We start from the raw sequence: 57,281 nt of genomic DNA, 5'->3' as shown, positions 1-57,281 counted from the left end.
GACCATGCGGTGCTGCAGCACCTGGAAGCTGCCGATCGGCACGCCGAACTGGTGACGTTGCTTGCAGTACTCGACGGTGTCGGCCAACACCTTCCGCATGCAGCCCACGGTCTCCGCGGCCACCGCCGCGGCACCCTCATCCCGCGCCCGTGCCAGCGAGTCCCGGGCCTGACCGTCGGTGCCGAGCAGGACCGCCGGGACACCGGCAAGTTCGATATCGGCGGCCCGCCGGTCGTCGATGGTGCGATATCCGTGCATGCTCAGGCCTGCAGGCGGGTCGCTCAGATCGACGAGGAACAGCGACAGTCCCATCGATGTGGTGGCAGTCACCAGCAGGTGAGTGGCCAGAGGTGCGTCGGGCACCGCGATCTTGGCTCCGTCAATGACCCAGCCTCCGCCGTCGGTGACGGCGGTGGTCGACGCGTCCTGCCAGCGATCCCCGGATGACGCTTCGGTGGCGGCCAGCGAGACGATGGCGTCGCCGCCCGCGATCCGCTCCAGTAGTGCATCGGCGATATCACCACCAGCCCGCTGGAGCAGGCCGCCGGCCACCACCACGGTATCGACGTAGGGTTCGATGACCAGTGCCCGGCCCAGCTCTTCGGCGATCACCATCACCTCGACCGGTCCGCCTCCGATGCCACCGACCCGCTCGGGCAGCGCCGCACCGAGAATGCCGAGTTCGTCGGCGAACGCACGCCAGATGCCGGGCTGCCAGCCCGGGCCGAGTTTGGCTGCGGCGCGGCTGGTTTCGAGACCGTACCGGGATGACAGGAACTTGCTCAGCCCGTCGCGCAGCAGGTCCTGTTCATCGGTCAGGGTGAAGTTCATCTAGAGTCCCAACTCTGCTTTGGCGAGGATATTGCGCTGAATCTCGTTGCTGCCGGCGTAGATCGAGCCTGCCCGGTCGTTGAAGTAGCGCAGCGGGGCGACGGCCTGCCAGGGCTCGCCGGAGACATAGCCGTCGGCCGGAGGTTCGAAATCGGCGATCGGCCCGCCGGGGCATGTCGCGTGCGGTTGGTAGGCCCGCCCGCGCGGCCCGGCCGCCTCCAACGCGAGTTCAGTCAGCGTCTGACTCAGTTCGGTCGAGATCACCTTCAGCATCGAGGACGCCGCACCGGGATTCCCGCCGCCGGTGAGAGCTGCCAGGACGCGATGCTCGAGGATTTCCAGGACCTCGGTACGGATGCGTGCGTCGGCCAGTTTCCTGGCAAACGCGGGGTCGTCGATGAGGGCGCCCCCGTCGGGGCCCGGCTGCGTCGCCGCGACCCGGGCGACGTCCTCGGCCATGACCTGCAGCGCCGGAGCGGCGGCACCGCCCCCACGCTCGAATTCGAGCAGGTATTTGGCCACCGTCCAGCCCTCGTCGATGTTGCCGAGAATGTTGGCCTTCGGAATACGCACCGCGTCGAAGAACACCTGACTCTGCACTTCTTCGCCGGAGGTCATGACCAACGGGCGCACCTCGATACCCGGGGTGGTCATGTCGACGAGGACAAAGGTGATTCCGTGCTGCTTCTTCCCGGAGCGAGAGGTCCTCACCAGTGCGAACATCCAGTTGGCCTCGGTGGCGTGGGTGGTCCAGATCTTGCTGCCCGTGCAGACCAGGTGGTCGCCATCATCGGTTGCCGCCATGCTCAGCGACGCCAGATCGGACCCGGACTCGGGCTCGGAATAGCCCTGGCAGAAGAAGACCTCGGCGGTGAGGATGCGAGGTAGGAAGAACGCCTTTTGTTCGGGCGTGCCGAACTTCACGATCGCGTGGGCGACCATCCGGATGCCCATGGGTGACAGCGACGGCGCTCCGGCGAGCTGCGACTCACGGCTGAATATGTAGTGCTGGGTCAGGCTCCAGTCGCAACCGCCGTACTCCACCGGCCACGCCGGTGCGGCCCAGCCGCGTTCGTGCAGGATGGCCTGCCACGCCAGGCTGGCCTCGTGATCGCTGTAAACGCTCGTCATCAATCGGCCGGCGCGCGAAATCTCTGGTGTGAGCTTCTCCGCCATGAATTGACGGACCTCATCGCGGAACGTGCTGTCCGCCGCCGACCAGCTCAGGTCCATGACTCTCCTTGTTCCGGCTATCTAACCTAGCTATATAACTAGCAGGCCGACATGGTGTTGGGAAACCCCGGCGGTGATTGTTCTGCGGCCACGGCGACATAGGGTGGCTCGTGCGATTGATCTGTCTGCAGCCCACGATGGCGACGGAGACGGCCGGCCGGAGCCCGGCCCGTCGTGCCGAAAGCTATCGTCATCACGTTGCCGCGGTCCGCGCCGGCAAACTCCCCCGTCCCCCCGCGCGGAGCGCGGCACATCCGGGTCCGCATCACGGATTGGCGCGAAGTCGCCAAGAATCCTCGGTCGGAGCGGTATGACGGGCCGCGAAGTCCACCAACGGGGTGGCGAATCCGATGACGAATTCAGCTATGGCAGTGGTGATAGCTATGAATGGGACGACGAGGCCGACGTCGTCGCCGTCGGAGCCGGACCGGCCGGTCTGGCATGCGCCATCGCAGCGGCCGCGGCCGACCTCGATGTCGTCCTGGCCCGACCCGCCCCGATCGTTCAGGACGCCCCCGGCGGCGGTGTCCGTGGCTGGCTGCCACGGACCGATGACCCGGCGACCGAGGTTTACTTCGACGCGCTGAGCGCCGAACTACCGACCACCGAGGAACCCGATCTGGCAAGGAACGCCGTCCATCGCGCCGAGCGTCCCGATGCCACCCGCCGTCGCGTCATCGACACCTTCGTGGGGTCCCGGCTGTGGGATTGGGCGGCAACCTGTCTGGGGTCGCCCTTCGGCGTCCTGTTCACCAGGGTCTCCTACTGGCCGACCGAGTCGATGCGCGGCACCGACGGGACAGCCATCGATGTCGCCGTACTGGGCGAGGTGGCTACGCCGGGACAGACCCTAGGAGACTGGCTGGACGCAGCGGCCGCCGACCAGGGGATCGAGGTCTCCGAACACAGCACATTGCAACGCCTGGTGTTCGGTGAGGATGGCTGGGTCGACGGTGTGGTTCTCGACACCCCGGCGGGCGCCAGGTCGGTGCGGGCCCGGGTCGGAGTGGCGATCACGGGCACCCAGCCCGTGCCGCTGGAGCAGCGCCTCGACGCCGGTGATCGAATCGGTCTCGTCGGCCGGCGAGCCGGCCGGTTCGGCAAGCTGGAGGTACTGCGCGAGGTCGAGCCACCCGCCGTGTAGTGAACGGGTGCCGGGCGTCAGGGACGAAGTCCCGGTGTGAAATCCACCGGCACATGCCCCCGGCGCAAGAGCGCCTCCATCTCCTCACCCGGGATGGGGCGAGAGAGCAGAAAGCCTTGAGCGCGATGGCAACCATGGCGTAAGAGCGTCACGGCGGCGGCCTCGGTTTCCACGCCCTCGGCGACAAGTTGCAGTCCGAAGGCCTCGGCAAGGGCGACGATCGCGCGCACGATGGCCAGATCACCTGGGCTGGATCCCAGGTCACGAACGAAGCTCTTGTCGATCTTCAGCGCCTCCACCGGAAGAGATTTGAGCAGTGACAGCACGCTGTAGCCGGTGCCGAAGTCATCGATGGCGACCTGCACCCCCACCTTGTGGAGACCGGCGAGGGTGATTCGCGTGGTGTCGATGTCCTGGACCACGACGCTCTCGGTGATCTCCAGGCAGACCGATCCGGGATCGATGTCGTACTCGTCGAGGATTGCCGCGACCGACTCGACGAAACCGTCGGCCACCAGCTGCACCGGTGACACGTTGACCCGCAGGACGATATCGTGTCCGACGCCGGCGGCCTGCCAACGGGCGAACTCCGCGCAGGCGGTGCGCATGACCCACCGCCCCAGTTCACCAGCCAGGTTGATGGACTCGGCAACCCCGATGAATGCGTCGGGTGACAGCAGGCCACGGGTGGGGTGCTGCCAGCGGACCAGTGCCTCGGTGGCCAGCACTTTGCCGGTGCGCATGTCGATCTCGGGTAGGAAGCGCAGGAACAGCGCGCCGGTCTCGATCACGTTCTGCAGGTGTAACTCGATGTCGTTGCGGAACTCACTCTCGGACGCGATCGCATCGGAGTACACCGTCACCTCGTTGCCACCGGCGTTCTTCGCGGTCAGCATGGCCTGATCCGCCCGGCGCATCAGGTCGGACGTGGAATGGCGACCCGGAACACCCACGGCGACACCGATACTCACCGACCGGGTCACCAGCTCGCCGTCGACGGGTACCCGCTGGGAAAGCGCGTCCTGGAGCTGGTGGGCCAAGGCCTCGGCCTTGTCGATCGTGGTGGGGGAGTCGGGCACGACCACGAACTCGTCACCGCCCAGGCGCGCGATGATGCCGATACCCACGGCTTCGGTGAGGCGACCGGCGATCACGCGGATGAAGCAATCGCCCGCGGTATGGCCCAGATAGTCGTTGATCGCCTTGAGTCGGTCGATGTCGACGTAGAGGGCTGCAACGGGTCCGGGCTCACCTTCGGCGAGCCGGGAGTCCAGATGGGCCACCAGCGCGCGACGGTTGTGCAGTCCGGTCAGGTCATCGTGCTCGGCCAGGAACCGTAGCCGATCTTCGGCTTCCACCCGCGCCTGGACATGGGCGAACAGGGTTGCGATCGCCACCAAGGCGTTGAGTTCCTCCGCGCTCCACTCCCGGACGCCGACCTTGACGAAGCCCAGTACCCCGGTCGTCACGTCACCGGACAACAGGGGCACACACGCCATCGATGTGGTCGGGATCTGCCGTCCGGCCTCGATGGTGTGCTGATAGTCGTCGGTCGCCTCGGGTCGGAACACCATCGGTTCCTTGAGGTGCTCGGCCATCGCGAACACCGGGTCCGCGTCGGCGAAGTAGATCAGTTCGAGTGGATCGGGCCCGAGATCGGCCGGACGCGGCGGCCAGTCGGCGATCAACCGCGTCGCATGGATCGCATGGTCGTTGTGGCGCAAAAAGCTGAAATCGACATTGAAGTAGGTGACCAGTTCGGCAAGTACCTGCTGGCTCACGCTCGCCGCGGTCGCGGCGTTGACGGCGCTGAGTCGCGTCGCGGCCGCCGTGACGACCAGTTCGAGGCTGCGGGGCACCTAAACCTCTCGATGTGGTGTCGCGGGGCGCGACGTTGTGTGGAGCAGTGGGCTCCGGCGACTCCGCAGAGACGGGCGCGGTGCACTGGTGATCTTCATGACCAATGCCTGCGCCTCCTCCGGCGATGTTCCGGTGAGCCTGCGGAGAGTGTATTGCAGGCGCCCGAGTTGTTCGGGATATGCCGGTGCCAACTGTGCCAATTCGTGATCAGTGTGGGCGTAGAGGAAGGCGGGCGATACCGGCTGTGTGGCCAAACCCGCTGTCTGGGCAGTGATCCACACCGCCTCGACCGCCGCTCCCGCCCGCGCGTAGTCAGCGAGTTCGTGGCCGTGCGTGGTGATGACAGCCACTGCCGACGCTCCGCCCACCCGGTCACGTGTATTGTTGCCCAGCGCCGAACCCGCGTCCCAGCGGGCCAATTCGTCCATCACGTCCGACCGGCGCAAGACGTCGAGAACCGCCAGATCCGATGGTGCCAGCTCCAGCGTGCGTACGTCGATGCCGTACTCCGGCGCCGGATCGCCGGGTGACCAGATCTCAGCAAACATCTCCGAATGGAGCTGGTTGGTCAGATAGCGAATACGGTCGGCGGCGGCGAGAACCTCGGCGCATTGCCTGATTTCGTCCCGGTCGGTGATCAGACGCAGCTGACCGCCGTGGGCGAGCGCCGCGGAGTGCAGCGCCTCCCGCAGCTCGGCACTGAAGGCGACCGGTACCCCGAGGTGCCGGTTCGTGGTGCGTTCGAGCATCGGCCCGTACATCTCGGCCAGTGCCGGATCGGTGCTTCCTCCCAATTCGACCGAAATCTGCAACGGTGTGTGTTCGCCGCTTCCGGTGTGTAGTCGCGTTCCGTGTCCGTGGGCTGCCGCGGCGATGCGGGCGTTCAACGCTGCGGCACCGAGTGCGACTGCACTACCGCGGAACTCGACGTCCATCTGGCTGGTACGCCGCGGATCTATGTGGAGTTCAAGGCTGTGCTCACCGATGGCGATCGACCACGGCTGGGAGTTGCCGCCCGACGGCGCCCGATGTGCGGCGTAGGCCATCGCGTCCAACACCGAGTCGAATTCCTGTTGTTCGTTGCTGATTTCGACAGTGTCGTCGGCCGGTGCCGGAGGCATGCGGAGCGGATCGTCGACGTTGTCGAGCGCGGTGGCGACGTCCAACCGTGTCCGACCGGATGCCAACGGCTCGCCGAGCCCGATCCGGCGCACGGACTCGGCGATGAGGGCCGCGCCGAGTACCACCTCGCCGGCCAATTGTGGCCAGGTCGACAATGTTTCGCCGACCTCGCACAATGACGCCGCCATGCGTGGGGACAGTGACTTGGCGTCCAGCAGGCCGAGCACGAAGGGCACCTTGTCGGTGCTGCTCAGCCCGGCCAGATCGGTGGTGTTCACCGCGCCCAACATCCCGTGCAGGATAGGGCGATCGGGTTCGAGGTCGAAACGCTCGACATCGACCAGCCCACGGTCACTGGTGGTCATCAGCACCGGTAGCCGCCTGTGCCTGGCAGCTTCGCGGACCAGCGCCTTGGTATCCAGCGAGTCGCATTCCTCGACGACTATGTCCAGGCCGTCGAGGAAGGCATCGACGGTGTCGGCGGTGACGGCGTCCGGGTATACCTGCACGCGCACATACGGATCCAACTCCGCGATGCGGCGGGCCGCGATGATCGCCTTGTTGACTCCTTCGTCGAAGACGGTAGCCGGTACCCGGTTGAGGTTCGCGGCTTCGAGCTCGTCGAAATCCGCGAGGTGCAGTTCACCGCAGATCCCCTGTGCGGCCAGGGTATGGGCGATCACGTGCCCGACGCTGAGGCCGATCACGCCGATGTGCAGCTCGGAGAGGGCATGCTGTTCGGAATCGGTGATCAGGTTCCGGTTGCGGTCCAAGCGCAATCGTCGGTAGGCGCGCGGGCCCAGCATGCCCACCACCGACCGTCGCCACGGGTAGTAGACCCAACGATGCGGCTCGGTCAGCAGATCGGCGTCGACTGTCGGTGTCAGGGAGGCCAGCGCGCCGCGTTGCCTGCCGATATTGTCGACGAACTCGATATCGGCCCGAGCGCGCAACTGCCATAACAGTTTTGCGTCTTCGGGACGGTCTTCGGCGAGAATGATGGCGGCGTGCGTGTCGGTCACAGGCCGGTCAACATCGCCGGGACTGCCTCGATGCTCTCGAGCATTGGGGCGAGCGCACGCGCCTCCGCGCGGATCGCCAGTATCTGGTCGGGGTCGGCGGTGCGGGTGAATTCCGCGTAGTCCCACCACATCATCTTCGTCTCGTATCTCTCGTCGGGGTACGGCGTGGCCGGTATGCGGGTGGCAACGACGCCACCCGAGGATTCCCAGCGCGCCAGGACATGCGCCGCCGCGGTGGCCATGGCGAACTTAGCGCCCAGCACCAGCGCGGCGTGCAGTGGCATGCGCGCGAGTGCCGGCGTGAGCCGGCGGCTGCGTTCGCGGTCGCCCCGGTGATCTTCGGCCGTCCATGCGGTCTTGATCTCGACGACACCGAACGGGATGCGGTCGGCGATCATCTTGCGCACCCTCGGCAGGGCGTCCTGGCCTGCCCATTCCACGATGGCGTGCGATTCGTCGGCGTGTCGGTAGGGGCCCTGCGCGCGCACACCGCCGATCACCCTGCCCGCGTCATCGATGGCGGTCAGGAACAGCGAGGTCGTCGCGGGATCGGCCACCGCGCTCGGCTCGATTGCCTGTTCGACCCCGTGTTTGCGGTAGCTGCGCAGCGCGCCGTCGAGGAAGTCGTCCCAGAGTTCGGGCTCGGCCGTGGGCGTCGCGAGCACGAGGGTGCACTCGGTATCGCGATCCCACCACTGAACCGATGCATTGTCCGGCAGTGCGCTAATGCCGGCTTCGGCGATTGACACGCTCATAAACTTGACCCACCGATCGGTACAGGGACGTTGCCACGCAGGCGTATGGTCCCTGGATAATTTCAAATAGTCGGGTTAAGTATCGCTATATCCTGCGGAAATGCCAGATTTAAATAAGTGTCACGGACTGCCATTAGTTGCCAGAATCGCCATTCACGGATCGCAGCAATTCGTCGGTCGATAATTGAAATGCGCCTGACTCTGGCAAAATTATCGCGAGCGTCAGTTGCGGCAAATTCGCTCGTCGCCCCGTCGAGTTTTCTACGGCTCGGGTGAAAGTCGGAGCCTTCGGTCAATTCGCTGCACTTGCACGTGAACGTCATGTGTCGCGGAGTCGACCCGGTGGCGATGCGGTGCGGCCGGGAGGCTATGCATAACACGGCAACCGTTGTCGAGTGGAGGAGCGCGCATGAAGGTTTTCGAGAGTCTGGATGAGCTGGCGGGGGCGGCGGGCACCGAGCTCGGTCCGACCGATTGGCTGGAGATCGACCAGGCCCGCGTGGACCAATTTGCCGAAGCCACCGAGGATCGGCAGTGGATCCATGTCGAGCCCGAGCGTGCGGCGAGCGGGCCGTTCGGTGGCACCATCGCCCACGGGCTGCTGACCCTGTCGCTGCTGCCCTACTTCTCGCATCACCTCTACGGTGTCAAGGGCATCTCGCTGGCCGTGAACTATGGCTACAACAAGGTCCGGTTCATCACTCCGGTGAAGGTCGGCGCGCGCATCCGGGCACGTGCGGTCATCACCGACGTGGCCGAGCTGCCGGGAGCCGCCCAGTCCACGGTCACCATCACCGTGGAGATCGAAGGATCCGAGAAGCCGGCCGCCGTCGCCGAATCCATCATCCGCTACATCGCCTAGCCGGGATCAGTTCGTCATCTGTCGTTGGGCATTCTTGACCAGCCCACCGCCGATGATGAGCCGTTGGATCTCGCTGGTGCCTTCGTAGAGGCGCAGCAGCCGAACCTCGCGATAGATGCGCTCCACCGGAACCTCGCGCATGTAGCCGCTACCGCCGTGGATCTGAACGGCGAGATCGGCCACCTTGCCGACCATCTCGGTGCAGAACAGTTTGGCCGACGATGGTGCGATTCGGCGGTCCTCGCCGGAGACCCACAGGCGAGCGGCCTCGCGGACCATCGCCCGACCGGCCATCACTCCGGTCTGCTGATCGGCAAGCATCGCCTGCACCAGTTGAAAGCTGCCGATCGGCGTGCCGCCCTGGGTGGCGGTCGCGGCGTAGGACACGGATTCGTCGAGTGCGCGCTGTGCGCTGCCGACGGCCAGTGCGGCGATGTGCACCCGCCCGCGGGCCAGCGAGGTCATCGCCGCCCGGTATCCGATATCTTCGCTGCCGCCGATCAGGGTGTCGTTGCCGACGCGGACTTCGTCGAAGTTCACATCGGCGGTCCAGGCGCCCTCTTGGCCCATCTTGGCGTCCTTGGCGCCGACCGTGACTCCCGCCGCGTCCGCAGGCACCAGGAAGACCGCGATGCCGGGGCCGTCGTCATCAGCGGGTCGGGTGCGGGCGAACACGATGAACAGATCGGCGTCCGGTGCGTTGGTGATGTACTGCTTCTGGCCGGTGATCACCCATTCGTCACCATCGCGAACGGCCTTGGTGCGCAATCCCGCCGGGTTCGAACCGGCACCGGGTTCGGTGAGCGCGAAGGAAGCGACCACCGCGCCTGATGCGATGCCCGCCAGCCAGCGGGTCTTTTGTTCGTCGGTGCCGAAGCCGACCAGGACCTGACCGGCGATGCCGTTGTTGGTGCCGAACATCGACCGCAACGCCAGGCTGGTATAGCCGAACTCGAATGCCAGCTCGACGTCCTGGACCAGGTTCAGTCCCAATCCGCCCCACTCCTGCGGAATCGCATACCCGAACAGGCCCATGTTCTTGGCTTGTTCCCGCAGGTCGTCGGGAACCCGGTCCGAAGACATGATCTCAAGTTCCCGGGGCACCACCTGGGTACGGATGAACTGCTTGGTGGCGGCGAGGATATCGGCAAAGTCGGCATCCGAGACGGTCTCTGGTGACGGTGATGCGGTGACGCTCTCGGCCATCGGGGGCCCTCCTGTACGTCCGGATGTGGTTTGATCCCACAAATATCATATTTTATGTTTTTGACATCTCGCGCCTCAGGAGGGTGGCCTCATGGCTCTGTTGGACGGTCGGACCGCGGTGATCACCGGCGGTGCGCAGGGGATCGGATTCGCCATCGCCGAGCGGTTCGTATCCGAGGGTGCGCGGGTCGTGCTCGGCGATCTGAACCCGGAGGCCACCGAAGCGGCGGTGCAACGTCTCGGTGGTGACTCGGTGGCCAAGGCCGTCCGATGCGACGTCACCGATGCCGGCCAGGTCGGCGCACTCGTCGACGCGGCCGTCGACACCTTCGGCAGCCTCGATGTCATGGTCAACAACGCCGGCATCACCCGCGATGCCACCATGCGCAAGATGACCGAGGAACAGTTCGATCAGGTCATCTCGGTACATCTGAAGGGCTCGTGGAACGGCACCCGGTTGGCCGCCGGCATCATGCGTGAGGCCAAAAGCGGTGCGATCGTCAATATCTCGTCTATCTCCGGCAAGGTCGGCTTGGTGGGGCAGACAAACTACTCGGCGGCCAAAGCCGGGATCGTCGGTTTGACCAAGGCCGCCGCCAAGGAAGTCGCCCATCTCGGTGTGCGGGTCAACGCCATCCAGCCCGGACTGATCCGGTCGGCCATGACCGAGGCCATGCCGCAGCGGATCTGGGATCAAAAGCTTGCCGAGATCCCGATGGGCCGTGCCGCCGAACCCAGTGAGGTCGCGTCCGTGGCACTGTTCCTGGCATCGGATCTGTCGTCTTATATGACCGGTACGGTGCTCGAAGTGACCGGCGGGCGGCACATCTAGTGCGCGAGACCGTCATCTGCGAGCCGGTGCGCACCCCGATCGGCCGCTACGGTGGAATGTTCGCAGCACTGTCAGCGGTGGATCTGGGTGTCTCCGCATTGCAGGGCCTGCTGGAACGCACCGGGGTGAGTCCCGATGCCGTCGACGATGTCGTGTTGGGGCACTGCTATCCGTCCAGTGAGGCGCCCGCGATCGGTCGTGTGGTGGCCCTCGATGCGGGTCTGCCCACCACGGTGCCGGGTATGCAGGTCGATCGGCGGTGTGGATCGGGCTTGCAGGCCGTCATCCAGGCGGCACTGCAAGTCGGCAGTGGTGGAAGCGATCTGGTGATCGCCGGCGGTGCCGAGTCGATGAGCAATGTCGCCTTCTATTCCACCGATATGCGCTGGGGCGGCTCTCGGGGTGGTATCACCGTGCACGACGGATTGGCCCGCGGGCGGACCACCGCAGGCGGGAAGTTCCACCCCGTGCCCGGCGGCATGCTCGAGACGGCCGAGAATCTGCGCCGCCGCTACGGCATCTCTCGGACCGAGCAGGACGAACTCGCGGTCCGCTCACACGAGAAGGCGGTCGCCGCCCAGCGCAGCAGGGTGTTGGCCGACGAGATCATCCCGGTGACGGTCGCCGATCGGTCCGGTGAGAAAGTCATCTCCGTCGACGAGCATCCGCGCGCCGATACCTCGCTGGAGCAGCTGAGCACGCTGCGCCCTGTACTGGGCAAGACCGACCCGGATGCCACCGTCACCGCGGGCAACTCCAGCGGGCAGAACGACGCGGCGTCCATGTGCATCGTCACCACACCCGAACGTGCTGCCGACCTCGGGCTGAAACCCCTTGTCCGACTGGTCTCCTGGGCGCTCGCAGGTGTTGGGCCGGACATCATGGGAATCGGTCCCGTACCGGCCACTGCCAGGGCTCTGGACAAGGCGGGCCTGTCGCTGGCCGACATGGACCTGATCGAACTCAACGAAGCCTTCGCCGCGCAGGCGCTGGCCTGCACCAGGGAGTGGAAGTTCGGCGAATCCGATTACGAGCGCACCAATGTGCGTGGGTCCGGGATCTCGCTCGGACATCCGGTCGGCGCGACCGGCGGCCGGATGCTGGCCACGCTGGCCCGCGAACTCGATCTGCGCGGCGCCCGCTACGGGCTGGAGACCATGTGTATCGGTGGCGGGCAGGGCCTGGCCGCCGTGTTCGAACGGACGGTTGCATGACGAGCGAGAAGCGGAGCGAGATCGCCCATGACTAAGCTCGCACAGACTGCGGGACTGACCGATGTCCAAGCCGAGATCATCGCCACCGTCCGGCAATTCGTGGATAAGGAGATCATCCCGAACGCCCAGGAGCTGGAGCATTCGGACACCTATCCGCAGCACATCGTCGACCAGATGCGGGATATGGGTCTGTTCGGCCTGATGATCCCCGAGGAGTACGGCGGGCTGGGGGAGTCGCTGCTGACCTACGCACTGTGTGTCGAGGAACTGGCCCGCGGCTGGATGAGCGTGTCCGGGGTCATCAACACGCATTTCATCGTCGCCTACATGATCCGTCAGCACGGCACCGATGCCCAGAAGCGGCGGTATCTGCCGCGGATGGCGACCGGCGAGGTGCGCGGGGCGTTCTCGATGTCCGAACCCGAGCTGGGTTCGGATGTCGCGGCGATCCGCACCAGGGGTGTGCGCGACGGTGACGACTACGTCATAACCGGGCAGAAGATGTGGCTGACCAATGGTGGCAGCTCGACGCTGGTGGCCGCATTGGTCAAAACCGATGAGGGAGCGGAGAAGCCGCACCGCAATCTGACGGCCTTCCTGATCGAGAAGCCGGCCGGTTTCGGCGAAGTGTCGCCCGGGCTGACCATTCCCGGCAAGATCGACAAGCTCGGCTACAAGGGTATCGACACCACCGAACTGATCTTCGACGGCTACCGGGCATCGGCCGATGATGTGCTGGGCGCGGCACCGGGCAGGGGTTTCGTCCAGATGATGGACGGTATCGAGGTGGGCCGGGTGAACGTGTCGGCGCGCGCCTGCGGTGTCGGGATCCGCGCCTTCGAATTGGCGATCCGCTATGCCCAGCAGCGCGAGACGTTCGGTACGCCGATTGCCGGACACCAGGCCATCGCCTTCCAGCTGGCCGAGATGGCGACCAAGGTCGAGGCGGCACATCTGATGATGGTCAATGCCGCCCGGCTCAAGGACTCGGGCGAGCGAAACGATGTGGCGGCCGGGATGGCCAAGTATCTGGCCAGCGAGTTCTGCGCCGAAGTGACCCAGCAGAGTTTCCGGATCCACGGCGGCTACGGCTATTCGAAGGAGTACGAGATCGAACGGTTGATGCGCGATGCGCCGTTCCTGCTGATCGGCGAGGGCACCAGCGAGATCCAGAAGACCATCATCAGCAAGAATCTGCTCGATGAGTATCGGCTCTGAGTCACCGGGGCGAGCGCAGCGACGGGAAGAGTCACCGGGGCGAGCGCAGCGACGGGAAGATTCGGGCTTCGCCGCTCGGCCGCAGCTCTCCGATGACGTTGCGCGGGTGGTTCGGCGACGGATCTTCGAAGGCACCTACCCGGCCGGTGAATACCTGCGCCTCGACCAGCTGGCGGTCGACCTCGGTATCAGCGTCACCCCCGTGCGAGAAGCGTTGTTGAACCTGCGCGCCGAGGGGCTGCTCGTCCAGCATCCGCGGCGCGGATTCATGGTCGTGAGGTTCACCGCCCGTGATCTCGCCGATGTCGCCGACGTGCAGGCCTACGTCGGCGGTGAACTTGCGGCACGGGCAGCCGAAAGGATCAGTGCCGAACAGCTTTCGGAACTGAAGGCCATTCAGGACAACCTGGAACGTGCATACCAGGACGCCGACCCAGACCGCGCCGTACGGCTCAACCACGAGTACCACCGGCTGATCAACATCGCCGCCGACTCGCCGAAGCTCACCCAGTTCATGTCCGGTATCACGCGGTATCAGCCCGAATCGGTGTTCCCGACCCTTGAGGGGTGGCCGGCACAGTCCATCAGGGACCACCGTCGGCTGATCGACGCGCTGGAGCGCCGTGATGCGGATGCTGCCCGGCAGGCGATCGCGGAACACTTCACCGTGGGGGTGGCTCCGTTGACCGAGCACCTGATCGAACGCGGCGTCATCGCCCAGGAGGCCGGTGACGGCTGAGCAGACCCACGATGGCAGTGCCGGCAGCAAGTGCTACCTTTACATAAGCTTCGTAAATCGTAAAGGTGGTACACATGTCTTCACCTGTTGTCGTCGGCGCCGCCCGAACCGCCATCGGGCGGTCGTTCAAGGGAACTCTGGTCGACACCCCTCCCGATGTGTTGCTCGGCGCGGTGCTGCCCGAGGTCGTCCGGCGGGCGGGTATCGATCCGTCGGCGATCGACGACATCATCATCGCCGAATCGCATTACGGCGGCGGTGATCTGGCCCGCTACGCCGCTCTGGTGGCCGGCTTCGAGAATGCGCCGGGCCAGGCCGTCAACCGGCACTGTGCGGGCAGTCTCACCGCAATCGGCAATGCCTCGGCCCAGATCGGCTCCGGTATGGAGCGGGTGTTGGTGGCAGGCGGTGTGCAGTCACTGTCGATGACTCCGCTGATGAATCAGCGGATCCCCGGTCCGGAGTTGAAATTCGAGGAGCGGTGGTTGCCACCCATTCACGTGGAGACGCCGGATGCGCCGGCCCGCGACATGTCGATCACGGTCGGATGGAACACCGCGCAAGCCTACGGGTTGACCCGGGAGGAACTCGATGCGTGGGCCGCTCGCTCGCACCAGCGTGCGGTCGCGGCCCAGGACGCGGGCAGGTTCGCCGATGAGATCGTGCCCCTGAAGGTGAGCAGGGCCGACGGATCGGTCGTGGATTTCAGTGTCGACGAGCACCCACGTCGCGATACGACGGTCGAGAAACTCGCCAGCTTGAAAGTCCTACACCCCGAGATCGAAGGGTTCTCCATCACTGCAGGTAACAGCAGCGGTACCAATGACGCTGCCGCCGCTGTGGCACTTGTTTCCGACGATTACGCGGCTGCGGAGAACCTGCAGGTGTTGGCCAAGGTGCGGGCCTGGGGTTCGGTCGGTGTCGCGGCGCGCGATACCGGTCTGGGCGGTGTCAAGGTGATCGGCAAGGTGCTCGACCGTGCCGGACTCACACCCTCCGACGTGACGCTGTGGGAGATCAATGAGGCCTTCGCCTCGGTGCCGGTGGCCGCTGTCCGTGAGTACGGCCTCGACGAGGAGCGGGTCAATTACTCCGGTAGCGGTTGCAGCCTCGGCCACCCGATAGCGGCATCGGGGGCGCGGATGATCACCACGCTGATCTACGAGTTGCAACGTCGTGGCGGCGGTATCGGCGTGGCAGCAATGTGCGCCGGCGGTGGCCAGGGTGGAGGCGTCGTCATCGAGGTCTGACCGACCGTTGGCGATCGGGGATATACCGTCAGAACAACAGCGATGTTCCCTGTTGTCCGCATACCCGAGGCAGCGGGTCGATTGTGAGGATGAAGAGTGGCCGATGAGATCCTGACCGAGCGCCGGGACCGAACCCTGGTCATCACCATCAACCGACCGGAGGCACGCAACGCCTTCAATCTGCCGGTCGCGCGGGGTTTGGCCGCCGCGATGGACGAACTCGACGACAGCCCCGAACTGTCCGTCGCGATCATCACGGGTGCGGGTGGAAACTTCAGTGCTGGAATGGATCTGAAGGCCTTTGCCGCCGGTGAACTTCCCTACGTGGAGGGTCGGGGGATCGGCTTCACCGAGCGGCCTCCGCGTAAGCCGCTGATCGCCGCGGTCGAGGGTTATGCGCTTGCCGGTGGTACGGAGATGGTGTTGGCCACCGATCTGATCGTGGCGTCGCGCGAGGCGACGTTCGGCATTCCCGAGGTCAAGCGCGGGTTGGTGGCCGGTGGTGGCGGTCTGCTCCGACTGCCGCACCGCATCCCGTATCAGAAGGCGATGGAACTCGCCCTCACCGGCGAGAGTTTCACTGCCGAGCAGGCGGTCGAGTGGGGGTTGGTCAACAAGCTGACCGAGCCCGGCCGCGCGCTCGACGGGGCGTTGGAGCTGGCGGGGAAGATCACTGCCAACGGTCCGCTTGCGGTGGCAGCGACCAAGGAGATCATCGTCAAGTCGGCGGAGTGGAGCCGAAGTGAGATGTGGCAGAAGCAGAACGAGATCACGGGCCCGGTGTTCGGATCCCGAGATGCCATCGAGGGTGCCACCGCGTTCGCCGAGAAGCGGAGGCCCACGTGGACCGGGAGCTGACATCGGGTGCGTCGACCATCGGCGACGGGGGCGCAATCGTGGTGCATGACGAGCTGGAAGCAATCCGCCAGCTCAAGGCCCGATACTGCCGGTTGCTGGACACCAAGGACTACGAGGCGTGGAAGCAACTGTTCGCCGACGAGGTCGTGGTCACGCTGGACATGGCCGTCTCCGCCGGTGGCGCCGACGGCCAGACCGCGCCACCGCTGCGTGGTCTCGCCGAGTTCGTGCCGGTGGTGCTCGGTGGCGTCGAGCATGCGCAGACCAAGCATCATGTGCACAGCCCAGAGATCACGTTGACCGCGGACAACACCGCTTCGGGGATCTGGGCGATGGAGGATCTCCTGCTCTTTCCCGACGGGAGTGAACTGTTCGGTGCCGGGCACTATCACGAGACCTACGAGAAGCGCGATGGCGCCTGGGTGATCACCAGCCTGCACCTGACGCGCACCATCATGCGATTCACCCAGGGCGGGGATTCCCGCTAGCCGGACCGCGCTGGTGACGTGCGGTGACCGCGCCGATCCCGTCTCGGTGACGCGGTCCGGCACGCACTATCTTCGGTGTTGTCTGTGGACCGAACGCCGAGATGTGCAATTGTGCTTACCAGCAAGGAGGTTGGGTGTGTCGTGGGGTGTGACCAGGTGTGACTAGGCCATTGGACGAACTCGGCTACTACCTGTTGGCCGGCGCCGGCGGCGACGGCCCCGCCACCCTGGTGGACGAGGCCCGCCGCGGTGAGGAACTGGGGTTCGGTACCGGCTTCATCTCCGAGCGCTGGAATGTCAAGGAAGCGTCGTCACTGACCGGCGCGGCGCTGGCGGTGACGAGCCGGATGCAGATCGCCACCGCGGCGACCAATCACAACACGAGGCATCCGCTGATCACCGGTTCGTGGGCCACCACGATGCACCGGCTGTCCGGCGGCCGGTTCACGCTGGGTCTCGGCAGGGGAATCGCCGCGTTGTACGGCGCGTTCGGGGTGCCTGCGGTGACCACCGCGCAGATGGAAGACTTCGCCAAAGTGATGCGCCGCCTCTGGCGCGGCGAGATGATCTTCGACCACGACGGACCGATCGGGCGATACCCGCTGCTGTTCCTCGACTCCGATTTCCGGGAGGACATCAGGCTGGCCATCGTCGCCTTCGGTCCGCAGACCCTCGCGTTGGGCGGGCGCGCATTCGACGACGTCATCCTGCACACGTACTTCACGCCGGAGACGTTGCAGCGTGCGGTCAAGACGGTCAAGGATGCCGCCGAGCAGGCCGGCCGAGACCCGGCGGCCGTGCGGGTGTGGTCGTGTTTCGCGACCGTGGGCGATCACCTGCCCGAAGAGCTTCGATTGAAGAAGACCGTGGCGCGACTGGCGACTTATCTGCAGGGATATGGTGACCTGCTGGTTGGCACCAATGGTTGGGATCCCGTTGTGCTGCAACACTTCCGCGAAGACGCCGTGGTGCAGTCCATCGGCGGTGGTATCGACCACAAGGCAACGGCCGAGCAGATCGAACACATCGCCACCTTGATTCCGGACGAATGGCTGGAGCCCTCGGCGACCGGTACCGCGCAACAGTGCGTCGACCGGGTGCGTAAGGAGTTCGACTACGGCGCCGACGCGGTGATCATGCATGGCGCGACACCCGATGAGCTCGCCCCGATCGTGCAGGCCTATCGCGCCTCTACATCGTGATCTGAGGAGTCGCGATGTGCGCAGTCTCCGGACCCGCTGCGGCTGAGACTCGCACATCGCAGAACTCAGCAGCAGCGCGACTGTGGGTTGGACTCGGTCGCGGCGTGCCGCATCCGCCAGTACTCCCGCTCGGTCGGCACCGGCGCACCGGGATGTCGGCGCGCGAGGTGCTCGAGGTAGCGGCGGTAATGGTTATCACCCATCAATGATGACCAGTACCAACCGATCTGGTGTGCGACGGTCCGAGCTCGTCCCATTCTTTCTGCACCTCCTTTTCGGTATCGGTGGCGAGAAGTCCCGACGGTGCGAAGATGCGTGAGGGCACCGGTTCGTCTTCGGTGAGCGGGCGACCCGTGCCACGGATCGCCTTGAGCGCCATGATGACTCCGGCGGCGACCACGATGATGACCAGGACCGCGAACACGATCGACAACGTGCCCTGGATGAACGTGTTACGGATGACGGCATCGATCTGACCGGCGTCCTTCGCGGCACCGAACGCCGTCTTGCCTGCATCCTTGGCGTCGCGGTACTGGAAGTGCTGTGTCCAGTAGCCGACCTTCGGGTCACCGGAGAAGATCTTCTGCCAGGACGCCGTCATGGTCACCACCAGATCCCAGGCCAGCGGAATGCCGGGTATCCACGCCCATTTCAGCAGTCCACGCTTGATGATCACCACGGTGACGACGGTCAACGCGATGGCCGCCAGCAATTGGTTGGCGATGCCGAACAGCGGGAACAGCGTGTTGATACCGCCGAGCGGGTCGGTGACGCCCATCAGCAGGATGCTGCCCCACGCGAGCACGACGACGACGCTGCAGATCCAGGCCCCCACCCGCCAACTCGGGTTCTGCAGTTTCTTGAGTGGCCCACCGAGGTTGCCGAGCGCATCCGACAGCATGAAGCGGGCGACCCGGGTGCCGGCATCAACCGTCGTCAGGATGAACAACGCCTCGAACATGATCGCGAAGTGATACCAGAAGGCCTTCAGACCCGCGCCGCCGAAGACCTGGTGCAGCACCTCGGACATACCGAAGGCCAGGGTCGGGGCGCCACCGGTGCGGGACACGATCGACTCCTCACCGACGCTCTGGGCGGCGGCGGTGATCTCGTCGGCGGTGATATCGGCCCCGGACAAGCCGAGTCCGTTGACGTAGTCGGCCGCGGTCTGGGCGGTGGTGCCGGTGGCAGCGGTCGGTGCGTTCATCACGAAGTACAGATGCTGGTTGAGGATTGCGGCGGTGATCAGCGCCATGATCGCGACGAACGACTCGGTGAGCATGCCGCCGTAGCCGATCAGGCGCATCTGGCTTTCCTTCTCCAGCAGCTTCGGCGTGGTACCCGAGGAGATCAGCGCGTGGAAGCCCGACAGTGCGCCACAGGCGATCGTGATGAACAGGAATGGAAAAAGGGAACCGGCGAACACGGGTCCGGTACCGCTGGTGGCGAACGAGGAGATCGCCGGTGCCTCCATGATCGGCCGGGCCACCAGGATGCCCACCGCGAGCAGGGCGATGGTGCCGACCTTCATGAACGTCGACAGGTAGTCGCGTGGCGCCAGCAGCAACCACACCGGGAGGATGGAGGCGGCCAGGCCGTAGATGATGATGCACCACGACAACGTCACCTTCGACAGCGTGAACCAATCGGCGCCCCATTGGGTTTCGGCCACCCAACCGCCCGATACGACGGCCAGCAGAAGCAGCGCCACACCGATCAGCGATACCTCCGACACCCGGCCGGGCCGCAGGAAGCGCAGGTACAGGCCCATGAAGATCGCGATGGGAATGGTCATCGCGATGGAGAACACACCCCACGGGCTTTCGGCGAGCGCGTTCACCACGACCAGCGCCAGCACCGCCAGCAGGATCACCATGATGACCAGCACGCCGACGATCGCCGCGGCGCCGCCCACCACGCCGAGTTCGTCCTTGGCCATCTGTCCAAGCGACCGGCCCCGCCTGCGTACCGAGATCGAAAGCACCAGATAGTCCTGCACACAACCGGCGACCAACGCGCCGATGATGATCCAGATGGTGCCGGGCAGGTAACCCATCTGCATGGCCAGCACCGGGCCGACGAGCGGACCGGCCCCGGCGATCGCGGCGAAGTGGTGGCCGAACAACACCCGGCGGTCGGTGGGCATGTAATCGGTGCCGTTCTCGAACACCTCGGCGGGAGTGGCGTGATCATCGCGCGGTTTGACGATCTTCATCTCGATCAACCGGGCGTAGAACCGGAATCCGATGACGTAGGTGCAGATCGCCGCGATGACGAACCACACCGCGTTGATGGTCTCGCCGCGGAAGAACGCGATGATCGCCCACGCGACGGCGCCCAGGACCGCCACCACGGCGAAGACGATGCGGTGCTTGGCGGTGATCGGTGACCGGTCGACGATCGCCACCGGCGGAAGATCCTGGTCGGTTCGGACGTAGGTGATGTCGCCGCGGGTGTCCTCGGTCGGATCGGGGGCAGTCGGTGATCCCATGGGTCGATCCTTGCACCGCGTCAGGACGACGTTGGGACTTTCCGTCAACCGCCGCGTTCGAACAGCTCACGCACGGTTTCCACCGTGTCGGCCTGCGCGGCGGGTTTGTCGTCCCGGTAGCGCACAACGCGCGCGAAGCGTAAGGCCATCCCCGCGGGATAACGCGAGGACGCCTGCACACCGTCGATGGCGATCTCGACGACCTGCTCGGGCCGTACCCGCACGATGCCGCCGGCGGTGCCGTCGACCGCCAGCTCGGTGAAGCGTCTCGTCTGCCACGCCAGCATCTCGTCGGTCATTCCCTTGAACGTCTTGCCCAGCATCAGGAATTCACCGGTGCCCGGGTCGCGGGCACCCAGATGGATGTTGGACAGCATGCCGGTGCGCCGCCCGGAACCCCATTCGACCGCCAGCACGACCAGATCCAGGGTGTGCACCGGTTTGACCTTCAACCAGCCGGCGCCGCGGCGGCCTGCCTCATACGGTGCGAACGGCGCCTTGGCCATCACTCCCTCATGACCGGCGGCCAGCGTCGTCTCCAGGAACTCGCGCCCGGCGTCCGGGTCGGCCGTGACCAGCCGCTGTACCCGTTGTGCGGCCGGTACCACCTCGTCCAGCGCGACCATCCGGTCGGTCAGCGGCAAGTCCAGCAGATCGACACCATCGCGGTGCAGCAGATCGAAGAAGAACACCGACAGCGGTTCCGCGCGCGCAGCGGCCGAACGGCTCCCGAAACGCGAGGCGGTCACCTGGAAGCGGTGCGGACGCCCGTCGGGCCGGAGCGCGATCGCCTCGGCGTCGGCGATCAGGTCGGTGACCGGCAGTGCCAGCACGGCGTCGACCACCTCTGGCAGTCGCGCGGTGACATCGTCGAGCGTCCGGGTATAGATCGCGACGCTGTTCCCGGTGCGGTGGATCTGCACCCGCGCGCCGTCCAGCTTCGTTTCGAGGGCGGCTTCGCCGCCCAGTTTGTCCAGGGCCTCGGCGACGCCGGTCGCAGTCTGGGCCAGCATGGGGGAGACGGGGCGTCCGACGCGCAGGGTGAACCGGCCGATATCGCCATCGACGAGCGCCGAGACCGCGACCTCGGAGAGATCCCCTGCCAGCATGGCCGCCCGCCGGACCGCAGCCGCCGGCAGGCCGGCGGCCTTGGCGACCGCATCGGCCATCACCCCGGCAACCGCTCCCTGGCGCAGTTCCCCGGACAACAACCGCCGTAGGAACCGCTGTTCGGCCTCGGTGGCGGCGGCGAACAGGTCCAGCACTCGCTGGGCCCGTCGATTCTTGGAACCCTTGCCCGCGATCTCCTTGATCTCGGTCAGCATGGCGTGCACCGACGCGACGGTCAGTGTGGCATCGGCCGCCGGCGGGGGCAGATCACGCAGCCCCGCCCAGCCGACGCCGATCTGGCGCTGTGGCAGCTCGCCGGACAACCAGGCCACCACGACGGCGATCTCGTCCCGGTCCGCCAGGCCCAGTACCTTCGCGACCCGCTCCACCTTCGCCAGCCGTGACGGTGTCGCACCGATATCGGCCGACGCGGCGGCGATCTCTGCCAGCTGCACGACTCCAGGCTGCCATCCGGTACCGACATATGACCGGAAAGTTCGGCCCGAAGGTTCGAAAGGGTGACAAAAGGCTCTGGTGTGTGGCGATGCCACGGCGCGACAATGATCAGGCAGCCGGGCGGCTGCCACGAGGAGGTGGCCACGATGTCCCACGGCAAGTCCCACGCGCAGCAACTCGACGTCCTCAACCGCAGGCAGTGCCTGGACCGCTTACAACAGGTCCGCGTCGGTCGCCTGGTGTTCACCGAAGACGAGCTTCCGGCGATCCAACCGGTCAACTTCCGCCTGTGGCAGGAGGATGTCGTCATCCGCGTTGCCGGTGGAGCGAAACTGGCCGCCGCTGCCGCCCACCAGGTGGTCGCGTTCGAGGCCGATGAGCTGGATCCGGATCTGCGCAGCGGGTGGAGCGTCACCGTGGTCGGCACCGCGGAGCCGATCACCGCGATCGACGATCTCGTCGACGTCGCAGGCACTTTCGTCGAACCGTGGGTGCAGGGTCGGCGTGACCATTTCATCCGGATCAGGACCGAACGGATCACCGGCAGGCAGATCCTCGATGACACCGGTCCGCACTACCGGCCATGATGGGGTCATGTCCGTGGTGAAGGTGTTTCTGGTCGACGACCATGAGGTCGTCCGGCGTGGACTGATCGATCTGCTCGGCTCCGATCCCGACCTCGAGGTCGTGGGGGAGGCAGGAACGGTCGCCGAGGCGATGGCCCGGATCCCGGCCGCACGGCCCGAGGTCGCCGTGCTCGATGTCCGACTCCCCGATGGCAATGGCATCGAGCTGTGCCGCGATCTGCTCTCCGAGCTCCCGGATCTGCGCTGTCTGATGCTCACCTCGTTCACCTCCGACGAGGCCATGCTCGACGCCATCCTGGCCGGGGCCAGCGGGTACGTGGTCAAGGACATCAAGGGCCTGGAACTGGCCAACGCCATCAAGGAGGTGGGAGCGGGTCGCTCGTTGCTCGACAACCGGGCAGCCGCGGCTCTGATGGCCAACCTGCGCGGTGCCGCCGAGCGTGATGACCCCTTGACCGGGCTGACCGAGCAGGAGCGCACCCTGCTGCACCTGTTGTCCGAGGGGCTCACCAACCGTCAGATTGCGGCCAGGATGTTCCTCGCCGAGAAGACGGTGAAGAACTACGTGTCCAGGCTGCTTGCCAAGCTCGGCATGGAACGCCGCACTCAGGCCGCTGTTTTCGCGTCCAAGTTGGAATGGGGAGAGAGCGGGCGCGGCGGTTCAGGACTGCCACTCGACGACCGCTGAGGTCGGCATCCGCGGGGTGGCGGGCAGCGGGTCGGCGTTGACCGGCGCCCAGCCGATACGCAACAACATCTGTGGATGGCCGTGGTCGCCGAAGACGTCATCGCGCACCGCGCTCCTGGTGGCGTCGATCTCGAGTGGTTCGGTCACCGGGCAGCTGGCCAGGCCGAGCGTCGTCGCGGTCAACAGGACCAGGCTGGTGGCCTCCCCAGCCCGCAACCGCGACAGCGGGTTGTCCGCCTTGGTACCCAGCGCCAGGACGGCGGCGCCGTCCGCGGCTGACCCGGTCTCGGGTTGCGCGAGCATCGGTCCGGCGAATACCCGTCCGGGAAGTGTCGCGCGCGGATCCGAGCGTGGGGTGTTGCGGGCGGGCACGCCGGCAAGTGACGCGTAACGGCCACTCCAGGTGGACAATTCGGCAAGGTACGCGTGATCGGTGGCGTGCTGCCGGACGGCGCGTGCGACGATCTCCTGCAGTTCGGGCAGGCGTTGCACCTGACGCAGCATCACCCCGGCCCGCGCCGCTCGGGCGCCCATCACGGCGATATCGGCGTCCGGCACGTGCCACGGGCTGAACATCCGGCGATCGGTGCGCCGGCACGGGATGGCGGCGGCCAGTGGCACATCGGCGGCGGGGCCGGGACGCATCTGCACGGTCGCCAGCAGATCGGGCTGATCGGGGTCGGGAAAGCGGTGTACCTCGGCCCGCCAGCCCAGCGAGGCCAGCCCGACGATCGCATGGTGCAGCGCGGCTCCGCAGCTGAGCAACAGATCGCGGGAGTCCGGATCAGCTTGGGGCAGAGCGCGATCGGTGTCGGCGAACAGCAGCAACCGGTCCGGCCGGACCTGCCAGCGCCACGGCTGCGAATTGTGGATCGACGGAGCCCTCGTCGCCAGGGACAGCACCGTTTCGATGGTTCGGCGGTCCGGAGTGTTCGGGTCCATGAACCGAGTCTGTCCGCGTGACACCGCCGGCAGTAGTGCCGAAAGTCCTCATCGGCCGGACCTCAGGTCACCGCGAATTCGACGCTGGGCCAACCGGTCGCACCGTCGGGTACGACGCCGGCGATGTCCTCGGTCTGCACCGCCCCGGTGTTGTCGGTGGCGCGCACGGTGATGCGGTGTAGACCGGGCTTCTCGGCCTGCCAGTCGAAGCTCCACAACCGCCAGGTGTCATTCGAGTACGCCGCGCCCAGGGTTGCCTGCTGCCAGGGCCCGTCGTCGATCCGGACCTCGACGGCGCGCACACCGCGGTGCTGGGCCCATGCCACGCCGCCGAACCGGACCGGTCCCGGCGCGACATCCTGGCCGATGCGGGGGACGTCGATCCGTGACTGGGTTTTGATCGGACCCCGCTCGGACCATCCCAGCGGTGTCCAATAGCCCTGCGCCCGGTCGAATCTGGTCAGCTCCAGATCCACGACCCACTTGGTGGCCGAGACGTATCCGTACAGGCCGGGGACGACCAGGCGAGCCGGGTAACCGTGTTCGATGGGCAGTGGTTGTCCGTTCATCGTGATCGCCAGCAGTGAATCGCGATCATCGGTCATGGCCTCGGTGGGCGTGCCCGCGGTGAAACCGTCACTAGAGGTCGACAGCACCATATCGGCGTCGGACTGCACCCCCGCCGCGGCCAGCAGGTCACGCAACCGGTAACCGGTCCAGACTGCGTTGCCGATCAGGTCACCGCCCACCGGATTCGATACACAGGCCAGGGTGACGACCTTTTCGATGAGCTCGAACTTCTCCAGATCGGCGAAGGTGTAGGTCACCTCCCGGTCGACCATGCCATGGATGCGCAATGCCCAGGCGTCGCGGTTGAGTTGGGGGGCCGACAGCGCGGTGTCGATCCGGTAGAAGTCGTCGTTGTCGGTGACGAACTCGGTGACGTCGACGCCGGCCGGCTGTACCTCCGGCGGGATGGGCGGTGCAGGCTGCGCCACCGGCGGCGGTGTGTAGGCCTGTCGGTCGCCTGCGGCCGAGTGCACCCGCCGGGCCCACGCAGATCCGACGGCACTACCCAGCACGCCGAGGCCCAGCAGCCCGAGCGCGGCCAGCGAGAGCCGGCGACCGGGATCGGCGGCAGCCGACTCGTGTGCCGATCCGTCCCGCAGTCGGCCGGAGGTCAGGAAGCGCAGCGCGATGATGCCGGCGAGGCCGCCCACCACCGTCGGCACCATGTCCAGCGGTCGAGCGCCGGCCCGCGACAGGATGGCGACGCAGCCGGCAACGGTGGCCGCGGCGAACATGATGCTGCCGATCGGTATCCGCCGGCGCTCCAGCACACCGGCCAGTGCGGCCAACACGGCGATCGCCACGAGCACCGCGACCGTCAGGAACAGCTTGTCGGCGGTCCCGAAGGTCTGGATCGCCCATTCCTTCACCGGGCCCGGGGTCCGGTCGATGATCGTCGATCCGACCGCCGAGCGGGGATCGGCGGATGCCCCGAGTGGCACCGCGACGAGGGCGCTGACGCCCAGGGTCACCGCGGCAGCGGCGACACCACACAGGACACGCGTTCCGACTGGGATGGATGCCACCAGACCACGCTAGCCGAGCCCGAGTACTACGAGCCTGTGGTGAGTGCGCACCACAGGTCCGGATTTCACCGGTAGGTGTCGTACCCCAACTTGACCGCCAGCGCGATACCGGCGATCGCGATGCCCAGCCGCAGCGGTGTCGCCGGTGCCCGCCGCACCACCACGGGTCCCAGCCGCGCACCGATCAGGCAGCCGACGCCCATGGCGCCCACCGCGGGCCAGTACACCGGTGCGAAGATCACGAAGCCCACGGCGGCAACGGCATTGGCGACCCCCAGCACGACGTTCTTGATGGCGTTGGCCTCGGCCAGGCTTTCGGCACCGGTCCGCAGGAACAGGGCCAGCAGTAGCACCCCCGCGGCGGCGCCGAAGAACCCGCCATAGATGCAGATCAAGGCGACGGCCACCGCCTGGGCCGCGCTGCGAGCGCGGGTAGGTTCGGCCACCGGTCCCTTGCCCCGCGGCAGCGCGATCGCGACCGAGGCGACCATCAGCAGTACCGGGACCGCGTTCTCGAAACCCTCCGCGGGTATCGAGAGCAGCAGCCAGGCGCCGGCGGCACCGCCGAGCACGGCCATCGGCATGAGCCGCAGCAGGCGGTCGCGCTGCCCGGCGAGTTCGGGTAACGAGCCCGCCACCGAACCGATCCCGTTGAAGACCAGGCTGACGGTGTTGGTGACATTGGCCGAGACCGGCGGCAGACCGATCAGCAGCAGGGCGGGATAGGTCGACAACGACGCCAGCCCGGCGATACTGCCGATGAGCCCGCCGCCGATGCCGGCGACGAACAGCAGCACCATCTCCCACCACATCACCCGGCCATCGTCGACCAGAGCGGGCATGTGGCCCAAACCGGGTTGCGCCCACCAGGTCGACGGTCTAACCTCGCTGTCGTGCATCGCATTCTCGTAGTAGCCAGTACCCGCAGCGGGGTCTGATCCAGACCGACCCCCCGCTGTGGGTCGGACGCTACTACCCGTCGGTCGCTCCCTAACGAGTGCGAAGGCCGACACACATGAACTCCACCACCCTGATCGCGAGCCCCCGCTTCGCCGATTTCTTCGACGCCCCGCTTCCGCGCGGACTGCGCGACCTGGCCGCCGAGATGAGCTGGGATGACGTGGCGGAGACCTTCGGCTCCAGTGCCGGACCGGTTCGGTTGTTGGCCTGGGACCGGGCCGACCGGGCATACGGCAGGCACACCCACACCTATACGGCCACCATCGCCGTCGGCGATCGGATCACCGCGTGCACGGCTACCGCCGCGGGTCCCCTCGGTGCGCTGACCGCAATGCTGCACGACTGCGGGATCAGGATCGAGATGCTGAACTTCCACCAGCTGCGGGCCGGCGGCCAGACCGCCACCTTCATCCGTAGCACCGCGGGGGTCGATGCGCAGTGGGCGATCGCCTGGTCGGAATGTCCCCACCAGTCTGCGCTGCGCGCCGTGGTCGCGTCGGCGAACCGGCTGGCCGCCTGACGCGAACGGCCACTTGTCGCACGCGAAATGGCTTGTGGCGTGCGACAAGTGGCCGCTGGGACGCCTACTCGGTCAGAGTGGACGCAGGATGATGGGCATACCGTCCATCGGCACGGGCATTCCCGCGTAGTCCAGCTTGGACTTGTAACCCTGGTAGGGCGGCTCGAGGCGGTACTTGCGCAACAGCCGATGCATGACGGTCTTGATCTCCAGCTGGCCGAAGACCATGCCGATGCACTTGTGCGCGCCGCCGCCGAACGGGGCGAACGCGTAACGGTGCCGCTTGTGCTCGTTGCGGGGTTCGGCGAACCGGCTCGGGTCGAACTTCTCCGGGTCGGTCCACAGCTCGGGCAGGTGGTGGTTGATCGACGGCCAGGTCACGATGCTCGTGCCCGCCGGGATGAAATGGCCGAGCAGATCGGTGTCGCGCACCGTGGAGCGCACGTTGAACGGCAGCGGGGTCACCAGCCGCAGTGATTCATTGATCACCAGGTCATAGGTCTCGAGCTTGTCCAGCGCCTCGATGTCCAGCGGACCGTCGCCGATTCGTTCCGACTCCTCGCGGCAGCGTTCCTGCCACTCGGGGTTGGCGGCCAAGTAGTAGGCCATCGTCGTCAGTGTCGATGTCGAGGTGTCGTGAGCGGCCATCATCAGGAAGATCATGTGATTGACGATGTCCTGGTCACTGAAGGTGTTGCCGTCTTCGTCGGCGGTGTGACACAACACGGTCAGCATGTCGGTGCCGTGCGAGTCGCGCTTCTCCTTGACCCGGGCCTCGAAGTAGTCGTCGAGCACCTTGCGGGCCTGCAGTCCGCGCCACCACTTGAACGGGGGCACCCCAGTGCGGATGATGGCGCCGCCCGCGCGTGTGGTCATGGTGAAGGCGTCGTTGACCTTGGTGACCAGTTCCTTGTCCGAGCCAGGCTCGTGACCCATGAACACCACCGACGCGATATCGAGCGTCAGTTCCTTGACCGCGGGATAGAACAGGAAGCGCGGATCGTTCTCGACCCAGTCGTTGGCGATGACGGCCGACGCGACCTTGTCGATGTGCTCGACGTAACCGGTCAGCCGGGACCGGGTGAAGGCCTCCTGCATGATCCGGCGGTGGAACATGTGCTCCTCGAAATCGAGCATCATCAGACCGCGGTTGAAGAACGGACCGATGACCGGATCCCAGCCCTTCTGCGAGAAATCCTTGTTGCGGTTGGAGAACACCGCCTGGGTCGCGTCCGGGCCCAGTGCCGCGACGCTGGAGAGCGCGGGGGAGTAGGCGTAGTGAACCGGCCCGTACTTCTTGTACACCTCGAGCAGGTATTCCGGACCGGAGCGGAACGTCTCGATCATGTGGCCGAGGATCGGCACGCCCGAGTCACCGAGCACCGGCTTGAGTCCGCTACCGGCCGGCGGCTCGGCCAGCACGAACTGCTTGAAATCGTGATTGCGCAGCCGTTGCTCGACCGCGCCGAGACCGGGCATGTTGTTCAGCGTCGGGGTGAACCGGCGCTTGGCCTGGTCCAGCAGATAGGCCGGCGTGCTGATGGTTGTCGCCATGGACGGAACTCCTTCGTGCGGACAGACCTGTGGTCGACGTCACTTCGTCGACCATCTTCATGTTCGACTTGACGGCTGTCAAGTTTGTGTCCGGCGCGGTCGCCGGTCGGCCTGGCCGGTCCACCACCCCCTTCTTGCGTGGCGGATACCGCGCCGCAGGTGGGGAAGTGTGCCAAGCTTGACAGATGTCAAGTTTTGTTCTGGCGTTGCGCGGTGCAAAGGTTTAAGGCCATGAGCGCCACCCCCGAAGCGCAAACCGAGACCCGCCGCAGCCGCGGAGACCGCCAGCGCGACGCCATCGTCGCCGCGGTGCGCGAGTTGCTGGGCGTCAAACCCTTCGCGGATCTGTCGGTGAGCATGATCAGCGAACGCGCAGGCGTGGCGCGATCGGGCTTCTATTTCTACTTCGACTCCAAGTACGACGTGCTGGCGCTGATCGTGCGGGAGGCGCTCGCCGAGCTGGACGTGCTGACTCATAACTTCGCCCCGCGTGACCCCGGTGAGTCACCGGCGGCGTTCGCCAAGCGGATGGTCGGCAGTGCCGCGGCGGTGTTCGCGACCAACGATCCGATCATGGCGGCCTGCACATCGGCGCAGACCACGGACAAACAGATCGCCGCCATCATGAACGACTTCGAGGACATGGTCATCGACAAGATCGTCGGTGTCGTCGAGGACGAGGTTCGCAAGGGCACCCGGCCGATCTCGGACGACATCCCCGCATTGGTCCGGATGCTCACCGCCACCACGGCGATGACGTTGTCCAACGATGCCGCCTTCGTCGGCCGCGGCACCGATCCCGCCCGGGCGGTCGACGTACTGGAACGCCTCTGGCTCAACGCACTGTGGGGAACCGCGGCGTCCTGGGACGAGTGACCAACCCACCCTGGGTAGTGTCGGACAGATGGGTCAACCAGAGTCTTTTGCCGGAAAACGGGTTCTGTTGACCGGCGCGGCCAGCGGTATCGGCCGCGCCACCGCGCTCAAGCTCGCCGAACTCGGTGCCGAGCTGTATCTGACCGACCGCGACGCAGAGGGACTGGACATCGTCGTCTCCGACGCCGAGGCGCTCGGCGCCACCGTGGCCGCCCACCGGGCCCTGGACGTGTCTGATTTCGAAGCCGTCAGCGCCTTCGCCGACGATGTCCATGCCGCCAACGGCGCACTGGACATCGTCATGAACATCGCAGGCATCTCCGCGTGGGGCACGGTGTCGACACTTTCCCATCAGCACTGGAAGTCGATGATCGACGTGAACCTGATGGGCCCGATCCACGTGATCGAAACGTTCCTGCCGCCGATGGTCGCCGCGGGCCGGGGCGGTCATCTGGTGAACGTGTCCTCGGCGGCGGGCATCGTCGCATTGCCGTGGCATGCCGCCTACAGCGCCAGTAAGTACGGTCTGCGCGGGCTGTCCGAGGTGTTGCGCTTCGACCTGGCCCGGCACCGGATCGGGGTGTCGGTCGTGGTGCCCGGCGCGGTCAAGACCGGACTGGTCCAGACCGTGCAGATCGCCGGGGTCGATCGCGAGGATCCGCGGGTGGCCAAGTGGGTCGACCGATTCGCCGGGCATGCCGTGTCCCCTGAACATGCGGCCGACAAGATCCTGGCCGGGGTGCAGCGCAACCGGTTCCTGATCTACACCTCCGCCGATATTCGCGCCCTGTACGCCTTCAAGCGGGTGGCGTGGTGGCCGTACAGCGTGGCGATGCGACAGGTCAACGTTCTGTTCACCCGCGCGCTGCGTCCCAAACCACGCACCTGACGGTTTCTGCCGTTGGAAATATCACACCCCTGGGAACGGCGCTACCAGGGGTTTTAGGTTAGGCTAAGTCATTTGCGCGCGCCGGAGCCTGCGGTAATCGAAGGCCTCGTGCGGGACGGCTCAACGTCGAGAGGCCCACGCGGTGCGCAGGGTCGTTTGCGTCGCCAGAGGAGATCGCCGGTTGTCGGGACTTTTTGATCCGAATCAGGAAAAGAGCAGTTGTGGCGTCGGGTTCCTGACGCGTAAAGATGGCCGTCAAACCCATGAGGTCATCCAGAAGTTGCACGAGGCGTTGTGCGCGGTCCCGCACCGCGGCGGCATGTCCTCCGAAGGCGTCGGCGACGGTGCGGGGGTCAACCTGGATCTCTCGCTGCGGTTCTTCCGCGAGGTCACCGATCGGCCGGACCTGGAGCCCGGCCAGTTCGGAGTCGGCAACTTCTTCCTGCCCAACGACGCGGCCTCCCACGGCGAGGCCGAAGCGGTGATCGAGCGCACGCTGCGCGAGCACGGGTTCGACATCATCGCCAAACGTGATGTGCCGGTGGACAACACCGCAATCCGACCGGCGGCGGTCACCTATCAGCTACCCATCCGGCAGTGGGTGTTCACCGCCGACACGAGTGCGCACTTCGACCGCAGAATCCACGACGCCCTGATGGATATCGAGGCCGTCGCCTATACCGAACCCTCGTTGTTGGGTTTGTACCCGCTCTCGATCAGTGCCCGTACCCAGGTGCTCAAGGGCCGATTGAACTCCAATGAGGTCGTCCCGTACTTCAGCGACCTGTCGGACCCGCGGATGGAAGTGCATTCGATGTTCTTCCACACCCGGTTCTCGACCAATACGGTCCCCAATGCCACGATGGCGCAACCGTTCCGGTTGATGGCCCACAACGGCGAGCTCAACACCGACAAGAAGAACCGGTTGTCCGACAATGCCGTCGCCCGGGCCCGCAACCGTGCGATCGTGCGGCCGGTCGGCCAGTCCGACAGCTGCCGGTTGGACCAGACGCTGCAGAACCGAGTGCTCGAGGACGAGCTGGACCTGATCACCGCGGTGGTGGCCATGATGCCGCCGGCCTGGGAGAACGACGAGACGCTGTCCCCGCAGGTGCGGGCGATGCTGGAGTTCTTCAGCCTCTATGAAGAGAAGAACGACGGGCCGGCGGCGCTGATCTTCGGCGACGGCACATACATCGGTGCGCGCCTGGACCGGCTGGGCCTGCGCCCGTTGCGCTCGGTGGAGACCGCCGAGTATCTCGGGGTCATGTCCGAGGCCGGTCAGGTCTACTTCCCGCCCGAGGAGGTGATCAAACGCGGGCGCATCGAGGCCGGCGGAATGTTGTACTACGACCACCGTGAACGCCGGTCCTACGGCACCGTCGAAGCGCTGGAAAAGCTTGCCCGACAGCATGATTACCAGAGCATGCTGGACGAGGCGCGGGTGAATCTGGCCGATCTGCCCGCGGTCCCCCCGGAAGGTCAACTCTCCCCGGCCCGGTACAACGGCGATCTGTCCAGACATCAGCGCTATGTGGCGTACTCGTTGAACCAGGAGAGCTTCAAATTCCTGATGGATCCGATGCTGGCCACCGGCCAGGAGAAGATCTCGGCAATGGGGTACGGCGCAGCCATCAACGCGCTGTCCAATCACGAGGGTGGTATCGCCCGCTACTTCACCCAGCGGTTCGCCCAGGTGACCAACCCGCCGCTGGACAGCATCCGCGAAGCCGACGGGATGACGTTGCGGGTGGCACTCGGCGCCAAGCCCAACAGCGGCGGCAAGGCCGCGCCGCAGATCGTGGTGCCGACGCCGATCCTGACGCATCTGGAGATGCTCAAGATCCGGGACCAGAAGCACACCCCCGTCGAGCGGTTCGGCATGTTCTACCGGATCGACCTGGACGATTCGGAAGCCAACGCCCAGGCTCTGGTCCGCGGTATCGACAAGCTGTGTGACGAGGTCGAGGAGTTCGCACGGGAGACCGGCGGTATCGCCGTCATCTCCGACCGGCACGTGGAAAGCGGTATGGCCGCAATACCGTTGATCATCGCGGTGTCGGCGATCAACCAGCGGCTCATCGAGGAGGGTATGCGGCTGCGGGTGTCGGTGATCGCCGAGAGCGGGCAGATCTGCTCATCGCATCACGTCGCCACCGCGCTGGGCTTCGGTGCCTCCGCGGTATATCCGCTGGGCGTCCAGATGCGCGCCGAGGAGAAGTTCGGGCCCGACGAGACCCAGGTTGCCGCGGCGTTCAAGCGGTTCGCCAAGGCCGCCGAGAAGTCGCTGATGAAGACCATGGGCCGGGTCGGCCTGTGTACCGTCGAAAGCTATATCGGCGGCGAGTTCTTCGAGCCCAGCTACCTCGATACCGGCGAGCCGGTGCTGCGCAGATACTTCCCCAATGTGGTGTCCCCGGTCGGCGGTGTCGGGTTCTCCACGCTGGCCGAGACATCGGCCGAATGGCATGCCCGCGCGCTGGCCGTCACCGGGGAGAAGGACGTCCCGCTGCTCGGCTTGTTCAAGGAACGTGCCGAGGGCGCGGGACACTCCTACGGGACGACCGCGGTGCGCGGATTCGTGGACATGACGGAGGAGGAGATCTCCTTCGGCGACGATGCCCGCCCCGAGAATCCGGACATGGCCGATCCGCTGTACCTGCGTCGACTGCCACTGCACCAGCTCGAGGGTGCTTTCGGCCTGGACGACGAGGCATACCGCAACAACAGCTTCGAGGAGATGTCGCCGCGCGCGATCAACAACTTCGACATCACGCCGGGCTACCGCAACTTCGTCATGGCGATGAACACCGAGCGTGCCCGGCGCCCCGCGGCGCTGCGCGACGTGCTGGCCTTCCCGGCCGACGTCAACTTCCTGCACACCGCCGACGAATTCCGCTCCGAGATGGGTCAATTCGCCCTGTGGGGTAACAACGGTTACCTGGTGCGCGGGCTGGCGATCTCGCAGACCGGCGATGAGTTCACCCTCAGGCTGGCCCATTCGGCGGGCCGGCTCACCGAGTTGGCGCAGTCGTTGCGGCAGCGGTTCGGCACGCAGATCGTCGACTACGACATCGTCGGTGATCGGTTGTGGCTACGGGCATCCGGCGATGCGCTGCACTACCTGTCCCTGGTGCGCACGGCACCGGACTCGATCCCGTTGTCCTCGGTGCAGCCCGCCGACGAGATCGCGGCCACATTGGCCTCCGGGGCGATGAGCCACGGTGCACTGGTGGCCGCCGCGCACGAAGCGGTCGCACACGGCACCAACATGGTCGGTGGTCTGTCCAACTGCGGTGAGGGTGGTGAGCACATCACCCGCTACGGCACCATCCGTGGATCGCGGATCAAGCAGTTCGCCTCCGGCCGGTTCGGCGTATGGGCCGGCTACCTCGCCGACCCGATGCTGCGTGAGTTGGAGATAAAAATCGGACAGGGCGCCAAACCCGGGGAGGGCGGCCAGCTTCCGGCGCCGAAGGTGACCGTCCAGATCGCCGCGGCACGTGGCGGAACACCGGGGGTCGAGTTGGTGTCCCCGCCACCGCATCACGACACCTATTCCATCGAGGACCTCGCCCAGCTGATCCACGATTGCAAGGCCGCGCGAGTCCGGGTGATCGTGAAGTTGGTCAGCTCCGAGGGAATCGGGATCATCGCCGCCGGCGTCGCCAAGGCCGGTGCCGACGTCATCAACGTCGCGGGTAACACCGGTGGCACCGGTGCTGCGGCCGTCACCAGCCTGAAGTACGCCGGCCGGTCGGCCGAGATCGGCGTCGCCGAAGTGCATCAGGCCCTGGTGGCCAACGGTATTCGGCAGAAGGTCGTGCTGCGTGCGTCGGGCGCTCACCAGACCGCCAGCGACGTGGTCAAATCGGCACTGCTGGGTGCTGACAGCTATGAGTTCGGTACCACCGCCCTGATGATGCTCAAGTGTGTGATGGCCAAGAACTGCAACATCAAGTGTCCGGCCGGTCTGACCACGAATTCCGAAGCATTCGAGGGTGATCCACGCGCCTTGGCGCAATACCTGCTCAACATCTCCCACGAGGTACGCGAGATTCTGGCCATGCTCGGCCTGCAGTCGCTGCGCCACGCGCGGGGGAGAAGCGACCTGCTGCACCTGCTGGATCACCCGTCCAGCATCGGCAAGCTGGATCTGCGGGCCATGCTCTCGGTCGCCGAGGGTTTCGTGCCCGACGACCCGATCTACATGGAGAAGGACTACGCCGTCGACGACGCCTTCCTGGCCCAACTCGACCTCGATGGCGTGGCGATGGCTCCGGTGACGCTGACCAACGGCAACAAGAGCGTGGGTGGCCAGCTCGCCATCGACATCGAGCGGATGCTGAACCATCCGGGACCATCCGGGCCGCTCGACGGGCGGGCGGTGGCGGTCGACGCACGTGGGCGCCGGTTTCTCACACCCGACAGCGTGCTGATCACCACCGACGGTTCGGCCGGTCAGAGTTACGGTGCCTTCTGCAACGACGGTATGACGATGTCGCACACCGGAACCTGCAACGACGGGGTCGGCAAGAGCCAGTGCGGCGGCACGATCACCGTCCACTCGCCCGGCGGGGGATCGCAGCTGCCGGGTGGCAATGTGTTGATCGGTAACTTCGCACTGTTCGGCGCCTCGGGCGGACGGCTCTTCGTGGCCGGTGAGGCCGGTGACCGGTTCGCCGTCCGTAACTCCGGCGCCACCGCTGTGGTGGAGGGTGTCGGTGAGTTCCTCTGCGAGTACATGACCAACGGTGCGGTGTTCAACATCGGGGGCTTCGGCAAGGGTGTTGCCAACGGCATGAGCGGCGGCTTCCTCTACCAATACGATCCGACGGGTGCGCTGGCGGCCAAGGTGAGTGCCGACTCGGTCCTGATCGCGCCATTGACCGAGGCGCCCTTCCACGAGGTTGCCGCCAAGACGATGCTGCAGTGGCACGTCGAGGCGACCGGGTCGGCAAAGGCCGCTGCGCTCCTTGCCGATTGGGACGCCACCAGGGAACACGTGAAGTATGCGATGCCGCGGGCGCTGCTGCAGTACCAGGACGCCGACGCGATACTCGCGGCCAAGACCCGTAAGGAACTGCTCGACGAACTGGCCTCGGCTCTCGCCGGTCATCAGGTCGCCAAGTTCAAGCGGTCGTATCGGGACGGTGAGATGGTGCTCTGGGGCGCGGTGCCCGGCTACGGGGACACCGACACCGAAGAGATGTACGCGCTGTTGAACACCTACACCGTGCTCAATCTCGCACAGCAACTGGCGCTGACCCGGTTGCCAGGGGTGACCGACGTTGCCGACCCCGCGGTCGGCGGTGCCGTCCGCAATCTGGTCTTGACGGAGGACTTCTTCCTGATCCAGAAACTGCAGCGGTACGCCCGCGAGGCCATCGACGGATTCAGCGATGAGGACCTGGCCGTGTTGATCGCCAACAAGCGGATCGCCGACTACAAGGATGCGCTCTCGCAGCGCAACGTGCTGTCGATGGACAGCCTCGGCACCTACGGCTGGATCCTGTTCCAGAGTGCCAAGAATGTCGAGCGGATCGGGCGGCTGCCCTCCTTCGAGGAACTGTTTGCCGCCCAATCGGTTCCGGATGTCGTGGCCTCATTGACCTCTTTGGAGAGCGCTTCGTGAAGATTGCCTACATTCCCCAGGACGCCCCGTTCAACGAGGATCAGCGGGCTTGGCTGTCGGGATTCCTGGCGGGACTGCATTCGCGGTTGGCCATGAACATGGTCCCGCCGCCGGCGGCGGTGGCCGATGTGCCTGCCGCCCGCCCGGCGCTGCGGATTCTCTACGGTACGCAGACCGGTAACGCCGAGGGCGTGGCCAATGATGCTGCCGCCGCGGCCAAGTTGCAGGGTTTCGACGTGAAGGTCAGCGGTCTGGACGAGATCGAACTCGACGAGTTCGCCGGGTGCAAGTACGTACTGATCGTCACGTCGACCTACGGTGAGGGCGAGATGCCCGACAACGCCGAACTCTTCTGGGAGGCGCTGTCGGCCACGACGGCCCCCCGCCTGGAGGGTGTGTCCTACGGCGTACTCGCCCTCGGCGACACCAGCTATGACGAGTTCTGCCAGGCGGGCAAGCTGTTCGACATCCGTTTGGAACAGCTCGGCGCCACCCGCGTGGTCACCCGCACCGATTGCGATGTCGAATACGAGGCGCACGCCGCCGAATGGATCCAGGGCGCGCTCACCGCGCTGGTGCCGACATCCGGAGCCAGCGGAACCCCGAGCACCCCGCCGCCGAGCGCGGTGGCCCGGTCGGGATGGACGCGCAAGAACCCGTTCGTGGCCGATATCGCGGTCAACCGGCTGCTGTCCGGGCCGGGGTCGGGCAAGGAGATCCGGCATATCGAGTTCGCGCTTGCCGACAGCGGAATCGAATACGAGGCGGGTGACGCGTTGGCGGTCATCCCGGAGAACGATCCGGCCCTGGTGGAGGCCATCGCCGATCACTTCCGGGTGTCCCCGGAAACGCTGGTCGACGACCGCCCGCTCGGTGAACTGCTCGGTCGCCGCTACGAGATCAGTGCTCCGTCGAAGGATCTGCTCGGTGAGGTCGAGAAGCGTGCCGATAACGAGGAGCTGTCCCATGTGCTGCGCGGTGGCGTCAAGGAGACCCTGGAGCGCTGGCTGTACGGCAAGGACATCCTGGATGTCCTGCGGATCGCCGGAGACGACCTGAGCCTGGAGGAGTTCATCGGGTTGCTCAAACCGCTTGCCCACCGGGCCTATTCGATATCGTCGAGTGCGCTGGCACATCCAGACCGGATTCATCTGACCGTCGCCGCGGTGCGCTACCAGGGCAACGGCCGCGCCCGTGGCGGCGTGTGCTCGACGTTCCTCGCCGACCGGGCCGGCACGGCGAAAATCTTCCTGCAGCCCAACAAGTCGTTCCGGGTGCCGGGCGACGGTGACACGCCGATGATCATGGTCGGCCCCGGCACCGGGGTGGCGCCGTTCCGGGCCTTCCTACAGGAACGCGAACACAGCGGCGCGACCGGTCGAAACTGGCTGTTCTTCGGTGATCAGCACCGCGCCCACGATTTCGCCTACGAGGCCGAACTGTTCGGCTGGCAGTCCAGCGGCCTGTTGACCCGCCTGGATCTCGCCTTCTCGCGCGATCCCGGCCCCAAGGTCGGCGAGAAAACATACGTGCAGCACCGGATGGTCGAACACGGTGCCGACGTGTACGCCTGGCTCGAAGAGGGTGGCCACTTCTATGTCTGCGGTGACGCGACCCGGATGGCCAAGGATGTCGACAAGGCGCTGCACGAGATCGTCGCCATCCACGGTGCGATGAGCGCCGACGCCGCCACCGAGTACGTGAATTCGCTCAAGCGCGAGAAGCGCTACGTCCGCGACGTGTACTGACCCCGAGCCGACGGGTCCCGCCTGTCCGGCGGCGACAGGTCAGGGCGGGGACAGTTCGCCGCCGGGCGGCGGTGCGAAATCGGTCACGGTCTGCGTCTCGGTCCGGGTTTCGGTGACCGTGCTCGGTGGGACCGTCGTCGTGGTGGTGGTCGTGCTCGGCGTGGTCGTGGTGGTGGTGGTCGTCGTCGTGGTTGTGGTGGTCGTCGTGGGATCGGTCGTCGACGTGGTGGTGGCCGTCGTGGGCGGCACCGTCTCGGTGATCGTGCCGGGCGCGACCGGAGCGCCGTCCGTGGTCGTGGTGGTGCTGGTGGTGGTCGTCGCCGGGCCGGAATCGGAGTCGTCGGAGGACACGGCACTGAAGATCCCGTACCCGGCCAGCGCCAGGATCGCGGCGGTGACCGCACCGAGGCCGACAAGGGCCGCCGGCTTCTGGTACCAGGGCTGTGCCGGTTCGGCGGGGGCATACGGGTCGGCCAGCTCGCTGTAGTCGGCGTACAGGGTGGGATCGTCGTGCGGGTACTCGTTCGGGTCGCCCGGGCGCTCGTTCATGAGTGTCGATGGTAGGTGGTCGAACGTGGGTGATGGTGCCGATGTCCGGTCAGCGCTTACCCCAGTCCCATGCCGGAGCGGTCAGCATGGTTTGGCCCTCGATGAGGGTCTCACCCCATTCCTTGACCAGTTCCACGGTCAGTGCGCCATTTGCACCGAGCCGCTCACGCATGACGGTCGAGTGCGTGACGACGATGACCTGGGTGGCCGCCGCAGCGGTGTTGATCATGCCGACCAGAGCGGGGATCAGGTCCGGGTGCAGGGAGGTTTCGGGCTCGTTGAGCACCATCAGCGACGGAGGTCGGGGGCTCAGCAGCGCCGCGGCCCACAACAGGAACCGCAACGTGCCGTCGGAGAGCTCCGCGGCCCGAAGCGGGCGCAGCATTCCGCGCTGATGGAGTTGTAATTCGAATAGTCCGTCGTTGGCGACCACCGATACGCCTGCGCCGTCGAAGGCATCGGCTATGGCGCCCTGCAGCTTTCCGTCGCCGAGCTCGATGATCGTCTGCAGCGCGGCGGCCAGGTCGGCACCGTCGTCGGCGAGCACCGGGGTCCGGGTGCCCACCCTGGGTTGACGGGCCGGTGCATCGGCATCGGAGCGAAAGCCGTCGTAGAAACGCCAGTCGCGCAGGCGGTTGCGGACGGCGTTGATTTCGGGAAGTGCCCCTGCGTATTCGGCGAGGACGCTGCGGTACAGCGGCAACGCGCGGGACAGATCGGTGAATCCGCGCCCGGTCTCGTCGGCGACGTCGGCGTGGGGGCCGTTGCGGCGGAGCAGCATCGCTGATGGCCGCAGGCGTGGTCCGGCGAAGATGGCCTCGCGTTTGATCTCCGGATCGCGGCCGAACAGTGAGGCCGGCCCCGCGTGCTGAGGCATCCCGAGATCGACCAGGTAGACGAATTCGTCTGAGGCGAAACCGAGTTCCAGCGATACCGGGCGGGTACGCACGGTGCCCTGGGTGGTTCCGGTGCGACGCGCACCGGAGGTCTGTTCGGGTCCGGCCCACAGCGCCGATTGCAGGCCTCCTTCGCGGGCCAGCGAGGCGATGACCTCCCCGCGGCCGCAGTCTGCGAGCAACATGAGGGCTCGGTAGAGCGAGGATTTACCGGTGCCGTTTGCGCCGGTGATGACGGTCAGCTGTTCCAGCGGCAACAGGACTTCGCGCAGTGAGCGGTAGCCGCGGATCGCGATCGTGTTCAGCATGGCATCTCCAGTTCCAAGCGGACACCGAGCAATCGGATGGGCCGGTCCAGATCGAATTCGTCGAGCAGCGCCGTTGCCACACGCTGGATCTGCACAGGGTCGTTGCCCGGTGCGGGGAGTTTGCGGATCTTGGTGCGGGTGAAGAAGGTGGCGGTGCGCACGGTGACGGCCACGCGGGTGACGGTTCGACCGTCGGCGCTGACCTCCGCCAGGGTCCTGGACGCCAGATCGATGAGGGCCGAGTCCATATCGGCCCGATCGGTCAGATCCTGTGTGAAGGTGACGGCGTGGCTCCGTGACCGTGGCACCCAGTCCTGTGCGCTGACCTCGGTGTCGCCACCGCCCTTGGCCAGCAGCAGCAGTTGCAGGCCGGTGCTGGGCCCGAAGGCCGCTGTGAGGACTGTGGCATCGGTGGCGGCCAGATCCGCGACGGTCGATATCCCCATGGCGGCAAGCTTTCTGGCGGTCTTTGGTCCGACGCCCCATAGTGCGTCGACGGGTCGGTCGCCCATCTGCGCCATCCAGTTCGCCGCGGTGAGTGCGTATACACCATCGGGTTTGGCGAAACCGGTGGCGACCTTCGCCCGCTGTTTGTTGTCGCTGATCCCCACCGAACACCGCAGCCCGGTCTCGGCGGCGACGACGGTCCGGATGCGTTCGGCGAGGTCGAACGGATCGGCCACATCGGCACCCAGGTAGGCCTCGTCCCAACCCCAGACCTCCAGTGGATGACCGAGATCGCGTAGCAGACCCATCACCTGTTCGGAGGCGGCATCGTAGGCCTGGGGATCCGAGGGCAGAAATGTCGCCTCGGGGCATTTGCGGGCCGCCGCACGAAGCGGCATGCCGGCATGTACGCCGAACTCCCGCGCCTCGTAAGAGGCACAGGTCACCACCTTTCGGGGCTCGTGCGGGTCACCGCTTCCACCGACGATCACCGGCCTGCCGACGAGTTCGGGATGGCGACGCAGTTCCACCGAGGCCAGGAACTGGTCGAGGTCTATGTGAAGGATCCAGCGCAGGTCCGTCGTCACGTGCCGCAGAGTTTGCGAGCGACATCGTCCCAGCCGGCGGCGAGTTGCTCGAGTGACTTGCCGCGGTCTGTCATCTCGTGGGCAACTCGGTCGGCGTCGAGCAGAGCGATCAGCGCATCGGTTTGCGCATCGAGATCGCCTGTCGTGCCGGCAGATTCGAGCAGCATCCGGATATGGCTGCGGTGTAGGGTTGCCGGCGAGTTGTAACGGGTATGGGGATCGCGTGCGGCATCGGAAAGCAGCGCCTGGTGGGTGTGGACGAAGCGCAATCGGCTGTGCCCGTAGGCCTGTAGCCGTTCCAACGGCGGTGCACCGGGCCCCAGCGGGGGAGGGCCGAACATGAATGCCTGTTGCTCGGCGATCTCGTCCTCGTCGAGCAGCACGATCATCAAGCCGGATCTGCTGCCGAAACGACGGAACAGGGTGCCCTTGCCGACTCCGGCGGCCGCGGCGACATCGTCCATCGACACGGCGTCGGCCCCGCGCTCGGCGATCAGGCGGCGCGCGGCATCCAGGAGCAGGGCGCGGTTGCGTGCCGCGTCGCCGCGCTCGGCCGGGACGGCGGACGAGAGCGGCAGCACGGTGAGAGGTTCGGGTGCGCCCACACCTGCACTTTAACTCAGCCGGAATTATTCGGACCGCGGTCCGGTTATCCTGTGCAAGGATCACCCGACGACGGAAGGAACCTCGAACATGACCACCGTGCTGGTACTCATCGGAAGCCTGCGGAAGGCGTCGATCAACAGGCAGCTCGCCGAGCTCGCCGTCGAATCCGCGCCCGAGGGCGTGACGCTGCAGCTCTTCGACCGACTGGGCGAGCTGCCGTTCTACGACGAAGACATCGACAACGACGATGTGGCCGAGCCGGTGCGGGCGCTCCGCGAGGCCGCCGGTGCCGCGGATGCCGCGCTGGTGGTCACCCCGGAGTACAACGGATCGATCCCCGGTGTGCTCAAGAACGCCATCGACTGGCTGTCGCGTCCGTATGGCAGTGGAGCTCTGCAGGGCAAGCCGTTCGCCGTGATCGGCACCGCATTGGGTCAGTACGGCGGCGTCTGGGCGCACGACGAGACCCGCAAGTCGTTGGCGATCGCCGGGCCGCGGGCGGTCGATGACCTCAAGCTGTCGATCCCGTCGGCAACCCTCGACGGTAAGCATCCGCGCGAGCATGCCGAGGTCGCCGGTCAAGTACGCGAGGTGGTCGGCAAACTGGTCGCCGAGGTCGGCTGAACCGATTTGACAAGAACCGCCCGGGAGCGTTGCTCCCGGGCGGTTCTGTCATTCCGACGACCGCATGGCGGGGGCATGGTTGTCGGACCCCGCCGATAGAGTGCGACACACCCCCGGATGTGATCTGCGACACGCCGGTCGATGACGCGCCCTGGGGCTTACGACCTGGGAATTTCACGAATGTTGTTCAGAACATCTTGTATCTCTTCGGTTTGTCGGACACTAGGTGTAGTGTCTGACGGACCGCGAGGCCCCAACGCCACAGGGGCGCGGCGGAGCGAGATCCAGCCGGTACCGGTCACGCCGGGCACCACGGATCCAGCTCCGGGGGAACCGGAATTTCCGGGCCCTCCGGACCGCTGAATTGAAGTGAATTACATAACCAGAGCAGTTGCCCGTCCCAGTCATGCACGAGCGTAGGAGCCGCTAGATGAACGTCACCGTGTACACCAAGCCCGCTTGCGTGCAGTGCAATGCCACCTACAAGGCGTTGGACAAGGCGGGCGTCGCGTATGACGTCGTCGACATCACCCTCGACAATGAGGCCCGCGACTATGTGATGGCGCTGGGTTACCTGCAGGCTCCGGTCGTCGTCGCGGGCAACGAGCACTGGTCCGGATTCCGTCCCGACCGAATCAAGGCCCTGGCCGGAGCATCCGCCGTCACCGCCTAGAACATCCAGCCGACCGAGAGGAGTGCAGACGTGAGCAACCTCGTCTACTTCTCCAGCGTCTCGGAGAACACCCATCGGTTCGTGCAGAAGCTCGAATTGCCTGCCATCCGGATTCCACTCAAGGAACGGATCCAGGTCGACGAGCCTTATGTGCTCGTCCTGCCCACCTACGGTGGCGGACACGCCAACGGCCCGGATCCTGACCGCGGGGGTTATGTCCCCAAGCAGGTGATCGCCTTCCTGAACAATGAACACAACCGGTCGTTGATCCGCGGTGTCATCGCCGCGGGCAACACCAACTTCGGCGCCGAATTCGGCTACGCGGGGGTCGTCGTGTCTCGTAAGTGCGGCGTTCCATTTCTTTACCGTTTCGAACTCATGGGCACCACGGACGACGTCTTTGCCGTCCGCGCCGGCCTCACAGATTTTTGGGCTCAAACCCGGAAGGACCAGACGTGCCACCAACCGTCACAGCTGCAGAACCTGTAACCACCGGCGCTCACGCGCTCCCGGGGGAGACGGACTACCACGCGCTCAACGCGATGCTGAATCTGTACGACGCCGACGGCAAGATTCAGTTCGACAAGGATGTGCAGGCCGCGCGGGAGTACTTCCTGCAGCACGTCAACCAGAACACCGTGTTTTTCCACAGCCAGGACGAGAAACTCGATTACCTGATCGAGAAGGAGTACTACGAGCGCGAGGTGCTCGATCAGTACAGCCGCAATTTCGTCAAGAGTCTGCTGGACCGGGCATACGCCAAGAAGTTCCGCTTCCCGACGTTCCTGGGTGCGTTCAAGTACTACACCTCCTACACGCTGAAGACGTTCGACGGTAAGCGTTACCTGGAGCGCTTCGAGGACCGCGTGGTGATGGTGGCGCTGACGCTGGCCGCCGGTGACACCACGCTGGCCGAAAAGCTGGTCGACGAGATCATCGACGGCCGGTTCCAGCCGGCCACCCCGACATTCCTCAACTCCGGCAAGAAGCAGCGCGGCGAGCCGGTGTCCTGCTTCCTGCTGCGTATCGAGGACAACATGGAGTCCATCGGGCGCTCCATCAACTCGGCGCTGCAGCTGTCCAAGCGCGGTGGGGGTGTCGCATTGCTGCTGAGCAACATTCGCGAGCACGGTGCGCCGATCAAGAACATCGAGAACCAGTCCTCGGGTGTCATCCCGATCATGAAGCTGCTGGAGGACTCGTTCTCCTACGCCAATCAGCTCGGCGCGCGGCAGGGTGCCGGCGCGGTGTACCTGCACGCGCACCACCCGGACATCTATCGGTTCCTCGACACCAAGCGCGAGAACGCCGACGAGAAGATCCGGATCAAGACGCTCTCGCTGGGTGTGGTGATCCCGGACATCACCTTCGAGCTGGCGAAGAAGAACGAGGACATGTACCTGTTCTCGCCGTACGACGTCGAAAAGGTGTATGGCGTTGCCTTCGCCGATATCTCGGTGACCGAGAAGTACTACGAGATGGTCGACGACGCGCGGATCCGCAAGACCAAGACCAAGGCGCGCGAGTTCTTCCAGACCCTCGCCGAACTGCAGTTCGAGTCGGGATACCCGTACATCATGTACGAGGACACGGTCAATCGCGCCAACCCGGTCGAGGGCAAGATCACCCATTCCAACCTGTGCTCGGAGATCCTGCAGGTCTCGACGCCGTCGCTGTTCAACGAGGACCTGTCCTACGCCAAGGTGGGCAAGGACATCTCGTGCAATCTCGGTTCGCTCAACATCGCCAAGGCGATGGACTCACCGGATTTCGCCCAGACCATCGAGGTGTCCATCCGCGCGCTGACCGCGGTGAGCGACCAGACCCACATCTGGTCGGTGCCCTCGATCGAGCAGGGCAACAACGAGTCGCATGCCATCGGCCTCGGCCAGATGAACCTGCACGGGTACCTGGCGCGCGAGCGGATCATGTACGGCTCCGAAGAAGGTGTGGACTTCACCAACATCTACTTCTACACCGTGCTCTACCACGCGATTCGTGCCTCGAACCGGCTCGCTATCGAACGTGGCCGGGCCTTCGGTGGATTCGAGAAGTCCAAGTACAAGTCGGGGGAGTTCTTCGACAAGTACACCGATCAGGTCTGGGAGCCCGCCACCGAGAAGGTGCGCACGCTCTTCGCCGATGCCGGCATCCGCATCCCGAACCAGGAGGACTGGAAGCGGCTGAAGGAGTCGGTGCAGACCCACGGCATCTACAACCAGAACCTACAGGCGGTCCCGCCGACGGGCTCGATCAGCTACATCAACCATTCGACATCGTCGATCCACCCGGTCGCGTCGAAGATCGAGATCCGCAAGGAAGGCAAGATCGGACGCGTCTACTACCCGGCGCCGTACCTGACCAATGACAATCTGGAGTACTACCAGGATGCCTATGAGATCGGGTACGAGAAGATCATCGATACCTATGCGGCGGCGACTCAGCATGTGGATCAGGGGCTTTCGCTGACGCTGTTCTTCAAGGACACCGCGACCACCCGCGATGTCAACAAGGCACAGATCTACGCGTGGCGCAAGGGGATCAAGACGCTCTACTACATCCGACTCCGCCAGATGGCCCTGGAGGGCACCGAGGTGGAGGGTTGCGTGTCCTGCATGCTGTGAGTTAGGTCGACTGATCGGCGGGTCGGGGGAGATATCCTCCGACCCGCCTTTCGTTTTCGGGCAACTCGCTCCGGCTGGAATATTGCCGACATCGGCGGTGTGGTGTGGCGGTTAGGCTGACACCAGTGCGGCGCTACATCAGCTGCGCCGGTGAGGGGGACACCGTGACTACCGAGTTGGTGATGGTGCTGGCAGGTGAATCCGATCCCGAACGTGTGATCGGCCTCGTCATCGGTCGGCTACTGATCCTGGGCTTGATCATCTGGGGAATCGTGCATCTGATCCGCAAGCGCCGCCGGCGCGGACAGCTCGCTCGATCCCCGCAGCCGTACTGGGATGGCAACGCATGGCGTTATCCCCAGCAGGGCCAGCAGCCGCAACCGTACTGGGACGGAACGGCCTGGCGGTACCCGCAGGAGCAATACCCGCCGCAGCCCGGTCCGCAGTGGCCGCCGGCCCAGCCGCCGTATCCTCCAGCGGGCCCGGGATCGTCACACTAGGCAGCAGTAGTACCGGTCACGCTGCAGGTCAGGGCAGTCAACACCGCCGGTCAAGTTAAACGATTGACAGGTCAGTCACCTATATGTCAGGCTGATCTTGTAGGCGGTGCCGACGGTCGAAGGCCGTATGCGCCGGGGTCGGGGTTCGTGTCAGGGGGGCGCGATGGTCGAGATGTCTGCTGACCGGTCATTGCGGTGGCGGCCGTGCTGCGGTGGGGCCACATGATGATGTCGGGCGTAGTTGTGCTGTGTGCCTGCGTTGTCGTTGTGGTCGGCACCTTGGGGGGTGTGGCACGGCCGCCGCGGACTCGTACGTACGTGTTTTCCGGCGACTGCGCGTGCCGTGAACAACACCCTGAGTGCTGTCTGAACCGTCACGTGCTCTGAGTCATTCGACGGTGGCGCTGGAAGGGTCCCGTGTGCACCCCGGGGATGGCCGCCAGCGACTTGTTTGTTCACTTTGCCTGGAGAGGACGGCCACGTGCTTTCAGTGACCCTCACACAACGCGACAGCATCTGTCCCGCAATACTTGTCGGTGAATCATGGTAGCCCCGAGAAAAAGTGGTGGTTGCGTGCCGTGTCCGGTGATCTCGTTGCCGGTGCGACGAGCGGCCGACCCGGCCGCCGAGTCGACCGAGGAGCGGAGCCTCGCCTCGGTCGCGCGGCTGGACTCGTTTCACTGGAGCGCGTCGTGCACCTGCGGTTGGGGCGAACGGCCGGTCATGCTGCGTGCGACGGCTGTCGTCCAGGCGTTGGAGCACTGCGCGCGCGGGAAGTGTCTACCCGCGCAGCCGCTCCTGGCGCAACGGCCTACGGTGTGCTCGGTTGTCCCGCTACCCATTTCGCCCGATAGCGGCAGGCGGGCCAACGCGACGGAACGCCGCCGCCGGCAAAAATCCTGGTCGATCTCCAAGGGAACGGGGATCTGGTGAGTGCACGAAGTGGGACCGTCATTCGTTCGTCCAAATGGAAGCGCCGGACACCGGAGGAGTCCGCCGATATCCACGATGACTTCGCCGAGCGATTGAACCGCCTGTTCGAAGTGGTGCATCCCCCGTGGCGCGAACCGTACACCAGTCGAGAGATGTTGCAGGAGCTGGCGTTACGCGGTCACGTCCTCTCTGCGCCGTATCTGTCTCAGCTTCGGCTCGGGCGTCGGACCAACCCATCGCGGGCGACCATCGACGTCATCGCCGAGTTCTTCGGCGTACGTGCCGATTATTTCCTGATGCAGGATGGCGGGTATCAACGCCGGGTAGACGAGGATCTCTACTGGCTCGGCGTGGCGCGCGACCCCCTCGTGCGCCGCATCGTATCCGGGCTGCTCGATCTGCCTGCGGAGGCTCGTGACGAGCTGTTGGCCGATGCCGAGGTCCGCTCGGCGATCGTCCTCGGCGAGGGTGCTGCCGACCGGGCTGAAGCGGGGTAGTCCACCGGCCGCAGTATCTGCGGTCGTCCCTCAGCCGAGGTGTCCGAGCGTGTACTCTTTGCCGGTGCGTCGGTCAAGTGGATCCGCGGGAGAAGGACGGCGCGTTCGCGGCCGCCCCCCGAATCCGCAGCTCCAGGAGGAGCGACGCAACGCCATCATCGAGTCCGCCTATGTGGTGCTGACCGAAAAAGGTTACGAGCGCACGTTGATGTCCGACGTGGCTCGGCACGCGCAGGTGTCCAACGGAACTCTCTACCGGTACTTCGACAGCAAGCGTGAACTGGTCGACCGCATCTTCGACTACGCGGTGACCAAGGCGATCGCGGCGCTCAATGTCGACTCCGTTGTCGACGAAATCGAGGCCACAGACCGCGAGCCGTTGGAGCTGATCACCGCTTTTGGCTCGCGATTATTCGCGTTGGTGGATGAAGATCCCGCCATCATTCGTGTGCTGACCGTCGAGAGCAGTGCCATCGACGCTGAATTACGTTGGCGGGTAATCGGTCTACTCGGACTGATCGATGCCGGAGTAGCGCAATTGTTCGAGCGGTTCGCGCCGGAGAGCGGGGCAGACCGCGACGTATGGAAGATGTTGAGCCGGATGATCGTGGGAATGGCCGGGCCGGGTCTGGCGATGTCGCTGGCCGGTGACGGCACCGCTACCACGCGGGCCGAGTTCCTTTCGATGATGAAATCGGTTGCGACGGAAGGGCTTCTCGGGCAGGTCGACGGGGACGCCGAGAGGGACGACAATGCCTGATCGCGCGAGGCAACTGTATGACGCGGCGGTGGCACTGTTCTTGGAGCGTGGTTACCGCGATGTCGACGTCGACGATATCGTCGCCGAGTGCGGGGTGAGTCGAGGTACGTTCTACGGGTCCTTCCGAAACAAGCGTGACCTGCTGGACGCGATCATGATTCGTTGCCTGGATGACCTCGGGGCTGCTGTCTTCGATGGGCGCGACTGGTCGGCGCTGGCCGATCGGGGCGCCTTCGTCGACGAGTTTCACGCGCTGGTGCGCAGAGCTTTGCAGCATGCCTTCGACCATGCCGAGTTGCTGTCCTTCGTCATTCTCGCCGCGCCCGGCGTCGATGCCGATGCGCTCAAGGCGATGCTCGGCGGCTATCGTCAGCTCAGTGCTCAGGTGACCGATATCCTCTCCGTCGCTGCCGAACGGGGGTGGCTACGGTCGGATGTGCCGATCAATACGGTGTGGGCCGGTCAGCTCGTGGTATCGACGCTCACCCAGGCCGCATCGCCAGTTCTACTGGGTTCCGGCGAGCCGTTCGATGTCGACGAGATCACCACTTTCGTCGCGGACTATCTGCTGGGCGGACTGCCTGCAGTCTTGTCCACCGGCTGAGACCGACCTCGGCCCGCCGCGGTCTCGTACTCCGCGATCGCCCGACCCATCTCGGTAATCGGCGGATGGCCGAACGCCCACTCGGAGGCGATGGCATGCCAGTTGTTGGCCGCTTGAAGGGTTCCCAACAGCGCACAGACGCTCATTTCGGTGCGCCGGGCGAACGCATGCGGCCCGAGCATCCGTTGGGAGAAGATGCCGTCGCGGAAATCGGATCGTGGGAGCATCGCCTGCGATAGGGCCTTGTGCGCCACCTTCTCGGTGATCTGGGCTACGCCGGGCAACAGATACCACCCGGCGACCGCATGCATGTAATCCATCGTCATCGCGGGCGGCATCGCCTCGGCATCGGCGAGGAACCCCGCCCGGCGTGTCAGCTCGTGCACGGTGGCGGCGTCACCCTTCATCGCGGCGGCCAGGATCGAACGCTGGCAGTCCAGATCATCGGGTGACATGCGAACGTAGAGGCCGAAGTCGAGGAATGCCAGCCGGCCGTCCTCGAGGACCAAGATGTTGCCAGGATGCGGATCGGCGCAGAACCGCCCGGTGGTGTAGATGTTGCCGGCGTAGAAGCGATAGATCGCCTCACCGACACGATCGCGATCGGCCTGGTCGGTCGGTGAGAACGTGTGCAGCGCCCGTCCTTCGACATATTCGGTCGCCAGAATGCGAGAAGAACACAGCTCGTCTATCGGTTCCGGTATCGCGAAGACCGGGTGTTCACGGTTCGCCTCGTAGACCGAGCGATGATTGTCCAACTCCAACCGGTAATCGAGCTCGGCCTCGATCTGTTTGCGCACCTCCTCCATCACCTCGTCGAGTCCGGGTACCGGGTAGAACGGTCTGCGCAACCGGACAAGCATCGCCATGTTCTTCAGATCGGCCCGCACCGCGTCTCGCGCGAACGGGTACTGGATCTTGATCGCCACGGCGCGTCCGTCGCTCAGGGTGCCTCGGTAGACCTGTCCGAGTGATGCGGTGGCCACCGGCACCTCGTCGATGTGTGCGAGCAACCGCCGTCCGGACGGACTGATCTCCTTGTCGATGAGTTTGAACATGGTGGCGTTGGGAACCGGCGGTGCGGCGTTGAACAGCGGTTCCAGGCGGCGGCTGAATTCGGCGCGCGAATCCTGCGAGCTGAGTCCGAAGTTGAGCAACGAGATGATCTGACCCAGCTTCATTGCCGCCCCGCGCATACTGCCCAGGGTCTCCACCAAGTCGTCGGCAAGCCGCAGCATCTGCTCGTCGCGAGCGCGGGCCTGCTCCTCCTCGGATTGAAAGGGTCGACGCGCGGCGTCGACCGCCTGGCGGGCGGCCTGCCGGGCGGCGACCTTGCCCAACTGTGTTGTGCGGCTTACCCGGGACGCACTCTTGGGTGACGTCCTCACTCGGGGGGGCCCTGCCGCCGACGAATCTCAGTTAACGACCTCGTGGGCCAGGAACGGTGGCACGTGTTGTTGCTGAACTCGCTGGCAATTGCGTTTTTGGGACTATCCGTCTCGGTGCGCTCACGCTCCACGTGCACAACAGTCGCCATCTGCGCAAATCCTTCCAACGATGCATTGTTGCCACAGACTCCTGTTGCCGTACGTTCTCCGTGTGGTCGGCAACCGTTGGCGCAATGCTACCCGCACTTGATCAGTGCACCCACCGGCTTTTGCGCCTCGCGCCGGGTGGTGCGCTGCCAATAGCCTCGTGGGGGAGCGGCGACCGCTGCCACGCAATTCGTTTCGGCGGGAGTGATCGGTGGGTGTGGAGGAAGCCGGGGCGGTGGCACAGGGGGATTGGGATCCCTGGACTCCTGCTGAGGTGGCCGGGCGACTCGCATCCGTCGACGTGCCTTGGGGTGTGGCGGCAGGCTGGGCGCTGGACCTCTTCCTCGGTGAGGTCACGCGCACGCACGAAGACCTTGAGATCGCCGTTCCGGCAGCGAGGTTCGATGAGATCACGGTTGCCCTGCCCGGATTCCAGTGGAAGGTGGTCGGGGACGGCCGGATCTGGCCGTATCCCAGACATCTGAACCGGCACTTCCAGACCTGGTTGTGGGACGCGGAACAAGGCTGCTTCCGGCTCGATGTCTTTCGCGAGCCGCATACCGATGGTCGATGGGTGTGCCGACGAGATCCGAGCATCACCCTCGACTATGCGGAGCTGATTCTGCACACCCCAGCCGGGGTGCCCTATCTCATTCCCGAGGTCGCGCTGCTGTTCAAGGCCAAACACGCACGCGACAAGGACGAAGCCGACTTCGCGCGGGTGTTGCCGGAGTTGAGTTCGCCGCGCCGAGACCGATTGCGCGGCTGGCTGACTCGCGTACATCCCGGACACCCCTGGATCGACGCGCTCTGAGGGCTGCCACATGCGCGATTGGTAGGTTGGCAGCAGATTCGTCGAAGGAAAGGTGGATTCAGCGTGGCGGGCAAGTTGTGGAGGGACCTGCATCCGGCGGGCAAGGCGCTGATCGTTGTCATGACGGTGCTCGATGCGGGGCTGCGTGTGCTGGCGCTGCGCGATCTTTCTGCCAGCGACGCTCAACAGGTCAACGGGCCGCGCTGGCTCTGGCGTGCCGCGCTCGGGTTGGTGACATCCTCGGGAGTTCTGCCGCTGGCGTTCTTCGTGAAGGGCCGCAAGTCGGCGGTCGTCACACCGATCAAATAGGCGGTCGGCCCGTTAGCGTCGCGTGGCGCGCTGCGCCTTGATGCGACGCTCCTCGGTCAACACATTCTGGAAACTCTCGCGCTCGGCGATCAACCAGTCCGGCTTGTCTTCCAGCAGTGCGTTGATCTGCTCGGTGGTCAACGCTTCGGTGACACCGCCGCGCGCCAAGCCCGCGATGGACACACCCAACTTGGCGGCGACCAGATTCTTCGGGTGCGGTCCGTTCTTGCGAAGATCCTTCAGCCACTGCGGCGGGTCCTCCTGCAGAGCGGCGAGCTCTGCGCGCGTGATGGTGTTCTCGCGGAACTCCGCCGGGGTGGCGGGCAGATACACATCCAGCTTCTTGGCCGCGGTGGCCGACTTCATGGACTGCGTGTTCTGCCTACTCATGAAACCAGGGTATCGGTAGCCTGACCAGGTGACCCAGCCAAGCCTTGTCGTCGGGTACGTCCCCGGTGCGACGCCGGCGAAATGGGCACGCGTGTGGGCCGAGCGTCACCCCGATATCGAGTTGCGACTGAGCGCGGTGGATGCGGCCGGCGCGGCCGACGCCGTGCGAACCGGCGCCGTCGACGTCGCAATAATGCGGCCGGCCGCCGACTCCAGTGGGCTGGCCGTCATACCGCTCTACGCCGAGAACACGGTGGTGGTGCTGCCGGCCGATCATCTGTTGACGGCCATCGACGAGGTCTCTGCGGCTGACCTGGCCGACGAACCCGTCGTCACACCACTCGACGATGTCGTCGGCTGGTCGGCCGGCGTTTCAGTGGAACATCGGCCGGAAACGACAAGGGATGCAACAGAACTCGTCGCTGCCGGCGTGGGGTTGTTGATCGTCCCGCAATCGTTGGCGCGGCTGCACCACCGCAAGGACCTCAGCTATCGGCCGATATCGGACGCGCCCACCTGCCCGGTGGCGCTCGCATTTCCCGATGGTGAGCAGACCCCGCTGGTCGAGGAGTTCATCGGCATCGTGCGTGGCCGCAGATCGAGCTCGTCGAGAGGTCGCGCCGAACCGGCGCCCAAGCGCACCGCGCGCGAGAAGACGCTGGCAAAACAAGCCGCGCGCGCCGCGGCAGGCAAGACCGCGCGTAAACCGGTCAAGCGGGGTCGCCGGTGAGCGCCGAACCGCCGGGCGCGGGTCAGGCCGAGTAGTAGTCGTTGCCTCGGGAGAACTCGACGAAGACACAATCGTGCTCTCCGACGGTCCACGCGTCGTGGCCGGGCGGCAACAGCATCACATCGCCGGCGGAGAAGATGTCCTCCGTGCCGTCGGTCATGCGGACCGCGAGCTTGCCTGCCAGTACCAACGCGACGTGCGGTAGTTCGCACAACTCGGTGCCCGCATAATCCTTCAGGTCGTTCGACCACCGTGCGCCGCGCGCGAACGTCACTTCGGTGACGGAGACGCCGTCCAGCTCGGCGGTGCGCTTGGAGATCAAACCGTGGACGTCGCTCGGTATGTCGGCAAGCCGAGCCTTCTGCATGGTCGGGTTGGCACGCACCATTGCACTTCTCCATTCACCGCGGAAACGGTCCTGAGACAGCCGTTTACTGCGTCGACAAGTGTACGTGGCGGCACTGTCGCGACACGTGCCCGGCGAATCTCATGCCTCTGGAACAGCAGGCAACTCAGATCGTCAGCGTGCCATCGGCATTGATGGTCCAGTCCGGGTTGAGAGCGACCTCCCAGACGTGGCCGTCCAGGTCGGCGAAGTAGCCGGAGTATCCGCCCCAAAAGACCTTTTCGGCAGGTTTGAGAATGGTGCCACCGGCAGCGGCGGCTTGCTCCAGCACGGCATCGACGTCCGTCTCGGATCGCTGATTGATGGCGATGGTGATGCCGGAGAACCGGCCGTCGACCTGATGCCGAGCGTCCGCGGCCAGCTCCTCGCGCCCGAACAGCGCCAGCGCGATGCCCGGGAGCTGGTAGAAGACCACCCCGCCGGGAGCGGCGGCGGGCGTCCAACCGAGCCCCTGCTCGTAGAACCCGCGGGCCCTGTCCAGATCATCTACACCGAGGGTGATCAGGCTGATGCGTTGTTCCATATGCCGAAGGCTACGCACGCGCACCGACACATCCGGCCGTCACCGCTCGTCCGGCCGTCCCGGGGCGTAGGTGCCGACGGACCACTGGCGCCCCTCGGGATCGAGGAGCTCGGTCCGAAAGTTGCCCCAGTCCGTCGACTCCGGCGCGATCAACACCGTCGTGCCCGCTCGCACCGCCCGGGCGTGCGCGGCGTCCACCTCGGCGGCATCATCGACCACAACGTAGAGCCCGCTACCGACACAGTCGCCCTTGGGCGCGGGCACGTCGTAGCCGCGGTCGTCATGCTGCAGGCACACCACTGCCGCGCCGCGCCGCATCTCGACATGGAAGAGCTGCTGTCCGTCACCGAAGCCGCGCACCACGTCCAACCCGAGAACATCGGATAACCACCGCTGCGCCGCCTCAAGATCGCGGTAACAGATGAAGGCCGTCAGCTGCGCGAAGTCCATGGCCTTGGTCTACCCGAGGCCACCGACATCTACTTGGTCGAGTGCTGCGGACCCTGTGCCTTCTTGTACAGCGCCTTGAGCATCCGATCCCGGAACGCGGCGTTGTCGATGAGCTTGATACCGGCGTCGGCGAGCTTCGGGTAGCCGATCAGCTTGTGCATGTACCGGCCCCGGCGATACTCCTTGCCCCACGCGGCCTCCATGCGCTGGGCGTAGTTGGTGAAATCGTCGGGCCCGCCGTTCGTCAGCGCGGCGACCGCACATTCGCCGGCGGCCAACCCCGATTCCAGGGCCTTGGAGATGCCCGCACCCGAGGCGGGCTTGCCTGCGCCGAGCGAGTCGCCGGTGAACAGCACGCCGGGACGCCATGGCGGCCACGCGGTGAAGCCCATCGGCAGGCGCCAGGCCCGCACGCTCTTGTTCTTCTTGAGTTCTTCGATGGGCGGCGCTTCCCACTCCGCAGGCAGGCTACGCAGGAACTCGCCGAGGAACTGGGTGGCATTGATGGCCTGCCAGTTCTTGTAGCTGTTCACATAACCCAGGCCGATGTTGAAGACGTTGTTGCCCATCGGGAACACCCACCCGTACCCGGGCAGCTGGTCGCCCTGGAACAACAGCTTCAGATAGATGTCGAGGCTGTCGTTGTCGGGCCGGTTCAGGTGCATCTCGGATCGGATCGCGATCGCGGAGTAGCCGTTGTAGTCCGAATCGATCTTCAGCGCGCGCTTGATGGGGGAGTAAGCGCCGTCGGCGGCGATCACGGCGTCGCCGAGCACCTTCTCACCGCTCTTGAGTACGACGCCGACGACCCGGCCGCTGGCGTCGATCTCGGGTCCGGCCACCTCGGCGCCCTGGCGGATCTCGGCACCGGCGGACTCGGCATGCTTGAGCAGCACGGTGTCGAGGTGCTCGCGAGCCACGGTGTGTCCGTGGTCAGGCATCCCCGGACGGCGCGGGAAGGACAACTCCCAGGCGCTCGGGCTGTAGACCGTGACCTTGTTGACGCGGTGATAGGTCGCGACCTCGTCGGCAAGGCCCATCTTCTGCAGGTAGCTCACGGCGCGGGCGGTCAACCCGTCACCGCAGGGTTTGGACCGCGGGAACTCGGCCTTGTCCAGCACCACCACGCGGGCGCCGGTCTGTGCGGCCTGCCACGCGGCGGCTGAGCCGGAGGGGCCGCCACCTGCGATCACTACGTCATATCGGGCTGTCATTCGCTCGTCTCGGTGAGTGTGGGCATGACATGGCGATGCTACTCGTATGGTTCGCCGACTGTCGCGCGAGCAAAGTTCGCGACGGTACGGTCGGCGGGTCGAAGCGGGGCTGTCCGAGCAGGTCAGCGGACCCTCCCGGTACAGTAGTCGGGTGCGTAGACCATCCATTCCGCTCACCGGGCAGCCCGGGGTGAAGGTTGACGCGCGCAGCGAACGATGGCGCGAGCACCGCAAGAAGGTGCGCGCGGAGATCGTGGAGGCGGCATTCCGTGCCATCGACCGGCTCGGACCCAACGTCAGCGTGCGTGAGATCGCCGAAGAGGCGGGGACCGCGAAGCCGAAGATCTACCGGCACTTCACCGACAAGTCCGACATGTTCGCCCAGATCGGCGAGCGGATGCGGGACATGCTGTACGCGGCCGTCATCCCGTCGATCAACATCGAATCCGACTCGGCGCGCCAGGTGATCGGTCGCGCCGTCGAACACTATGTCGAGCTGGTCGACCAGCACCCCAATGTGGTGCGGTTCCTGCTGCAGGGCCGGTTCGCCGATCAGTCGGCGGCCGCGATGTCCACCGTCAACCGCGGCCGGGACATCACCCTGGCCATCGCCGAGATGGTCAGCGGTGAACTCAAGGACATGAACCTCAAGCCCGAGGTGTTCGAACTGGCGGCGTTCGCGCTGTTCGGCACCGCGGCCTCGGCCACCGACTGGTGGCTCGGGGGCAACGATGACAACACCCGTCGGATGCCCGCCGAGGATTTCGTGGCGCACATGACGACGATCATGATGGGCGCGGTCAATGGGACTGCCGAGCTGATGGGCGTCGAGATCGACCCTGACCAGCCGATCCACGATGCGGTGCGGCGTCAGGACAACTCCGAACACGCCGTCGGCTGAGTCCGATCAACGACACGCCAGAACACAAGTTCTGGTGTTGGCGCGCGTTGTCGGCCCCCAGTTGTAGTGTCGTGGCAGCACTCACCACGTAGCGAATTGGGGTCCAAGGTGTCCGATGGAATCAAGCTGATCGACCGTGTCTCGGCCATCAACTGGAACCGCCTGCAAGACGACAAGGACGCCGAGGTCTGGGAGCGGCTCACCGGAAATTTCTGGCTTCCCGAGAAGGTGCCGGTGTCCAATGACATCCCGTCCTGGGGCACCCTCAACGAGCACGAGAAGCAGCTCACCATGCGGGTCTTCACCGGGCTGACGTTGCTGGACACCATCCAGGGCACCGTCGGCGCGGTCAGCTTGATTCCCGATGCGCTCACCCCGCACGAAGAGGCCGTCTACACCAACATCGCGTTCATGGAGTCGGTGCACGCCAAGAGCTACAGCAACATCTTCTCCACGCTGTGCTCGACGGCCGAAATCGACGAGGCGTTCCGTTGGTCGGAGGAGAATCCGAACCTGCAGCGCAAGGCGCAGATCGTGATGGACTTCTACAAGGGTGACGACCCGCTCAAGCGCAAGGTCGCCTCCACGTTGCTGGAGAGCTTCCTGTTCTACTCCGGCTTCTACCTGCCGATGTACTGGTCCAGCCGGGCCAAGCTGACCAACACCGCCGACATGATCCGGCTGATCATCCGCGACGAGGCCGTGCACGGCTACTACATCGGCTACAAGTACCAGAAGGGTCTGGCCGCCGAGACCGAGACGCGTAAGCAGGAACTCAAGGATTACACCTACGAGTTGCTCTTCGAGCTCTACGACAACGAGACCGAATACACCCAGGATCTCTACGACGGTGTCGGGCTCACCGAGGACGTGAAGAAGTTCCTGCGCTACAACGCCAACAAGGCGCTCATGAATCTCGGCTATGAGGCGCTGTTCCCCAAGGACGAGACCGACGTCAACCCGGCCATCCTTTCGGCCTTGAGCCCCAATGCCGATGAGAACCACGACTTCTTCTCCGGCTCGGGTTCCAGTTACGTGATCGGCAAGGCCGTGGTCACCGAGGACGAGGACTGGGACTTCTAAGCGCAGGCGCAGCACGCGCGCAGAATGTTCGGCGTGCTGATTCCGGGCCGGTTTGTGAGTGGTCCCGGATGGGCATTCTCACGAAGTTCACGGCTTTCGTTGAGGTCCCTCATCGGTTCGCGGCGGAATGTGGACGGTGACGGTCGGACACCGGCGCAAGGAGAACATCATGGCTGCGTCCAGCATCAGCGATAGCAACGTCGTCGAGCTTTCCCCCCGGCGCGCCCAGCGCAACCTGCGGGCATTGCGCGAAGCCCAACGTCGCCACCCGTCCTACCTGGGACAAGTCGCACGGGAGCGGGCCGCGACACCGCCTTGCCGGGTATTGCAGTTCAGCCGTTGACCGGTGCGGGGACCACTGCGGTGACGGTGGTGCCGACGCCGGGTGGGCTGTCGATGTCCAGCTGACCCGACAGCGCCTCCACCCGGTC

General features: G+C 65.6%; 55 protein-coding genes (2 of these 55 cut by a window edge). 31 read left to right on the top strand and 24 right to left on the bottom strand.

Annotated elements, in window-relative coordinates:
- A protein-coding gene (locus tag IC40_RS0116755; protein ID WP_030135856.1) for an acyl-CoA dehydrogenase family protein crosses the window boundary here: on the bottom strand, nt 1–831 show its 5' portion. Its footprint begins 285 nt before the window's first position; the window shows 831 of its 1,116 coding nt (coding positions 1–831); it begins with the start codon at nt 829–831; the stop codon falls past the left edge of the window.
- Nucleotides 832–2,064 carry an acyl-CoA dehydrogenase family protein gene (locus IC40_RS0116750; RefSeq protein ID WP_030135855.1) on the bottom strand — a complete coding sequence of 411 codons (1,233 nt, stop codon included), beginning with the start codon at nt 2,062–2,064 and terminating at the stop codon, nt 832–834.
- Between the two features lie 310 nt (nt 2,065–2,374).
- On the opposite strand from IC40_RS0116750, the gene IC40_RS0116745 reads away from it, so the two are divergent.
- Nucleotides 2,375–3,208, top strand: a complete 834-nt coding sequence (locus IC40_RS0116745; protein ID WP_051644364.1) for an FAD-binding protein — start codon at nt 2,375–2,377, stop codon at nt 3,206–3,208.
- A gap of 17 nt (nt 3,209–3,225) precedes the next feature.
- On the opposite strand, the gene IC40_RS0116740 is transcribed toward IC40_RS0116745, so the two are convergent.
- The 3 genes from IC40_RS0116740 to IC40_RS0116730 are packed head-to-tail and all read right to left on the bottom strand — an operon-like array spanning nt 3,226 to nt 7,967.
- On the bottom strand, nt 3,226–5,067 hold the full coding sequence (locus IC40_RS0116740; protein ID WP_030135853.1) for a putative bifunctional diguanylate cyclase/phosphodiesterase: 1,842 nt from the start codon (nt 5,065–5,067) through the stop codon (nt 3,226–3,228).
- A complete protein-coding gene (locus IC40_RS0116735; protein ID WP_030135852.1) occupies nt 5,068–7,212 on the bottom strand; it encodes an Rv1355c family protein in 2,145 nt (714 codons plus the stop codon).
- Complete coding sequence (locus IC40_RS0116730) at nt 7,209–7,967, bottom strand: hypothetical protein (protein WP_030135851.1); 759 nt, start codon at nt 7,965–7,967, stop codon at nt 7,209–7,211. The genes IC40_RS0116735 and IC40_RS0116730 overlap by 4 nt, the downstream gene beginning before the upstream one ends.
- Nucleotides 7,968–8,376: 409 nt before the next feature.
- Here IC40_RS0116730 and IC40_RS0116725 point away from each other — a divergent pair, with 409 nt between their 5' ends.
- Complete coding sequence (locus tag IC40_RS0116725) at nt 8,377–8,829, top strand: MaoC family dehydratase (RefSeq protein WP_030135850.1); 453 nt, start codon at nt 8,377–8,379, stop codon at nt 8,827–8,829.
- 6 nt (nt 8,830–8,835) lie between these two features.
- On the opposite strand, the gene IC40_RS0116720 is transcribed toward IC40_RS0116725, so the two are convergent.
- Complete coding sequence (locus IC40_RS0116720) at nt 8,836–10,035, bottom strand: acyl-CoA dehydrogenase family protein (RefSeq protein ID WP_030135849.1); 1,200 nt, start codon at nt 10,033–10,035, stop codon at nt 8,836–8,838.
- Between the two features lie 91 nt (nt 10,036–10,126).
- On the opposite strand from IC40_RS0116720, the gene fabG reads away from it, so the two are divergent.
- The 8 genes from fabG to IC40_RS0116680 all read left to right on the top strand — a co-directional run bounded on the left by fabG (nt 10,127) and on the right by IC40_RS0116680 (nt 17,836).
- Nucleotides 10,127–10,867: a 3-oxoacyl-ACP reductase FabG gene (gene fabG, locus IC40_RS0116715; protein ID WP_030135848.1), complete on the top strand. Its 741-nt coding sequence runs from the start codon at nt 10,127–10,129 to the stop codon at nt 10,865–10,867.
- On the top strand, nt 10,867–12,081 hold the full coding sequence (locus tag IC40_RS0116710) for an acetyl-CoA C-acetyltransferase (protein ID WP_030135847.1): 1,215 nt from the start codon (nt 10,867–10,869) through the stop codon (nt 12,079–12,081). The genes fabG and IC40_RS0116710 overlap by 1 nt, the downstream gene beginning before the upstream one ends.
- A gap of 27 nt (nt 12,082–12,108) precedes the next feature.
- Complete coding sequence (locus IC40_RS0116705; RefSeq protein WP_030135846.1) at nt 12,109–13,299, top strand: acyl-CoA dehydrogenase family protein; 1,191 nt, start codon at nt 12,109–12,111, stop codon at nt 13,297–13,299.
- Nucleotides 13,283–14,038 (top strand): GntR family transcriptional regulator, encoded by a 756-nt coding sequence (locus IC40_RS0116700; protein WP_234411526.1) that lies wholly within the window; start codon nt 13,283–13,285, stop codon nt 14,036–14,038. Before IC40_RS0116705 ends, IC40_RS0116700 begins: the two co-directional genes overlap by 17 nt.
- A 74-nt stretch (nt 14,039–14,112) precedes the next feature.
- Nucleotides 14,113–15,288 carry a thiolase family protein gene (locus IC40_RS0116695; protein WP_030135844.1) on the top strand — a complete coding sequence of 392 codons (1,176 nt, stop codon included), beginning with the start codon at nt 14,113–14,115 and terminating at the stop codon, nt 15,286–15,288.
- Between the two features lie 96 nt (nt 15,289–15,384).
- Nucleotides 15,385–16,146, top strand: a complete 762-nt coding sequence (locus IC40_RS0116690) for a crotonase/enoyl-CoA hydratase family protein (protein WP_030135843.1) — start codon at nt 15,385–15,387, stop codon at nt 16,144–16,146.
- Between the two features lie 41 nt (nt 16,147–16,187).
- Nucleotides 16,188–16,634 carry a nuclear transport factor 2 family protein gene (locus tag IC40_RS0116685; protein WP_030135842.1) on the top strand — a complete coding sequence of 149 codons (447 nt, stop codon included), beginning with the start codon at nt 16,188–16,190 and terminating at the stop codon, nt 16,632–16,634.
- Nucleotides 16,635–16,792: 158 nt separating this feature from the next.
- A complete protein-coding gene (locus IC40_RS0116680; protein ID WP_030135841.1) occupies nt 16,793–17,836 on the top strand; it encodes a TIGR03857 family LLM class F420-dependent oxidoreductase in 1,044 nt (347 codons plus the stop codon).
- A gap of 65 nt (nt 17,837–17,901) precedes the next feature.
- On the opposite strand, the gene IC40_RS27315 is transcribed toward IC40_RS0116680, so the two are convergent.
- From IC40_RS27315 to IC40_RS0116665, 3 genes are read right to left on the bottom strand one after another with little or no spacing between them, the layout of a single operon-like run.
- On the bottom strand, nt 17,902–18,039 hold the full coding sequence (locus tag IC40_RS27315) for a CstA-like transporter-associated (seleno)protein (protein ID WP_234411528.1): 138 nt from the start codon (nt 18,037–18,039) through the stop codon (nt 17,902–17,904).
- Entirely contained in the window at nt 18,039–20,327 is a 2,289-nt protein-coding gene (locus IC40_RS0116670) for a carbon starvation CstA family protein (protein ID WP_030135840.1), read from the bottom strand. The genes IC40_RS27315 and IC40_RS0116670 overlap by 1 nt, the downstream gene beginning before the upstream one ends.
- A gap of 44 nt (nt 20,328–20,371) precedes the next feature.
- Nucleotides 20,372–21,892 (bottom strand): ATP-dependent DNA ligase, encoded by a 1,521-nt coding sequence (locus tag IC40_RS0116665; RefSeq protein WP_030135839.1) that lies wholly within the window; start codon nt 21,890–21,892, stop codon nt 20,372–20,374.
- Between the two features lie 147 nt (nt 21,893–22,039).
- On the opposite strand from IC40_RS0116665, the gene IC40_RS0116660 reads away from it, so the two are divergent.
- Both IC40_RS0116660 and dosR read left to right on the top strand, forming a co-directional pair.
- Nucleotides 22,040–22,480, top strand: coding sequence for a pyridoxamine 5'-phosphate oxidase family protein (locus IC40_RS0116660; protein ID WP_030135838.1), 441 nt, complete (start codon nt 22,040–22,042; stop codon nt 22,478–22,480).
- 13 nt (nt 22,481–22,493) lie between these two features.
- A complete protein-coding gene (dosR, locus tag IC40_RS0116655; RefSeq protein ID WP_030135837.1) occupies nt 22,494–23,168 on the top strand; it encodes a hypoxia response regulator transcription factor DosR/DevR in 675 nt (224 codons plus the stop codon).
- Here the strand turns inward: dosR and IC40_RS0116650 are convergent.
- From IC40_RS0116650 to IC40_RS0116640, 3 genes are all read right to left on the bottom strand, one after another.
- Complete coding sequence (locus tag IC40_RS0116650; RefSeq protein WP_030135836.1) at nt 23,142–24,110, bottom strand: Acg family FMN-binding oxidoreductase; 969 nt, start codon at nt 24,108–24,110, stop codon at nt 23,142–23,144. The genes dosR and IC40_RS0116650 overlap by 27 nt on opposite strands.
- Before the next feature lie 62 nt (nt 24,111–24,172).
- Entirely contained in the window at nt 24,173–25,705 is a 1,533-nt protein-coding gene (locus IC40_RS0116645) for a molybdopterin-dependent oxidoreductase (protein ID WP_030135835.1), read from the bottom strand.
- 65 nt (nt 25,706–25,770) lie between these two features.
- Nucleotides 25,771–26,505, bottom strand: coding sequence for a sulfite exporter TauE/SafE family protein (locus IC40_RS0116640; protein WP_030135834.1), 735 nt, complete (start codon nt 26,503–26,505; stop codon nt 25,771–25,773).
- 215 nt (nt 26,506–26,720) lie between these two features.
- On the opposite strand from IC40_RS0116640, the gene IC40_RS0116635 reads away from it, so the two are divergent.
- Nucleotides 26,721–27,185 carry a 2-isopropylmalate synthase gene (locus IC40_RS0116635; protein WP_030135833.1) on the top strand — a complete coding sequence of 155 codons (465 nt, stop codon included), beginning with the start codon at nt 26,721–26,723 and terminating at the stop codon, nt 27,183–27,185.
- A gap of 72 nt (nt 27,186–27,257) precedes the next feature.
- On the opposite strand, the gene IC40_RS0116630 is transcribed toward IC40_RS0116635, so the two are convergent.
- A complete protein-coding gene (locus IC40_RS0116630; RefSeq protein ID WP_030135832.1) occupies nt 27,258–28,739 on the bottom strand; it encodes a cytochrome P450 in 1,482 nt (493 codons plus the stop codon).
- A 231-nt stretch (nt 28,740–28,970) separates the two neighbouring features.
- Between IC40_RS0116630 and IC40_RS0116625 the strand changes: the two genes are divergently transcribed.
- The 4 genes from IC40_RS0116625 (at nt 28,971) to IC40_RS0116610 (ending at nt 37,887) form a co-directional block, all read left to right on the top strand.
- A complete protein-coding gene (locus IC40_RS0116625) occupies nt 28,971–29,615 on the top strand; it encodes a TetR/AcrR family transcriptional regulator (protein ID WP_030135831.1) in 645 nt (214 codons plus the stop codon).
- Nucleotides 29,616–29,643: 28 nt separating this feature from the next.
- Complete coding sequence (locus IC40_RS0116620) at nt 29,644–30,504, top strand: SDR family oxidoreductase (RefSeq protein WP_030135830.1); 861 nt, start codon at nt 29,644–29,646, stop codon at nt 30,502–30,504.
- 181 nt (nt 30,505–30,685) lie between these two features.
- Entirely contained in the window at nt 30,686–36,139 is a 5,454-nt protein-coding gene (locus IC40_RS0116615; RefSeq protein WP_191293415.1) for a glutamate synthase-related protein, read from the top strand.
- The gene (locus IC40_RS0116610) at nt 36,136–37,887 is read left to right on the top strand and encodes a diflavin oxidoreductase (protein ID WP_030135828.1); all 1,752 of its coding nucleotides are present in this window, start codon (nt 36,136–36,138) and stop codon (nt 37,885–37,887) included. Before IC40_RS0116615 ends, IC40_RS0116610 begins: the two co-directional genes overlap by 4 nt.
- A 39-nt stretch (nt 37,888–37,926) precedes the next feature.
- Here IC40_RS0116610 and IC40_RS28135 read toward each other — a convergent pair whose 3' ends face one another.
- From IC40_RS28135 to IC40_RS0116590, 4 genes are read right to left on the bottom strand one after another with little or no spacing between them, the layout of a single operon-like run.
- Nucleotides 37,927–38,436, bottom strand: a complete 510-nt coding sequence (locus IC40_RS28135) for a hypothetical protein (protein ID WP_030135827.1) — start codon at nt 38,434–38,436, stop codon at nt 37,927–37,929.
- A gap of 49 nt (nt 38,437–38,485) precedes the next feature.
- A complete protein-coding gene (locus IC40_RS0116600) occupies nt 38,486–39,640 on the bottom strand; it encodes an AAA family ATPase (RefSeq protein ID WP_030135826.1) in 1,155 nt (384 codons plus the stop codon).
- Nucleotides 39,634–40,674, bottom strand: coding sequence for a DNA polymerase IV (locus IC40_RS0116595; protein WP_030135825.1), 1,041 nt, complete (start codon nt 40,672–40,674; stop codon nt 39,634–39,636). The genes IC40_RS0116600 and IC40_RS0116595 overlap by 7 nt, the downstream gene beginning before the upstream one ends.
- On the bottom strand, nt 40,671–41,279 hold the full coding sequence (locus IC40_RS0116590) for a TetR/AcrR family transcriptional regulator (protein WP_030135824.1): 609 nt from the start codon (nt 41,277–41,279) through the stop codon (nt 40,671–40,673). Before IC40_RS0116590 ends, IC40_RS0116595 begins: the two co-directional genes overlap by 4 nt.
- A gap of 88 nt (nt 41,280–41,367) precedes the next feature.
- On the opposite strand from IC40_RS0116590, the gene IC40_RS0116585 reads away from it, so the two are divergent.
- The 8 genes from IC40_RS0116585 (at nt 41,368) to IC40_RS0116550 (ending at nt 48,495) form a co-directional block, all read left to right on the top strand.
- Nucleotides 41,368–41,904: an NAD(P)H-dependent oxidoreductase gene (locus IC40_RS0116585; RefSeq protein WP_030135823.1), complete on the top strand. Its 537-nt coding sequence runs from the start codon at nt 41,368–41,370 to the stop codon at nt 41,902–41,904.
- A 430-nt stretch (nt 41,905–42,334) separates the two neighbouring features.
- Nucleotides 42,335–42,577 (top strand): glutaredoxin-like protein NrdH, encoded by a 243-nt coding sequence (gene nrdH, locus IC40_RS0116580; protein ID WP_030135822.1) that lies wholly within the window; start codon nt 42,335–42,337, stop codon nt 42,575–42,577.
- Nucleotides 42,578–42,607: 30 nt separating this feature from the next.
- Nucleotides 42,608–43,066: a class Ib ribonucleoside-diphosphate reductase assembly flavoprotein NrdI gene (gene nrdI, locus IC40_RS0116575; protein WP_030135821.1), complete on the top strand. Its 459-nt coding sequence runs from the start codon at nt 42,608–42,610 to the stop codon at nt 43,064–43,066.
- Complete coding sequence (gene nrdE / locus IC40_RS0116570) at nt 43,033–45,201, top strand: class 1b ribonucleoside-diphosphate reductase subunit alpha (protein WP_030135820.1); 2,169 nt, start codon at nt 43,033–43,035, stop codon at nt 45,199–45,201. Before nrdI ends, nrdE begins: the two co-directional genes overlap by 34 nt.
- Nucleotides 45,202–45,365: 164 nt before the next feature.
- On the top strand, nt 45,366–45,701 hold the full coding sequence (locus IC40_RS0116565) for a hypothetical protein (RefSeq protein ID WP_138158119.1): 336 nt from the start codon (nt 45,366–45,368) through the stop codon (nt 45,699–45,701).
- Nucleotides 45,702–46,630: 929 nt separating this feature from the next.
- Nucleotides 46,631–47,131 carry a transcriptional regulator gene (locus IC40_RS0116560; protein ID WP_051644363.1) on the top strand — a complete coding sequence of 167 codons (501 nt, stop codon included), beginning with the start codon at nt 46,631–46,633 and terminating at the stop codon, nt 47,129–47,131.
- 154 nt (nt 47,132–47,285) lie between these two features.
- The gene (locus IC40_RS0116555) at nt 47,286–47,891 is read left to right on the top strand and encodes a TetR/AcrR family transcriptional regulator (protein ID WP_338101630.1); all 606 of its coding nucleotides are present in this window, start codon (nt 47,286–47,288) and stop codon (nt 47,889–47,891) included.
- Nucleotides 47,884–48,495, top strand: coding sequence for a TetR/AcrR family transcriptional regulator (locus tag IC40_RS0116550; RefSeq protein ID WP_030135816.1), 612 nt, complete (start codon nt 47,884–47,886; stop codon nt 48,493–48,495). Before IC40_RS0116555 ends, IC40_RS0116550 begins: the two co-directional genes overlap by 8 nt.
- Here IC40_RS0116550 and IC40_RS0116545 read toward each other — a convergent pair.
- Nucleotides 48,453–49,883, bottom strand: coding sequence for an ABC1 kinase family protein (locus IC40_RS0116545; RefSeq protein ID WP_042509541.1), 1,431 nt, complete (start codon nt 49,881–49,883; stop codon nt 48,453–48,455). The genes IC40_RS0116550 and IC40_RS0116545 overlap by 43 nt on opposite strands.
- Nucleotides 49,884–50,241: 358 nt before the next feature.
- Here IC40_RS0116545 and IC40_RS0116540 point away from each other — a divergent pair, with 358 nt between their 5' ends.
- Complete coding sequence (locus IC40_RS0116540; RefSeq protein ID WP_030135814.1) at nt 50,242–50,844, top strand: nucleotidyltransferase domain-containing protein; 603 nt, start codon at nt 50,242–50,244, stop codon at nt 50,842–50,844.
- A gap of 63 nt (nt 50,845–50,907) precedes the next feature.
- The gene (locus IC40_RS0116535; protein ID WP_030135813.1) at nt 50,908–51,153 is read left to right on the top strand and encodes a hypothetical protein; all 246 of its coding nucleotides are present in this window, start codon (nt 50,908–50,910) and stop codon (nt 51,151–51,153) included.
- Between the two features lie 12 nt (nt 51,154–51,165).
- Here the strand turns inward: IC40_RS0116535 and IC40_RS0116530 are convergent, their stop codons facing one another.
- The gene (locus IC40_RS0116530; RefSeq protein ID WP_030135812.1) at nt 51,166–51,543 is read right to left on the bottom strand and encodes a DUF5997 family protein; all 378 of its coding nucleotides are present in this window, start codon (nt 51,541–51,543) and stop codon (nt 51,166–51,168) included.
- A 28-nt stretch (nt 51,544–51,571) separates the two neighbouring features.
- Here IC40_RS0116530 and IC40_RS0116525 point away from each other — a divergent pair, with 28 nt between their 5' ends.
- On the top strand, nt 51,572–52,273 hold the full coding sequence (locus IC40_RS0116525; protein WP_030135811.1) for a LysR family substrate-binding domain-containing protein: 702 nt from the start codon (nt 51,572–51,574) through the stop codon (nt 52,271–52,273).
- Nucleotides 52,274–52,295: 22 nt separating this feature from the next.
- Here IC40_RS0116525 and IC40_RS0116520 read toward each other — a convergent pair whose 3' ends face one another.
- The 4 genes from IC40_RS0116520 to IC40_RS0116505 all read right to left on the bottom strand — a co-directional run bounded on the left by IC40_RS0116520 (nt 52,296) and on the right by IC40_RS0116505 (nt 54,866).
- Nucleotides 52,296–52,661 (bottom strand): cupin domain-containing protein, encoded by a 366-nt coding sequence (locus tag IC40_RS0116520; protein WP_030135810.1) that lies wholly within the window; start codon nt 52,659–52,661, stop codon nt 52,296–52,298.
- A 124-nt stretch (nt 52,662–52,785) separates the two neighbouring features.
- Nucleotides 52,786–53,202 carry a VOC family protein gene (locus tag IC40_RS0116515; protein WP_030135809.1) on the bottom strand — a complete coding sequence of 139 codons (417 nt, stop codon included), beginning with the start codon at nt 53,200–53,202 and terminating at the stop codon, nt 52,786–52,788.
- 39 nt (nt 53,203–53,241) lie between these two features.
- Nucleotides 53,242–53,652, bottom strand: a complete 411-nt coding sequence (locus IC40_RS0116510) for a VOC family protein (protein WP_030135808.1) — start codon at nt 53,650–53,652, stop codon at nt 53,242–53,244.
- Nucleotides 53,653–53,681: 29 nt separating this feature from the next.
- Nucleotides 53,682–54,866 carry a geranylgeranyl reductase family protein gene (locus tag IC40_RS0116505; RefSeq protein WP_030135807.1) on the bottom strand — a complete coding sequence of 395 codons (1,185 nt, stop codon included), beginning with the start codon at nt 54,864–54,866 and terminating at the stop codon, nt 53,682–53,684.
- A gap of 151 nt (nt 54,867–55,017) precedes the next feature.
- Here IC40_RS0116505 and IC40_RS0116500 point away from each other — a divergent pair, with 151 nt between their 5' ends.
- From IC40_RS0116500 to IC40_RS27875, 3 genes are all read left to right on the top strand, one after another.
- Nucleotides 55,018–55,767 (top strand): TetR/AcrR family transcriptional regulator, encoded by a 750-nt coding sequence (locus IC40_RS0116500; RefSeq protein ID WP_030135806.1) that lies wholly within the window; start codon nt 55,018–55,020, stop codon nt 55,765–55,767.
- 120 nt (nt 55,768–55,887) lie between these two features.
- On the top strand, nt 55,888–56,850 hold the full coding sequence (nrdF, locus tag IC40_RS0116495; RefSeq protein ID WP_036470227.1) for a class 1b ribonucleoside-diphosphate reductase subunit beta: 963 nt from the start codon (nt 55,888–55,890) through the stop codon (nt 56,848–56,850).
- Nucleotides 56,851–57,019: 169 nt separating this feature from the next.
- Nucleotides 57,020–57,193 carry a hypothetical protein gene (locus IC40_RS27875; protein ID WP_157837327.1) on the top strand — a complete coding sequence of 58 codons (174 nt, stop codon included), beginning with the start codon at nt 57,020–57,022 and terminating at the stop codon, nt 57,191–57,193.
- Here IC40_RS27875 and IC40_RS0116490 read toward each other — a convergent pair.
- Nucleotides 57,183–57,281, bottom strand: partial view of a GAF domain-containing sensor histidine kinase gene (locus tag IC40_RS0116490; protein WP_036470187.1) — the final stretch only. 1,410 nt of this gene lie beyond the right edge of the window; 99 of the gene's 1,509 nt are visible here — the last part of the coding sequence; the start codon falls outside the window, past its right edge; it ends in the stop codon at nt 57,183–57,185. The two genes, IC40_RS27875 and IC40_RS0116490, sit on opposite strands and share 11 nt — an antisense overlap.

The organism is Mycolicibacterium neoaurum ATCC 25795, from assembly GCF_000691525.1.
In the GTDB taxonomy this organism is placed as follows: domain Bacteria; phylum Actinomycetota; class Actinomycetes; order Mycobacteriales; family Mycobacteriaceae; genus Mycobacterium; species Mycobacterium neoaurum.
Note: the sequence above shows the minus strand (reverse complement) of the source record. Positions and strands in the feature narration are given on the sequence as shown.

What these genes read in the sequence shown, in the direction of transcription:
- IC40_RS0116750 (WP_030135855.1), bottom strand. Translation starts at nt 2,064, where the DNA reads ATGGACCTGAGCTGGTCGGCGGCGGACAGCACGTTCCGCGATGAGGTC.
- IC40_RS0116745 (WP_051644364.1), top strand. Translation starts at nt 2,375, where the DNA reads ATGACGGGCCGCGAAGTCCACCAACGGGGTGGCGAATCCGATGACGAA.
- IC40_RS0116730 (WP_030135851.1), bottom strand. Translation starts at nt 7,967, where the DNA reads ATGAGCGTGTCAATCGCCGAAGCCGGCATTAGCGCACTGCCGGACAAT.
- IC40_RS0116725 (WP_030135850.1), top strand. Translation starts at nt 8,377, where the DNA reads ATGAAGGTTTTCGAGAGTCTGGATGAGCTGGCGGGGGCGGCGGGCACC.
- IC40_RS0116720 (WP_030135849.1), bottom strand. Translation starts at nt 10,035, where the DNA reads ATGGCCGAGAGCGTCACCGCATCACCGTCACCAGAGACCGTCTCGGAT.
- fabG (WP_030135848.1), top strand. Translation starts at nt 10,127, where the DNA reads ATGGCTCTGTTGGACGGTCGGACCGCGGTGATCACCGGCGGTGCGCAG.
- IC40_RS0116705 (WP_030135846.1), top strand. Translation starts at nt 12,109, where the DNA reads ATGACTAAGCTCGCACAGACTGCGGGACTGACCGATGTCCAAGCCGAG.
- IC40_RS0116700 (WP_234411526.1), top strand. Translation starts at nt 13,283, where the DNA reads ATGAGTATCGGCTCTGAGTCACCGGGGCGAGCGCAGCGACGGGAAGAG.
- IC40_RS0116695 (WP_030135844.1), top strand. Translation starts at nt 14,113, where the DNA reads ATGTCTTCACCTGTTGTCGTCGGCGCCGCCCGAACCGCCATCGGGCGG.
- IC40_RS27315 (WP_234411528.1), bottom strand. Translation starts at nt 18,039, where the DNA reads ATGGGTGATAACCATTACCGCCGCTACCTCGAGCACCTCGCGCGCCGA.
- IC40_RS0116670 (WP_030135840.1), bottom strand. Translation starts at nt 20,327, where the DNA reads ATGGGATCACCGACTGCCCCCGATCCGACCGAGGACACCCGCGGCGAC.
- IC40_RS0116660 (WP_030135838.1), top strand. Translation starts at nt 22,040, where the DNA reads ATGTCCCACGGCAAGTCCCACGCGCAGCAACTCGACGTCCTCAACCGC.
- IC40_RS0116650 (WP_030135836.1), bottom strand. Translation starts at nt 24,110, where the DNA reads ATGGACCCGAACACTCCGGACCGCCGAACCATCGAAACGGTGCTGTCC.
- IC40_RS0116640 (WP_030135834.1), bottom strand. Translation starts at nt 26,505, where the DNA reads ATGGTGCTGCTGTTCGTCGCCGGCATCGGCGGCGGGCTCATCGGCAGT.
- IC40_RS0116635 (WP_030135833.1), top strand. Translation starts at nt 26,721, where the DNA reads ATGAACTCCACCACCCTGATCGCGAGCCCCCGCTTCGCCGATTTCTTC.
- IC40_RS0116630 (WP_030135832.1), bottom strand. Translation starts at nt 28,739, where the DNA reads ATGGCGACAACCATCAGCACGCCGGCCTATCTGCTGGACCAGGCCAAG.
- IC40_RS0116625 (WP_030135831.1), top strand. Translation starts at nt 28,971, where the DNA reads ATGAGCGCCACCCCCGAAGCGCAAACCGAGACCCGCCGCAGCCGCGGA.
- IC40_RS0116620 (WP_030135830.1), top strand. Translation starts at nt 29,644, where the DNA reads ATGGGTCAACCAGAGTCTTTTGCCGGAAAACGGGTTCTGTTGACCGGC.
- IC40_RS28135 (WP_030135827.1), bottom strand. Translation starts at nt 38,436, where the DNA reads ATGAACGAGCGCCCGGGCGACCCGAACGAGTACCCGCACGACGATCCC.
- IC40_RS0116600 (WP_030135826.1), bottom strand. Translation starts at nt 39,640, where the DNA reads ATGCTGAACACGATCGCGATCCGCGGCTACCGCTCACTGCGCGAAGTC.
- IC40_RS0116585 (WP_030135823.1), top strand. Translation starts at nt 41,368, where the DNA reads ATGACCACCGTGCTGGTACTCATCGGAAGCCTGCGGAAGGCGTCGATC.
- nrdH (WP_030135822.1), top strand. Translation starts at nt 42,335, where the DNA reads ATGAACGTCACCGTGTACACCAAGCCCGCTTGCGTGCAGTGCAATGCC.
- IC40_RS0116550 (WP_030135816.1), top strand. Translation starts at nt 47,884, where the DNA reads ATGCCTGATCGCGCGAGGCAACTGTATGACGCGGCGGTGGCACTGTTC.
- IC40_RS0116530 (WP_030135812.1), bottom strand. Translation starts at nt 51,543, where the DNA reads ATGAGTAGGCAGAACACGCAGTCCATGAAGTCGGCCACCGCGGCCAAG.
- IC40_RS0116520 (WP_030135810.1), bottom strand. Translation starts at nt 52,661, where the DNA reads ATGGTGCGTGCCAACCCGACCATGCAGAAGGCTCGGCTTGCCGACATA.
- IC40_RS0116515 (WP_030135809.1), bottom strand. Translation starts at nt 53,202, where the DNA reads ATGGAACAACGCATCAGCCTGATCACCCTCGGTGTAGATGATCTGGAC.
- IC40_RS0116510 (WP_030135808.1), bottom strand. Translation starts at nt 53,652, where the DNA reads ATGGACTTCGCGCAGCTGACGGCCTTCATCTGTTACCGCGATCTTGAG.
- IC40_RS0116505 (WP_030135807.1), bottom strand. Translation starts at nt 54,866, where the DNA reads ATGACAGCCCGATATGACGTAGTGATCGCAGGTGGCGGCCCCTCCGGC.
- IC40_RS27875 (WP_157837327.1), top strand. Translation starts at nt 57,020, where the DNA reads ATGGCTGCGTCCAGCATCAGCGATAGCAACGTCGTCGAGCTTTCCCCC.